The organism is Pseudomonas vancouverensis, from assembly GCF_004348895.1.
GTDB lineage: Bacteria > Pseudomonadota > Gammaproteobacteria > Pseudomonadales > Pseudomonadaceae > Aquipseudomonas > Aquipseudomonas vancouverensis.
The window spans coordinates 112,906-164,761 of the sequence record NZ_RRZK01000020.1 but is presented as its reverse complement, the minus strand read 5'-3'; the positions used below and the strand labels follow the sequence as shown (position 1 = coordinate 164,761).

Annotated in this window: 56 protein-coding genes and 2 tRNA genes (1 of these 58 cut by a window edge); 27 read left to right on the top strand and 31 right to left on the bottom strand. The window is 59.1% G+C overall.

The window, feature by feature from the left end; all coding sequences use genetic code 11:
- The 8 genes from EIY72_RS16175 to EIY72_RS16145 all read right to left on the bottom strand — a co-directional run.
- Nucleotides 1-438: fibronectin type III domain-containing protein (locus EIY72_RS16175; protein WP_165939603.1), on the bottom strand; the 438-nt coding region annotated here is incomplete at its 3' end.
- Nucleotides 425-1,108: a fibronectin type III domain-containing protein gene (locus tag EIY72_RS29960; RefSeq protein ID WP_162276442.1), complete on the bottom strand. Its 684-nt coding sequence runs from the start codon at nucleotides 1,106-1,108 to the stop codon at nucleotides 425-427. The genes EIY72_RS29960 and EIY72_RS16175, both read right to left, overlap by 14 nt.
- 103 nt (nucleotides 1,109-1,211) lie before the next feature.
- A complete protein-coding gene (locus EIY72_RS16170) occupies nucleotides 1,212-1,889 on the bottom strand; it encodes a hypothetical protein (RefSeq protein ID WP_132680152.1) in 678 nt (225 codons plus the stop codon).
- The gene (locus EIY72_RS16165) at nucleotides 1,870-3,147 is read right to left on the bottom strand and encodes a hypothetical protein (RefSeq protein WP_132680151.1); all 1,278 of its coding nucleotides are present in this window, start codon (nucleotides 3,145-3,147) and stop codon (nucleotides 1,870-1,872) included. The genes EIY72_RS16170 and EIY72_RS16165 overlap by 20 nt, the downstream gene beginning before the upstream one ends.
- Nucleotides 3,148-3,407: 260 nt before the next feature.
- Nucleotides 3,408-4,595 (bottom strand): pyridoxal phosphate-dependent aminotransferase, encoded by a 1,188-nt coding sequence (locus tag EIY72_RS16160; RefSeq protein WP_093220244.1) that lies wholly within the window; start codon nucleotides 4,593-4,595, stop codon nucleotides 3,408-3,410.
- Between the two features lie 84 nt (nucleotides 4,596-4,679).
- Nucleotides 4,680-6,305, bottom strand: a complete 1,626-nt coding sequence (locus tag EIY72_RS16155; RefSeq protein WP_093220241.1) for a methyl-accepting chemotaxis protein — start codon at nucleotides 6,303-6,305, stop codon at nucleotides 4,680-4,682.
- Between the two features lie 190 nt (nucleotides 6,306-6,495).
- Nucleotides 6,496-7,638 carry a glycerate kinase gene (locus EIY72_RS16150; protein ID WP_093220237.1) on the bottom strand — a complete coding sequence of 381 codons (1,143 nt, stop codon included), beginning with the start codon at nucleotides 7,636-7,638 and terminating at the stop codon, nucleotides 6,496-6,498.
- Nucleotides 7,639-7,769: 131 nt separating this feature from the next.
- Complete coding sequence (locus tag EIY72_RS16145; RefSeq protein WP_093220232.1) at nucleotides 7,770-8,891, bottom strand: sugar diacid recognition domain-containing protein; 1,122 nt, start codon at nucleotides 8,889-8,891, stop codon at nucleotides 7,770-7,772.
- A gap of 169 nt (nucleotides 8,892-9,060) precedes the next feature.
- Here EIY72_RS16145 and EIY72_RS16140 point away from each other — a divergent pair, with 169 nt between their 5' ends.
- From EIY72_RS16140 to rarD, 3 genes are all read left to right on the top strand, one after another.
- On the top strand, nucleotides 9,061-10,371 hold the full coding sequence (locus EIY72_RS16140) for an MFS transporter (protein ID WP_093220227.1): 1,311 nt from the start codon (nucleotides 9,061-9,063) through the stop codon (nucleotides 10,369-10,371).
- A 133-nt stretch (nucleotides 10,372-10,504) separates the two neighbouring features.
- Nucleotides 10,505-11,518, top strand: a complete 1,014-nt coding sequence (locus tag EIY72_RS16135; RefSeq protein ID WP_093220222.1) for an aldo/keto reductase — start codon at nucleotides 10,505-10,507, stop codon at nucleotides 11,516-11,518.
- 216 nt (nucleotides 11,519-11,734) lie between these two features.
- Nucleotides 11,735-12,616 (top strand): EamA family transporter RarD, encoded by an 882-nt coding sequence (gene rarD / locus EIY72_RS16130; RefSeq protein WP_093220217.1) that lies wholly within the window; start codon nucleotides 11,735-11,737, stop codon nucleotides 12,614-12,616.
- Nucleotides 12,617-12,675: 59 nt separating this feature from the next.
- Here the strand turns inward: rarD and hppD are convergent, their stop codons facing one another.
- Complete coding sequence (hppD, locus tag EIY72_RS16125; protein WP_093220213.1) at nucleotides 12,676-13,752, bottom strand: 4-hydroxyphenylpyruvate dioxygenase; 1,077 nt, start codon at nucleotides 13,750-13,752, stop codon at nucleotides 12,676-12,678.
- A gap of 250 nt (nucleotides 13,753-14,002) precedes the next feature.
- Entirely contained in the window at nucleotides 14,003-14,947 is a 945-nt protein-coding gene (locus EIY72_RS16120; RefSeq protein WP_093220208.1) for a DMT family transporter, read from the bottom strand.
- 75 nt (nucleotides 14,948-15,022) lie between these two features.
- On the opposite strand from EIY72_RS16120, the gene EIY72_RS16115 reads away from it, so the two are divergent.
- The 3 genes from EIY72_RS16115 to EIY72_RS16105 all read left to right on the top strand — a co-directional run bounded on the left by EIY72_RS16115 (nucleotide 15,023) and on the right by EIY72_RS16105 (nucleotide 18,139).
- The gene (locus tag EIY72_RS16115) at nucleotides 15,023-15,895 is read left to right on the top strand and encodes a LysR family transcriptional regulator (RefSeq protein WP_093220203.1); all 873 of its coding nucleotides are present in this window, start codon (nucleotides 15,023-15,025) and stop codon (nucleotides 15,893-15,895) included.
- 112 nt (nucleotides 15,896-16,007) lie between these two features.
- Nucleotides 16,008-17,540: an EAL domain-containing protein gene (locus EIY72_RS16110; protein WP_093220199.1), complete on the top strand. Its 1,533-nt coding sequence runs from the start codon at nucleotides 16,008-16,010 to the stop codon at nucleotides 17,538-17,540.
- A gap of 233 nt (nucleotides 17,541-17,773) precedes the next feature.
- Nucleotides 17,774-18,139 (top strand): histone-like nucleoid-structuring protein, MvaT/MvaU family, encoded by a 366-nt coding sequence (locus EIY72_RS16105; protein ID WP_093220196.1) that lies wholly within the window; start codon nucleotides 17,774-17,776, stop codon nucleotides 18,137-18,139.
- A gap of 164 nt (nucleotides 18,140-18,303) precedes the next feature.
- On the opposite strand, the gene EIY72_RS16100 is transcribed toward EIY72_RS16105, so the two are convergent.
- Nucleotides 18,304-18,822 carry a DUF4946 domain-containing protein gene (locus EIY72_RS16100; RefSeq protein ID WP_093220193.1) on the bottom strand — a complete coding sequence of 173 codons (519 nt, stop codon included), beginning with the start codon at nucleotides 18,820-18,822 and terminating at the stop codon, nucleotides 18,304-18,306.
- A 144-nt stretch (nucleotides 18,823-18,966) separates the two neighbouring features.
- Here EIY72_RS16100 and gloA point away from each other — a divergent pair, with 144 nt between their 5' ends.
- Entirely contained in the window at nucleotides 18,967-19,488 is a 522-nt protein-coding gene (gene gloA / locus EIY72_RS16095) for a lactoylglutathione lyase (RefSeq protein WP_093220190.1), read from the top strand.
- Between the two features lie 78 nt (nucleotides 19,489-19,566).
- On the opposite strand, the gene ahpF is transcribed toward gloA, so the two are convergent.
- The 3 genes from ahpF to EIY72_RS16080 all read right to left on the bottom strand — a co-directional run bounded on the left by ahpF (nucleotide 19,567) and on the right by EIY72_RS16080 (nucleotide 22,910).
- Nucleotides 19,567-21,129 (bottom strand): alkyl hydroperoxide reductase subunit F, encoded by a 1,563-nt coding sequence (ahpF, locus tag EIY72_RS16090; RefSeq protein WP_093220187.1) that lies wholly within the window; start codon nucleotides 21,127-21,129, stop codon nucleotides 19,567-19,569.
- Nucleotides 21,130-21,269: 140 nt separating this feature from the next.
- Nucleotides 21,270-21,833 carry an alkyl hydroperoxide reductase subunit C gene (gene ahpC / locus EIY72_RS16085; protein ID WP_007975937.1) on the bottom strand — a complete coding sequence of 188 codons (564 nt, stop codon included), beginning with the start codon at nucleotides 21,831-21,833 and terminating at the stop codon, nucleotides 21,270-21,272.
- A 105-nt stretch (nucleotides 21,834-21,938) separates the two neighbouring features.
- The gene (locus EIY72_RS16080) at nucleotides 21,939-22,910 is read right to left on the bottom strand and encodes a site-specific integrase (protein ID WP_093220183.1); all 972 of its coding nucleotides are present in this window, start codon (nucleotides 22,908-22,910) and stop codon (nucleotides 21,939-21,941) included.
- A gap of 177 nt (nucleotides 22,911-23,087) precedes the next feature.
- Between EIY72_RS16080 and EIY72_RS16075 the strand changes: the two genes are divergently transcribed.
- Nucleotides 23,088-24,098, top strand: a complete 1,011-nt coding sequence (locus EIY72_RS16075; RefSeq protein WP_093220180.1) for a DNA-binding protein — start codon at nucleotides 23,088-23,090, stop codon at nucleotides 24,096-24,098.
- Here EIY72_RS16075 and gorA read toward each other — a convergent pair.
- Complete coding sequence (gorA, locus tag EIY72_RS16070) at nucleotides 24,095-25,453, bottom strand: glutathione-disulfide reductase (RefSeq protein ID WP_093220177.1); 1,359 nt, start codon at nucleotides 25,451-25,453, stop codon at nucleotides 24,095-24,097. The two genes, EIY72_RS16075 and gorA, sit on opposite strands and share 4 nt — an antisense overlap.
- 130 nt (nucleotides 25,454-25,583) lie before the next feature.
- A complete protein-coding gene (gene galU, locus EIY72_RS16065) occupies nucleotides 25,584-26,423 on the bottom strand; it encodes a UTP--glucose-1-phosphate uridylyltransferase GalU (protein ID WP_093220174.1) in 840 nt (279 codons plus the stop codon).
- 288 nt (nucleotides 26,424-26,711) lie between these two features.
- Here galU and EIY72_RS16060 point away from each other — a divergent pair, with 288 nt between their 5' ends.
- Together EIY72_RS16060 and EIY72_RS16055 are read left to right on the top strand one after the other, a co-directional pair.
- Nucleotides 26,712-26,900: an SH3 domain-containing protein gene (locus EIY72_RS16060; RefSeq protein WP_093220171.1), complete on the top strand. Its 189-nt coding sequence runs from the start codon at nucleotides 26,712-26,714 to the stop codon at nucleotides 26,898-26,900.
- A 135-nt stretch (nucleotides 26,901-27,035) separates the two neighbouring features.
- Nucleotides 27,036-27,317, top strand: coding sequence for a hypothetical protein (locus EIY72_RS16055; protein WP_093220168.1), 282 nt, complete (start codon nucleotides 27,036-27,038; stop codon nucleotides 27,315-27,317).
- Nucleotides 27,318-27,329: 12 nt separating this feature from the next.
- Here the strand turns inward: EIY72_RS16055 and EIY72_RS16050 are convergent, their stop codons facing one another.
- Nucleotides 27,330-27,560 carry a hypothetical protein gene (locus EIY72_RS16050; RefSeq protein ID WP_093220165.1) on the bottom strand — a complete coding sequence of 77 codons (231 nt, stop codon included), beginning with the start codon at nucleotides 27,558-27,560 and terminating at the stop codon, nucleotides 27,330-27,332.
- 72 nt (nucleotides 27,561-27,632) lie between these two features.
- Nucleotides 27,633-27,989, bottom strand: coding sequence for a hypothetical protein (locus EIY72_RS16045; RefSeq protein WP_093220162.1), 357 nt, complete (start codon nucleotides 27,987-27,989; stop codon nucleotides 27,633-27,635).
- A 199-nt stretch (nucleotides 27,990-28,188) separates the two neighbouring features.
- Here EIY72_RS16045 and EIY72_RS16040 point away from each other — a divergent pair, with 199 nt between their 5' ends.
- From EIY72_RS16040 to ada, 5 genes are all read left to right on the top strand, one after another.
- On the top strand, nucleotides 28,189-28,491 hold the full coding sequence (locus EIY72_RS16040) for a DUF1883 domain-containing protein (protein ID WP_057400164.1): 303 nt from the start codon (nucleotides 28,189-28,191) through the stop codon (nucleotides 28,489-28,491).
- A 28-nt stretch (nucleotides 28,492-28,519) separates the two neighbouring features.
- Complete coding sequence (locus EIY72_RS29955; RefSeq protein ID WP_093220158.1) at nucleotides 28,520-28,693, top strand: hypothetical protein; 174 nt, start codon at nucleotides 28,520-28,522, stop codon at nucleotides 28,691-28,693.
- Nucleotides 28,694-28,811: 118 nt separating this feature from the next.
- Complete coding sequence (locus EIY72_RS16035) at nucleotides 28,812-29,516, top strand: 2OG-Fe(II) oxygenase (RefSeq protein WP_093220155.1); 705 nt, start codon at nucleotides 28,812-28,814, stop codon at nucleotides 29,514-29,516.
- Nucleotides 29,506-30,186: a DNA oxidative demethylase AlkB gene (gene alkB, locus EIY72_RS16030; protein WP_093220152.1), complete on the top strand. Its 681-nt coding sequence runs from the start codon at nucleotides 29,506-29,508 to the stop codon at nucleotides 30,184-30,186. Before EIY72_RS16035 ends, alkB begins: the two co-directional genes overlap by 11 nt.
- An 88-nt stretch (nucleotides 30,187-30,274) precedes the next feature.
- Nucleotides 30,275-31,339, top strand: coding sequence for a bifunctional DNA-binding transcriptional regulator/O6-methylguanine-DNA methyltransferase Ada (gene ada / locus EIY72_RS16025; protein WP_093220149.1), 1,065 nt, complete (start codon nucleotides 30,275-30,277; stop codon nucleotides 31,337-31,339).
- On the opposite strand, the gene acuI is transcribed toward ada, so the two are convergent.
- A complete protein-coding gene (gene acuI, locus EIY72_RS16020) occupies nucleotides 31,340-32,323 on the bottom strand; it encodes an acrylyl-CoA reductase (NADPH) (RefSeq protein ID WP_093220146.1) in 984 nt (327 codons plus the stop codon).
- A 180-nt stretch (nucleotides 32,324-32,503) separates the two neighbouring features.
- Between acuI and EIY72_RS16015 the strand changes: the two genes are divergently transcribed.
- The 9 genes from EIY72_RS16015 to EIY72_RS15975 all read left to right on the top strand — a co-directional run bounded on the left by EIY72_RS16015 (nucleotide 32,504) and on the right by EIY72_RS15975 (nucleotide 41,020).
- Nucleotides 32,504-34,954 (top strand): autotransporter, encoded by a 2,451-nt coding sequence (locus EIY72_RS16015; RefSeq protein WP_093220143.1) that lies wholly within the window; start codon nucleotides 32,504-32,506, stop codon nucleotides 34,952-34,954.
- Nucleotides 34,955-35,058: 104 nt separating this feature from the next.
- Entirely contained in the window at nucleotides 35,059-36,126 is a 1,068-nt protein-coding gene (locus EIY72_RS16010; RefSeq protein WP_093220140.1) for an NAD(P)H-dependent flavin oxidoreductase, read from the top strand.
- A 125-nt stretch (nucleotides 36,127-36,251) separates the two neighbouring features.
- On the top strand, nucleotides 36,252-37,019 hold the full coding sequence (gene modA, locus EIY72_RS16005) for a molybdate ABC transporter substrate-binding protein (RefSeq protein WP_093220136.1): 768 nt from the start codon (nucleotides 36,252-36,254) through the stop codon (nucleotides 37,017-37,019).
- Nucleotides 37,020-37,700: a molybdate ABC transporter permease subunit gene (gene modB / locus EIY72_RS16000; RefSeq protein WP_093220133.1), complete on the top strand. Its 681-nt coding sequence runs from the start codon at nucleotides 37,020-37,022 to the stop codon at nucleotides 37,698-37,700.
- 3 nt (nucleotides 37,701-37,703) lie between these two features.
- Nucleotides 37,704-38,783 (top strand): molybdenum ABC transporter ATP-binding protein, encoded by a 1,080-nt coding sequence (gene modC, locus EIY72_RS15995; protein WP_093220130.1) that lies wholly within the window; start codon nucleotides 37,704-37,706, stop codon nucleotides 38,781-38,783.
- 75 nt (nucleotides 38,784-38,858) lie between these two features.
- The gene (locus EIY72_RS15990; protein ID WP_371315401.1) at nucleotides 38,859-39,884 is read left to right on the top strand and encodes a DNA topoisomerase IB; all 1,026 of its coding nucleotides are present in this window, start codon (nucleotides 38,859-38,861) and stop codon (nucleotides 39,882-39,884) included.
- A 72-nt stretch (nucleotides 39,885-39,956) separates the two neighbouring features.
- Entirely contained in the window at nucleotides 39,957-40,178 is a 222-nt protein-coding gene (locus EIY72_RS15985; protein WP_093220126.1) for a hypothetical protein, read from the top strand.
- Nucleotides 40,179-40,301: 123 nt separating this feature from the next.
- Nucleotides 40,302-40,532: a hypothetical protein gene (locus EIY72_RS15980; RefSeq protein WP_057714650.1), complete on the top strand. Its 231-nt coding sequence runs from the start codon at nucleotides 40,302-40,304 to the stop codon at nucleotides 40,530-40,532.
- A gap of 203 nt (nucleotides 40,533-40,735) precedes the next feature.
- Nucleotides 40,736-41,020 (top strand): hypothetical protein, encoded by a 285-nt coding sequence (locus tag EIY72_RS15975; RefSeq protein WP_093220121.1) that lies wholly within the window; start codon nucleotides 40,736-40,738, stop codon nucleotides 41,018-41,020.
- 15 nt (nucleotides 41,021-41,035) lie between these two features.
- On the opposite strand, the gene EIY72_RS15970 is transcribed toward EIY72_RS15975, so the two are convergent.
- Complete coding sequence (locus EIY72_RS15970; RefSeq protein WP_093220117.1) at nucleotides 41,036-41,728, bottom strand: TetR/AcrR family transcriptional regulator; 693 nt, start codon at nucleotides 41,726-41,728, stop codon at nucleotides 41,036-41,038.
- Between the two features lie 135 nt (nucleotides 41,729-41,863).
- Here EIY72_RS15970 and EIY72_RS15965 point away from each other — a divergent pair, with 135 nt between their 5' ends.
- On the top strand, nucleotides 41,864-42,700 hold the full coding sequence (locus tag EIY72_RS15965; RefSeq protein WP_093220113.1) for a Rossmann-fold NAD(P)-binding domain-containing protein: 837 nt from the start codon (nucleotides 41,864-41,866) through the stop codon (nucleotides 42,698-42,700).
- Nucleotides 42,701-42,804: 104 nt separating this feature from the next.
- Nucleotides 42,805-42,999 (top strand): hypothetical protein, encoded by a 195-nt coding sequence (locus EIY72_RS15960; RefSeq protein WP_093220109.1) that lies wholly within the window; start codon nucleotides 42,805-42,807, stop codon nucleotides 42,997-42,999.
- 4 nt (nucleotides 43,000-43,003) lie between these two features.
- On the opposite strand, the gene EIY72_RS15955 is transcribed toward EIY72_RS15960, so the two are convergent.
- The 11 genes from EIY72_RS15955 to EIY72_RS15905 form a co-directional block, all read right to left on the bottom strand.
- Nucleotides 43,004-43,603, bottom strand: coding sequence for a Do family serine endopeptidase (locus tag EIY72_RS15955; protein WP_093220105.1), 600 nt, complete (start codon nucleotides 43,601-43,603; stop codon nucleotides 43,004-43,006).
- Between the two features lie 297 nt (nucleotides 43,604-43,900).
- The gene (locus EIY72_RS15950) at nucleotides 43,901-44,422 is read right to left on the bottom strand and encodes a DUF3016 domain-containing protein (protein ID WP_093220101.1); all 522 of its coding nucleotides are present in this window, start codon (nucleotides 44,420-44,422) and stop codon (nucleotides 43,901-43,903) included.
- 263 nt (nucleotides 44,423-44,685) lie between these two features.
- The gene (locus tag EIY72_RS15945) at nucleotides 44,686-45,159 is read right to left on the bottom strand and encodes a nucleoside deaminase (RefSeq protein WP_093220097.1); all 474 of its coding nucleotides are present in this window, start codon (nucleotides 45,157-45,159) and stop codon (nucleotides 44,686-44,688) included.
- Nucleotides 45,156-45,818, bottom strand: coding sequence for an ankyrin repeat domain-containing protein (locus EIY72_RS15940; RefSeq protein ID WP_093220093.1), 663 nt, complete (start codon nucleotides 45,816-45,818; stop codon nucleotides 45,156-45,158). Before EIY72_RS15940 ends, EIY72_RS15945 begins: the two co-directional genes overlap by 4 nt.
- A gap of 238 nt (nucleotides 45,819-46,056) precedes the next feature.
- A tRNA-Leu gene (locus EIY72_RS15935) sits at nucleotides 46,057-46,143 on the bottom strand.
- A 196-nt stretch (nucleotides 46,144-46,339) separates the two neighbouring features.
- Nucleotides 46,340-46,413 (bottom strand) — tRNA-Cys (locus EIY72_RS15930).
- A 205-nt stretch (nucleotides 46,414-46,618) separates the two neighbouring features.
- Nucleotides 46,619-46,969: a RidA family protein gene (locus EIY72_RS15925; RefSeq protein WP_093220090.1), complete on the bottom strand. Its 351-nt coding sequence runs from the start codon at nucleotides 46,967-46,969 to the stop codon at nucleotides 46,619-46,621.
- A gap of 33 nt (nucleotides 46,970-47,002) precedes the next feature.
- A complete protein-coding gene (locus tag EIY72_RS15920) occupies nucleotides 47,003-47,839 on the bottom strand; it encodes an EamA family transporter (RefSeq protein WP_093220085.1) in 837 nt (278 codons plus the stop codon).
- A 169-nt stretch (nucleotides 47,840-48,008) separates the two neighbouring features.
- Nucleotides 48,009-49,274 (bottom strand): OprD family porin, encoded by a 1,266-nt coding sequence (locus EIY72_RS15915; RefSeq protein WP_093220081.1) that lies wholly within the window; start codon nucleotides 49,272-49,274, stop codon nucleotides 48,009-48,011.
- A 111-nt stretch (nucleotides 49,275-49,385) separates the two neighbouring features.
- Nucleotides 49,386-49,865 carry a DMT family transporter gene (locus EIY72_RS15910; RefSeq protein WP_093220076.1) on the bottom strand — a complete coding sequence of 160 codons (480 nt, stop codon included), beginning with the start codon at nucleotides 49,863-49,865 and terminating at the stop codon, nucleotides 49,386-49,388.
- A 12-nt stretch (nucleotides 49,866-49,877) separates the two neighbouring features.
- Nucleotides 49,878-51,269: an amidohydrolase family protein gene (locus EIY72_RS15905; protein WP_093220073.1), complete on the bottom strand. Its 1,392-nt coding sequence runs from the start codon at nucleotides 51,267-51,269 to the stop codon at nucleotides 49,878-49,880.
- A gap of 112 nt (nucleotides 51,270-51,381) precedes the next feature.
- Here EIY72_RS15905 and EIY72_RS15900 point away from each other — a divergent pair, with 112 nt between their 5' ends.
- Nucleotides 51,382-51,856, top strand: partial view of a LysR family transcriptional regulator gene (locus EIY72_RS15900; protein WP_093220069.1) — the 5' portion only. The gene runs 419 nt beyond the window's last position; 475 of the gene's 894 nt are visible here — the first part of the coding sequence; the start codon lies at nucleotides 51,382-51,384; its stop codon lies off the right edge, out of view.

Below are 51,856 nucleotides of genomic sequence, written 5' to 3'. Positions count from 1 at the left end.
ATCCTTGGTGCTGAAAGTAACAGCTGCTCCGTCGGACAGATTGCCTGCGGCATCCCGGGCCTTCACTTCTACATGATAGGTCGTGGCCTCCTTCAAGTTACTGAATGCATGGCTGGTGCCGCTGACAGCAACAGGCGAGGACTGATCGAGAGAAACGAGATACCCCGTCACCGCAACGTTGTCTGTGGCGGCGGCCCAGCTCAGCGTAACGCTTGTGCCGGTCAGGTTATTGACCACCGGGGTACCCGGTTTTCCGGGGGGCGTGACATCCTCAAGGGACACCGTCAGCGAGGCCGGGATTGACGTGTTTCCGGCATGGTCTCTGGCCCGAACCTGAAATTTATTGACGATACCCTCCGTCAACCCTGTGAAGACGTGACTTAGACCGCTCGCCGCCACCCAGGCACGGTCATTGTGTCGGACTTCATAACCCGACACTCCCACATTGTCTTCGGATGCGTGCCAACTGAGTGTTGATCGACCCTGCGCCACGGGCGTCACTCCAAGCCCGGCTGGACGAGTCGGAGGCACATGATCCCGGGTCATGACAGCGATCAGGGCGGGCAATGCCGGGTGCGGCCCCCTCAGGTCTGCGCGGCTGGATTCTGAACAGGTACTCCTTGTCCGGTATCAGCCCGCTGGCAATGTATTCAAGCGCAGAGGTGTACACCGTCTCCCGTCCCGGGCAGGTTATTTCGTAATCAATCAAATAGGCGTTATCTTCCGGTCTCTCCCATTTCAGCCACGCCTCGCAAAAGGTTCTACCTGGATTTTTCAAGTTGCGTGGTTGTGTACGGTCAGGGCCGATAGTGGCGTTTTTCAATGCCGGCTCCGAATACCCATATTCGTTGAAGCCGCGGATCTCGAAGAAGTATTCAGTATCGGGACTTAGATATCTCACGGTGTCATTTAAGTGATGAGTCGTCTGGCTGCCGATGACATCAGGGTAATTGGCCTGCAGGCCATAGCGGATCTCGAAGGGCGCGGAAGAGCCCGCCCAGGTAAGACGAACCGTATCGAAACTGACGTTGACGACCACAGGCCCGGGGCGTCCCGGTGGCGTGCCCCTGGTCTGAGAGTCCGTCTGAAAGATGTTGTGCTGATCCATGTCCTGGCTCCTCACCTTTTCGATGTGCATTTGAATACTTCGATTTGAGACGAACCGGCGTAAAAGCACCACTAACAGAACTGTCAGTGGCGCAAGTGAAGATTTATGCTAAGTACAGTGGACAATCTGCTGACGGCGTTGGCGGGTTACCGCCCTTGAGCGTGGAGCCATTGTTGACTTGAATATTCACCTGTTGGTTGTTCGTCTGGGTCTGGCCGTCGACTATGATCGCTGATCCGCTCAGCCCTTCAACTCGGCTGCCATCGAGAATCAGCCGGTTATTGGCAGACAGATTACGGTCGGCAAAAAAACTGATGCCGTTGAGTCCGCCGGTGATGCTGCTATCGGTGGCAGTGACTTGACCACCAAAGGTGCGAATACCAATGCCATCAGGATTGCTACCTGTGACGCTGGCTTTTGATTGCAGTGTCAGCTGGCTATTCGTGCTGACGAAGGCGCCAAATTCACCGCCATTGACTTCGCTGGCACTGATCACTGCAGTGGAGGCGCCAGCCGCCGATTGCACCAGAGCCACCCCGATGCGTGCGCTGAAGACTTTGCTACCGTTGGCAATCGTCGCCTGACTGGCCGACAGGTCGACCCCATTGCTGATACCCACGGCTGTCGTCGTGGTGCCATTGAGCGTCACCTTCGAACCGGTGGTCGCTGTAATCTGCTGGGTAACGGCACCGTTGGCTGTCAGGTTGCCTCCCGTACGCAACACATAACTGTCGACAGCCGTTGAGGCATCGATAGTTCGGTTACCGCCATTCTCGATCACGATCTGTGCGACCCCCACAGGACTGATCAACAGCAGCGGCCCAAGCGTGGCAAGTTTGAGCACGCGGGCAAGGGGTGTAACGCGAAAGGAATGGCGGACAGGCATGACGTTGCTCCAGGAGGACAGACACCCGCCCCTTGCGAATCACGTGATAGCGGACAAGGGTATCTTTATCCCCCGTGGTCGTACGTCCATAGTCGGCGAGCATCAATTGCGCAGGCAACACTGGCACTTCGATATTTGGCAAGTTGTTGCTGGGAATGGGAAAGTCTTCCAGGGTTTGTCCACCCCACTCCAATCGAAGTTCGTCCCTGAATTTGAAATTGTCATACTTGTCGATCCAGACACTGACGCCATCGCGAACGTGGGCCATCCTCAACGGCCCCGGGACGGCTTGCGGTACACGTGGCTTGATAAAATTGGCAGGTAACGGTCCAAACGTCAGACTCACTTTTTTGTAGAGTGCCGGTGGACTGGGGTTTAACGCTCTATCGCGCAACGCATAGGTCAAAAGCGCCTTGGTATCACCAAGGGCGCGAATGGCGTCGGCATCGATGTCGAGAGTGCTGTCGGTGATACCCGGTGCCGGTGCGAGTCCGGTGTAAATGGGTGGGGTAGCGGTCGGGTCATCCGGAATGTTGTCTTCATCCACCAGGTACAGGGCGATTTGATCGGTGGCTTGCCAGTCCGGGTAACCGGGGATGGTCACTTTGAGGCTGCCACCGGCCGGCAGCGTCGTATCATCAAGGAAATCACCGGTGAATACCGGTGCCTTGGGTGGGTCATGCTTGTAAGGAGGGAGCCGGTCACAGATGACCGTGGTGACCTGCGAAAGGTCCTCATCACCCTGGTAAGTGCGGTGCGTGTAACGTAATCGGCACGTCGCGTCATCAGGAAGAAGGTTGTTCGTGATCAACATCGGAAAGGGGAAGGTTTCCGGGAAAGTTGACCCACCAGGCGGCATCACGAACTCTCTCACAGCCACCGTTTGAAAATCACCGCTGCCTGGGTCGATCTCGAGCTTAATGGACTCCTTGGCGGTAGGCGGTGGCAGGTTATCCCATAGAGGGATATATACCGTCAGCCCTCCATTGGCCGCGAGCCTGGGCCCGTGGAGCAGCTTGCTGGGTATATCGGCAAAGTCTTCGTCTTTAATTTCCAACTCCATGTCGGCAAGCTTTGCACGATATTCGGAGCGCATTTTCAGATAGGCACTGTTCGCCTCTTGCTGCTGTTCTATGTTCTGTTTGATAGACATGTACTGAGTCTCCAACAAAGCCATCCGAGCCATAGGCGGCGCTATGACTCTCCCGACGGTCAACAACGTGAGCGCTGCGGGCAAGCTGAATTAATTGACTTGCGTCGCAGGCCGAACAGACCTTGGAGGGATTAAACGCTCGCCCCCAAAAAAGCGATACTGTCAAAGTTGACAGTTGGGGCTGGTTTTGCTTCGCGTGGAGGCGAGATGAGACGGGGTCGAATTCGACATTCAACAGCCTTCAAGTGCAGCCAGGCGTGTCAGGCACTTTTGGCCTTCAGCAGTTCAGTTGCACATTGTGCAATTCGTCGGCAGGCATCAGCCAGTTGCGATCTGTCCACCACCAACCCGATGCGAATATGCCCCGCCACACTGGGCCCGAAGGCTTCACCGGCGAGCACCGACACACCGTGGTGGTCCAACAGGCGTTCGGCAAACTGCTGGGCCGACAACCCCGTGGCACGAACATCAACCATCACGAACATGCCGCCGTCAGGGCGCACCACATGCAGGCCGGGGCAATGCGCCAGGCTCGTGCACACCAGGTCGCGGCGTCGGCGATATTCTTCGCGCATCAGCGTCACTTCCGGGAGGTTTCGATCCAGGGCCAATTGCGCCGCGTCCTGGATGAAATCCGGAATGCCGAACAACATGCACAACGACAAATTCACCAAGTGTTCACACAGTGCCACAGGCCCGATCACCCACCCTACCCGCCAGCCGCTCATGGCGTGGGACTTGGACAGGCTGTTGATGGTGGCGGTGCGTTCGGCCATGCCGGGCAAGCTCGCGGGGCTGACGTGTTCGCCCTCAAATAGCAGTTCGCTGTAGACCTCGTCACTGATCAACCACAGGTCATGTTGGATGCACAGGCTCGCAAGCTCTCGCCAGATTGCCAACGGCAGGCTGGCGCCGGACGGGTTGTTCGGGCTGTTGAGCAACAAGGCGCGGGTGTTGGCCGTGATGCGTGCGGCGACGTCCGCCGGGTCGACACGAAAGCCGTTCTGCGAACGCACCGGCACCGGAATGACCTTGGCCCCGCAGGCACCGAACACGCCTTCGTAGGTGACGTACATGGGTTCGGCCACCAACACCTCATCACCGGGGTCAAGCAGGCATTGAACGACTGAATACACCGCACATTGTGCGCCTGGGAACACGATCACTTGCTCGCCATCGACCGCCTGGCCACTGCGGCGGTGATGGTGCCTGGCGATGCTGTCGCGCAATCCCTGGCTGCCACGCACCGCCGGGTAATGGGTGTGGCCGGCGAGCAAACTGTCGATGGCGGCGTGGACGATGGGCAGCGGGGTGTCGAAATCCGGGTCGCCGATCGACAGCAACAAGACATCGGCGCCCTGCTCGCGCATGGCCAGCGCCCGGTCGTGGATTTGCCAGGCCGCCGCACCTTCACCGGCAATGCGTTGGGTCAGGGTTGAGTAGCGCATGGCGTCTCCTTGTTTCGCGCGAAGTCCTTGCCTCAACCCTATCTGAAATCTGCAAAGCCGCCAGTAACAGCCTTCCTGTGCGGATCAGATCACGAACCGCGCCACCATCGCATTCAGGTCCACCGCCAGCCGCGATAGCTCATGGGTGGCCGCACTGGTCTGGTTGGCACCCGCCGCGGACTGGGTAGCCAGGTCGCGGATGTTGACCAGGTTGCGATCCACTTCCCGCGAGACCTGTGCCTGTTCTTCCGAGGCGCTGGCGATCACCAGGTTGCGTTCGTTGATCAGGTGGATCGACTGGGTGATCTGCTCCAGCGCAATGCCGGCGGCGCGAGCCATTTCCAGCGTGGTCTGGGTGCGCTGGTTGCTTTGCTGCATCGACGATACCGCCTCGCCAGTGCCGTTCTGGATGCCGGCAACCATCTTCTCGATTTCCTGGGTCGACTGCGCGGTGCGATGGGCCAACGCCCGCACTTCATCGGCCACCACAGCAAAACCACGCCCGGCTTCACCGGCGCGCGCAGCTTCAATAGCCGCGTTGAGGGCCAGCAGATTGGTCTGCTCGGCGATGGCACGAATCACGTCCAGCACCTTGCCAATGTCACGGCCCTGAGTGGCCAAGCCTTCGATCATCAGCGCGGTATTTTGCACATCGTGGGTCATGGTCTGGATCGCATCGACGGTTTCCACCACACGGTCGCGACCTTCACGAGCCGCCTGGGTCGACTGGTTCGAGGCTTCGGAGGTCGACACGGCGTTGCGCGCCACTTCTTCCACTGCGGCGGTCATCTCATTGACCGCCGTGGCAGCCTGTTCGATTTCATTGTTCTGCTGCTGCAAGCCACGGGACGCCTCTTCGGTGACTGCGCTGAGTTCTTCGGCGGCGGCCCCCAGTTGCGTGGCGGAACCGGCGATCTGCTCGATGGTTTTGCGCAGATTGGCTTGCATGGCCGACAAGGCCTCAAGCAAGCGCGCCGGCTCATCCTTGCCGTCGATCTCGATGGCTTTGCTCAGGTTGCCACCGGCGATGGTTTGCGCGGCCTGCACTGCTCGATTGAGGGGGGTGACGATGCTGCGGGTCAGCAACCAGGCGAGCACCACGGTCATCAGCGCGGCCAGTACCGACACGACGATGATGCCGTTGGTGGCGAAGTCATACTGATTGCGGGCCTCGGCATCAGCCTCGGTAGCGCCAGCCTTGTTGATGGCGATCAGTTTGTTCAATTGCTCACCCATCTGGTCGGTGCCGTCCTTGATCTTGCCGTTGATCAACTCGCGCATTTCATCGACTTTGTTTTGCCGCGACAACTCCATCATCTGCCGCTGGGCTTGCAGGTAGTTTTCCAGAGTGACGTTGAAGGTCTTGAACAGCGCGGCTTCTTCAGCACCGGCCGGCAATACGGCGTAGGCGGACTGTGCCTGTTTGACCTTGTCCACCAATACGGCAATGCGGCTGTCTGCCTCCTGCAAACTGGCCGGCTCACGGTTGATCAATACCCGAAACGACAGGATGCGCAAGCGCAGGACGTTTTCGGTGATGACTGCCAGTTGGGTCACGCTCGGCAGTTGGTTGCTTTCCATGTCCACGGACGCCTGGCGAATGATCGCCATGCGGTTGACGGCAAACACGCCCAGCACGATGACCAGCAGGGCAATGAAGGCAAAACCGAGGAAAGCTCGAGGTGCGATGTTCAGGTTGCGCAAGGACATAGGACGTTACTCGGATGATTGAGGCTTCGAGCGTCCTTGCCATGTTGACTGGCGAGTGAAAAGGCACGCCAGTCAGTCAGGCGCCACTCTTTCTCCGGGAGTGTGCGCCTGATCTCTGTATCGGCAGGGCTTGAGGATTGTTGCAGGCGGATTGAAAAATAAAATTGAGCCTTGGTGGGAGCAGCTGTCTTCAGAATTGGCGCGTGGCAACCCGCCAGACCCGGGCAATGTCGCTGGCCCGTTCACTCAGCAAGCGCGGTGCCTCGGCGCAAGCCTGTTGCAGGCTCATGGGGCCGCTGGTCAAGGCAAACGCGGCGTCGATACCGTGTGCATACAGCGCCTGATAACCCTCACCCAAAGTGCCGGCAATGACGATGACCGGAACACCGTTCTGGCTGGCAATCCGCGCCACGCCGAACGGCGTTTTGCCGCGCAGGGTTTGTGCGTCGAAACGGCCTTCGCCGGTGATCACCAGATCGGCGTTCTGCACGGCATCGGCCAGCCCTACCAACTCGGCAACGACTTCGACACCGGCCTTGAACTGCGCACCGAGAAAGGCCTTGGCGGCAAATCCCAGACCGCCTGCCGCACCACTGCCCGGCTCGTCGCGCACATCCCTGTTCAAGGCTTTGGCGCAGTGATCGGCAAAGTGGCCGAGAGCGTGATCCAGCAACTGCACCTGCTCAGGCGTCGCGCCTTTTTGCGGACCGAAAATCGCCGAAGCACCGTGAGGGCCGCACAAGGGATTGTTGACGTCGGCGGCGATGTCGAAACGTACTTCGGCCAGGCGCGGATCCATTTCGCTCAAATCGATGCGGAACAACTGCGCCAGTGCTAGACCGCCGGGGGACAGGAGCTGACCCTGTGCATCGAACAACTTGACGCCCAGGGCCTGCATGGCACCTGCACCGCCGTCGTTGGTCGCACTGCCGCCGATGGCCAGGATCACCCGTTGCGCCCCGGCATCGAGTGCCGCGCGAATCAGTTCACCGGTACCGAAGGTGCTGCTGATGCAGGCATCACGCTGATCCACCGGGACCAACTGCAAGCCGCTGGCCTCGGCCATTTCGATGATCGCGGTGTGACTGTGCGGCAACCAGCCCCAGGCGGCGTTGACCGTCGCCCCCAGCGGACCGAGCACTTGCGTGTGGCGCAACTGGCCCTCGCACGCGGCCAGAATCGACTCCACTGTGCCTTCCCCGCCGTCGGCCATCGGGCATTTGATCAACTGCGCATCCGGCCACACATCCGCCCAACCCGAGGCAATGGCATCGGCTACGCCCTGGGCGCTGAGGCTGTCTTTGAACGAGTCAGGGGCGATCACGATTTTCATGGGAATTCTCCAGTTCCAATGCGCCCATGCTGCCAGCAGGCCAACACAATGACGCCTGTCCGCTGCACAAGCGCCATTGTCGATTATTGTTCATTCCCACAAATTTCGACGTCTGACACACAAAACCTGTGTCATGGCGCCGGATCGGTTTGCGGTAGCAGTTGCACGCCGAGGTACAACGCCAGCATGCCGTCCAGCCGCAACGGGTCGACTCCACTGAGTTCGGCAATGCGCTCCATGCGATAGCGCAGGCTGTTGCGGTGAATGCCCAGGACATCGGCACAGGCCTGGCTCTGCCCGTCGTGTTCGCACCAACTGCGCAGGGTCGCCAGCAACTGACCGTTGCTGTCCTTGGCGATGACTTTGCGCAAGGGACTGAGCAATTCATCGAGGGCGTCGTCGTTGCGGTGGCGCCAGAGCATGACCGGCAAACGATAGCGGTTCAGGGTCAGCAATCGCGAGCATGGCAATACATCACGGCCATAGGCCAGCAAATCAGCCACCCGCCGATAGCAACGGCGCAGCCCGGCGAGGCCATCGGCCTGCCCGCCTACGGCCACGCGCAGGATGTTCCAGCCCGCACTGTCGAGCTTTTCCAGCAAGCGCTCGTTTTCAACGGATTGCCCGGCAGGCCGGCACCAAAGCAGCGAAGACTTGGCCGAACTCACGCACCAACTGTCCGGGTAACGCGAAGCCAGCCAGGCGCTGAGCGCTTCGACCGTCTGCCCCGGCCCGTGCTCCCTGCCCAATTCAAACAGATAGGGCACCCGCGTCATGTGCGGCTTGAGCCCCAGTTGCTGGGCTTCATCGATCAGGCGCGGCGAATCCCCCGCTTCACTGAGCAACAAGGCCAACAGGTCATCGCATCGCTGACGCCGCCACTGCTGGTCAGCCTGCTGGTTGCGTTGACCCACCAGCATCTCGGCGGTCATGCGCACAAGCTCCGCGTAGGTGCGCAATTGCTCAGGCTCGCCGGTGATGCCCAATACGCCAATCAGGCGTTGGTCGAGCAACAACGGCAGGTTGATGCCCGGTTGCACACCCTTGAGATGAATCGCCGTCTGCGCATCGATCTCCACCACGCGTCCGTTGGCCAACACCAGTTGCGCCCCTTCATGACGGGTGTTGACCCGCTCCGGCTCGCCGCTGCCGAGAATCAGGCCCTGGTTGTCCATGACGTTGACGTTGTAGGGCAAAATGGCCATCGCCCGGTCGACGATATCCTGCGCCAGGTCGTGATCGAGTTCGAACATGGGCGATTTCCTTGAAAACGGTGGTTAAACGGCTTGTTCACCCGCACAGGCCTTGCGTGCAAACCCTGTGCGCAGGCACAAAGACAGCTACCCTCGGGGTGGTCGAGACTCTCAGGGCGATCAACGTTACCCTTGCATCGCAAAAAATCATAATAAAGAGAGAGCCGCCATGTCACAGAGCGCCGTAGCGTCCGAGGCCACCGCTGACGATAAAAACGCCGTCTACAAGCGCATTACCCTGCGTTTGATTCCCTTCATTTTCATCTGCTACCTGTTCAACTACCTCGACCGGGTAAACGTTGGATTTGCCAAACTGCAGATGCTCGATGCGCTGAAGTTCAGCGAAACCGTCTACGGCCTCGGCGCCGGTATCTTCTTTATCGGCTACGTGTTGTGTGGCGTGCCGAGCAACCTGGCGCTGACCAAATTCGGTCCGCGGCGCTGGATTGCGGTGATGATGATCACCTGGGGTACGCTGTCGACCTGCCTGTTGTTCGTCACCACGCCGACCCAGTTCTACACCCTGCGCCTGTTCACCGGTGCGGCCGAAGCCGGGTTCTTCCCGGGCGTGGTGCTGTACCTCTCGCAGTGGTTCCCGACCTTCCGCCGCGGTCGCATCATGGCCTTGTTCATGTCGGCCATCCCGGTGTCCGGCCTGCTCGGCAGCCCATTTTCCGGCTGGATTCTCAACCACTTCGCCGCAGGCCAGGGCGGTCTCGCCGGCTGGCAGTGGATGTTCCTGCTGCAAGGCATTCCAACCGTGGTGCTCGGTTTGATGGCGTACTTCCTGCTCAGCGACAGCTTCGCCAACGCCAAGTGGCTGACTGCCCATGAGCGTGCCGTGCTCGAAGCGGATCAGGCCGAAGACCTGGCGAACAAACCGAAAACCACCTCAGACTCGCTGCTGGCGGTGTTCAAGAACCCGGCGATCTGGGCTTTCGGCCTGATCTACTTCTGCATCCAGAGTGGCGTCTATGCGATCAACTTCTGGCTGCCGTCGATCATCAAGAACCTGGGTTTTAGCGATAACCTGGTGATTGGCTGGTTGAGCGCGATTCCGTATCTGCTGGCCGCGGTGTTCATGCTGGTCGTCGGCCGTTCGGCGGACCTGCGCAAAGAGCGCCGCTGGCATCTGGTGGTGCCGATGCTGATGGGCGCACTGGGCCTGATCATCGCGGTGAACTTCGCCGCCAATCCGGCCATCGCCATTCTCGGCCTGACCATTGCGACCATGGGCGCCCTCACCGGCCTGCCGATGTTCTGGCCAGTGCCGACCGCCATGCTCAGTGCCGGCGCGGCCGCCGGTGGCCTGGCGCTGATCAACTCGATGGGGCAAATGGCCGGCTTCCTCAGCCCGTACCTGGTGGGCTGGGTCAAAGACAGCACCGGTTCGACCGATGCGGCGCTGTATCTGCTGGCGGCAGTGATTGTCGGCGGCAGCCTGCTGGCGTTGCGCATGACCCGCACCCTGCGCGCCTGAACAGAAAACGCCGCCTGTGGGAGCTGGCCTGCCAGCTCCCACATTTGCTCCGGGGTGTTTGAGAATTGCGTTTGCTCAGGGCGATAGTTCTGGTATCTGATTAAGCCTTTCCCACTGGCAAAAGGACTTCACCATGAGCTACCGCACTCTGGGTCATTCGGGCCTGCAGGTATCCACCCTGACCCTGGGCACCATGATGTTCGGTGAACAGACCAGCACCGAAGATTCCCTGCGGATCATCGACAAGGCCTGGGATCAGGGCATCAACTTCATCGACACGGCCGACGTTTATACCCAGGGCCGATCCGAGGAAATCGTCGGCGAAGCGATTGCCGGCAACCGCCACGAATGGGTGCTGGCAACCAAGGTCGGTTTCGGCCCGGCGGACGGCGTGCCCAACCGCAGCGGACTGAGCCGCAAACACATCTTCAACGGCATCGATGCCAGCCTGACACGCCTGGGCACCGATTACCTCGACCTCTATTACCTGCACCGCGAAGACCACAACACGCCGCTGGAAGTCACGGTATCGGCCATCGGCGATCTGATTCGCCAGGGCAAAATCCGTTATTGGGGCTTGTCCAACTACCGTGGCTGGCGCATTGCCGAGGTGATTCGCGTCGCCGATACGCTTGGGGTCGATCGCCCCGTCATCAGCCAACCGCTGTACAACATCGTCAATCGTCAGGCAGAAACCGAACAGATCACCGCTGCCCACCACTACGGCCTCGGTGTGGTCCCTTACAGCCCCTTGGCGCGCGGCGTACTCAGCGGCAAGTACGCCCCGGACGTAAAACCCGACGCCAACAGTCGCGCCGGACGCGCGGACAAACGCATCCTGGAAACCGAATGGCGGGTGGAGTCGTTACGCATTGCCCAGTCCATCCACACGTACACCCAGGAGCGCGGCGTAGGCATGGTCGAGTTCGCCATCGCCTGGGTGCTGAACAACGCCGCCGTGACCTCGGCCATCGTCGGTCCGCGCACCGAAGAACAGTGGGATGCCTACACTAAGGCGCAGGCGGTGAAGATCACCGCTGAAGATGAGGCATTTATCGATTCGCTGGTGACGCCGGGGCATGCCTCGACACCGGGGTTCAATGACGTGAGCCACTTCGTGTCGGGTCGAAAACCCTGGAGCCGCTGAAGCAACACCGTTAAACGTGGGAGCGAGCTTGCTCGCGAAAACGGCGGAACAGTCAACAGTGATTCTGTATGTCAGTCCGCAATCGTGAGCAAGCTCGCCCCCACAGGGTTTCCGGGTACCCGCAAACGTTGCAAATTCTGATCAACCGGCCAATATTCAACACAAAAACCACGTATCCTCCGCACCCCGTTTCACCTTCAACTTCGCGAGGACAGTTTGTCTAAAGGCATTGCTCTATCGGTTTCAGCCTCGGTGCTGTTTGCCGTCATGTATTACTACACCTCGCTGCTCAAGCCCCTGAGCGGTGTGGAAATCTTTGGTTGGCGCATGCTGCTGACCGTGCCCTGCATGACTCTGTTCATGGTGGTGTCCGGCGAATGGCGGCGCGTGGTTGATCTGGTACGCCGGTTCAGCAGCCAACCCCGATTGATCGGTATCTTGCTCGTCTCCTCGGCTTTGCTGGGCGTGCAACTCTGGCTGTTCATGTGGGCGCCACTCAACGGCTACAGCCTCGATGTATCGCTGGGCTATTTCCTGTTGCCATTGGCCATGGTGCTGACCGGGCGCATTGCTTACGGCGAACGCCTGTCGTACCTGCAAAAAATCGCGGTGTTCTTCGCCAGCCTCGGCGTGATCAACGAGCTGTATCAAGTCGGTGGTTTTTCCTGGGCGACCCTGCTGGTGGTCGTCGGCTATCCGCTGTACTTCGTGGTACGCAAATGGTTGAAGACCGATAACCTCGGCGGACTCTGGGTGGACATGACCCTGATGCTGCCGGTGGCGTACTGGTTCGTGCGCGGTGGCGAACAAGGCTTTGGCGTCTTCGATCAGCACCCGGCGTTGGCCTGGTTGATTCCCCTGCTCGGTTTGATCAGTGCATCGGCGCTGGTGGTCTACATCATCGCCAGCCGCCTGCTACCGTTCAGCCTGTTCGGCCTGTTGAGCTATGTCGAACCGGTGTTGTTGCTGGGCGTGGCGTTGTTGCTGGGGGAAAGCATCAAGGCAGGAGAATGGCTGACCTACATCCCGATCTGGATGGCGGTACTGGTGCTGGTGTTTGAAGGGTTCAAGCATCTGGTGCGGCAGCGTCGCCCCTAAGGCATACCCAAAAACAACTGTGGGAGCGACGGTCGCTCCCACAGTTTTTACGGTATCAGTCAGTCCGCGGACAACACGCCACGACGCACCTGATCCCGCTCGATGGATTCGAACAGCGCCTTGAAGTTACCCTCACCGAAGCCGTCATCCCCCTTGCGCTGGATGAACTCGAAGAACACCGGCCCCATCAGGGTTTCCGAGAAGATCTGCAGCAGCAGGCGCTTGTCACCCGACTCGGAAGAACCGTCCAGCAGAATGCCGCGTGCCTGCAACTCGCCCACCGGTTCGCCGTGGTTCGGCAAGCGACCTTCGAGCATTTCGTAGTAGGTGTCCGGCGGCGCGGTCATGAAGCGCATGCCGATCTTCTTCAACTGGTCCCAGGTCTTGACCAGGTCATCGGAGAGGAAGGCCACGTGCTGGATGCCTTCGCCGTTGAACTGCATCAGGAATTCTTCGATCTGCCCGGCGCCCTTGGACGATTCCTCGTTCAACGGGATACGGATCATGCCGTCCGGCGCGGTCATGGCCTTGGAGGTCAGGCCGGTGTACTCGCCCTTGATGTCGAAATAACGGATTTCGCGGAAGTTGAACAGCTTCTCGTAGAAATTGGCCCAGTAGGCCATGCGCCCTCGATACACGTTGTGGGTCAGGTGATCGATGATCTTCAGGCCTGCACCCACCGGATGGCGGTCAACGCCTTCGATGAACACGAAGTCGATGTCATAGATCGAGCTGCCTTCACCGAAACGGTCGATCAGGTACAGCGGTGCACCGCCGATACCTTTGATCGCCGGCAGGTTCAGCTCCATCGGGCCGGTTTCGATATGGATCGGCTGGGCACCGAGTTCCAGGGCACGCTTGTAGGCTTTCTGTGAATCCTTGACGCGAAACGCCATGCCGCACACCGACGGACCGTGCTCGGCGGCAAAATACGAAGCAACGCTGTGGGGTTCGTTGTTGAGGATCAGGTTGATCGCGCCCTGGCGGTACAGGTGCACGTTTTTCGAGCGGTGCGATGCGACCTTGGTGAAGCCCATGATCTCGAAGATCGGCTCCAGGGTGTTCGGGGTCGGCGATGCGAATTCAATGAACTCGAAGCCCATCAGGCCCATCGGGTTTTCGTATAGATCTGCCATGGTTGGCGCCTTATCATTTTTTATCAATTAACACAGGTTAGTTGTAAGCAATGCTGAGACCGCTGGGTGGCGCACAGGAGATGCCCCGCACACTGCGGGCGAGAAAGTCACCGTAGATCAGTTGAAACCCGAATATCTTCATTGTCGACCCAAGGCTCTTGCGGGCGAGGCTTCTGCTGCCAGAAGACGATTATTATTGTATGCGTAAACCGATTCTACACAGCGTAAATAGATTTGTCCGCCTTCTGTATCAAATCCCCTTTTTCCCTGCCCGCGCAAGGGGTTTGTTGCACAGGTAAATCCCCGTCAGGATCAGCCCGCCGCCCAGGCACATGGTCAGTGTCAGTGGCTCGCCGAGCAAAATCGCGCCAAGGATCACCGCCGTTAGTGGATTCAAGGCGATGAACACGCCGGAGCGGGTTGCGCCGATCCTGCGGATGCCATCGTAGTAGCCGATGTAAGCCAGCGCGGACCCCAGCACACCGAGGTACATCAGGCTGAGCCATTGCTGTACGCCAAGGCCGGACAATGCGGCCATCTGCCATTCCCCACGGATCAGGCACGTCAGGCAGAGCATCGCGGTGCCCAATAAAATCGAATAGGTCACTGTTTGCAGTGGCCCCAGGCTCTGATTCAGCTCCCGGGAACACAATGAGTAAACACCCCAGCCCACCACGCAACCGAAAATCAACAGGTCGCCGATCCAGGCATTGGCGTGCCCTGCCAGCAGCTGCGGGTTGCGACTGACAATCACCAAGCCCGCACCGACCATGCAAATGACGATACCGATGACTTTCGCTCGCCCCAGACGCTCCTTGAACAAAAACCACGACGCCAACCCGATTACCGCCGGGTTCAGGGCCACGATCAAAGACGCCCGGGATGCGTTGATGTATTGCAGGCCATTAAAAAAACACAGGTTGTAAAAGAAGATCCCGAAAAAACCCAGTAGCGTTAGCTGCAACCATTGCCGGCCGTTGGGGCGCGCCAGCGGTATGCGCGCCACCAGCAAAAAGGCCAGCAAAGCGGCGCTGGCCAATAAAAATCGAAGGCTTGCGGCCAATAACGGCGTGAGTGCATCGGCCAGGAAACGTCCGGCCACAAAGGTGCCTCCCCATATCATGGTCACTGCAGCCAGTTTGAAATACACCGGCAGATCTGATGGTTTTGACAGGGTTTTCTCGCTGATTGCCATGTTCTCGCGCCGATTAGCCAGTGAATGACTTATCATTCGACTAATGGTCAGTCATCGTAAAATGAGCAAACACTCATGACCCTCACCCAATTGGAAATATTCTCCCTCGTGGCCGAACTCCAAGGTTTCACGGCAGCGGCCAATCGCCTGGGCATTTCCCAATCGGCGGTGTCCCACGCCCTGAAGTCGCTGGAACAGGAATTGGGCGTCGAGTTGCTGCGCCGCCATGGGGCCCAGGTTGAACTGAGCGACATCGGCCAACAGTTGTTGTTGCGTGCGCGAGCCATGCTCGGCCTGGCCAACACCTTGCGTCAGGAAGCGGCGGATGCACGGGGCATGAAACGCGGTACGTTGCGCATCGGCTCTTTCGGCCCGACGTCCTCAATCAAACTGTTGCCGCGGATCTTGCAGCATTACCGCGCCGCCCATCCCGGCATCGAGGTGCACATCGATGAGGGTCCGGACCGGCAAGTCTTGCAGTGGCTGGAAGAACGCCGAATCGACGTCGGCTTTGTGGTTTTGCCCGAAGAGCGCTTCGATACCGTTGCACTGGTTGAGGATCAGATGGTGGCGCTGATGCCCGCCAGTCATCCCCTGGGCTTGCGAGCTGATGTGAGCCTGAGCGATCTGTGTGCCGATCCGTTCGTGTTGACCGAAGCTGGCTCTTGCGAGTTGGTATCACGACTGTTCAGTGCCGCAAGGCTGACACCCAACATCCGTTATCGCTGCTCGCAATTGATGAGCACGCTCGACGTCGTCAGCCGAGGAGACGGACTGACCGTGGTCGCCGAAGGCTCATTGCCCGACCACGACGATTGTCGTTATGTGAAAAAACCGCTGACACCCACCGTGTCGCGTCGAATCGGCCTTGCTGTGCTGGATCGACGTCAGGCGTCACCCGCCACGCTGGCATTCCTCAAACTGGCCGAAAGTCTGGAGAACCGATGAGCAGCACAACGGCCAAGGGCCAACTATCATGGCCCATACCTGAACTCTTTATGGGAGGCGAGTTGCCCTGCCAGCATTTGAGAGCCTCACTTAATCGCCACAGGTTTCGCGAATGCCACTGAAAGTAAAACGCCGTCGACGCAGCCTCAGAGTTGCCATCACACTGATCAGTGGCTTGCTCCCGATTGTATTGGGCACTGTGATCCTGCATATGCAGGCAGAGCGGGCATTAAAACAAAGTGCCGGGCAAACTGCCGAAGAAGCGGTACGCCAGTTCAACCTGATGCTCGACAACACCGCCCAGGCCGCGCACGAGTTGCTGCCTCTGGCCGGACAGACGTGCAACGACGTGAAACTGGCCCTGCGTGAACAAGTCACCCGCCGTCCTTTTGTGCGGTCGACCAATCTGGTGTGGGACAACAATCTTTATTGCAGTTCGCTGTTTGGCGACTACCAGGAAACCGTCAATCCCGGTGATTACACCCAAGGCGTGTTGTGGTTGATGAATGGCAACCCGGTGACGCCTAACACGGCACTCTTGGTGTACCGGCTCAGTAACGGAAAGAAAGGCGCGCTGACCACCCTCGATGGTTTTCATTTAAGTAACATCTTGCGCCTTATCGGTCGCCACACCTTGCTGTTGCTGCAAGTCGGCAACAATTGGCTGGCCGCCGACGGCAGAGTGCAAAGCAGCCCCCTGCCCGACCTGCCGGTGGCGCAAACCAGACTGACCTCCGAACATTACGCGTTCACCGTCGAAGCGGGTTTTCCTGAAGGCGAAACCTGGCGCTATATGAGCAGCGAGTACCCGCCGCTGTTCAGCTTATTGATGTTCTTTGGAGTGATTGCCGGCTTCATCAGTCATTTCGCACAACGACGTTCGACCTCGCCCACCCATGAAATGCACCGGGCACTGGAAGCGGCAGAGTTCGTTCCGTACTTTCAACCCGTGGTCCATGGCGACAACAAGCGCTGGTCAGGTGCCGAAGTATTGATGCGCTGGAAACATCCGAAGGAAGGCCTGGTGCGTCCTGACCTGTTCATTCCGTTTGCCGAACACTCCGGCCTGATCGTGCCGATGACCCGTTCGTTGATGCGACAGACCGCCGCCCTGCTCGCGCCTCAATCCGCTTCGTTCCGTGAACCCTTTCATGTCGGCATCAACATCACCGCCAGCCATTGCCGGGATCTGGAACTGGTCGATGATTGCCGTGAGTTCCTCAAGGCCTTCGCCCCGGGTTCGATCCACCTGGTGCTGGAGTTGACCGAGCGCGAACTGATCGAGCCCACCGCCATCACTTTGCAATTATTCGAGCAACTGCACGAGTTGGGCGTGAAAATCGCCATCGACGACTTTGGTACCGGACACTCGAGCCTGGGCTATCTGCGTCAGTTCAAGGTGGATTTCCTGAAAATCGATCAGAGCTTTGTCGCGATGATTGGCGTCGACACCCTGTCCAGCCACATTCTGGACAGCATTATCGAGCTGGCGGTCAAACTCGATCTGCAGCTGGTGGCAGAAGGCGTAGAGTCCCGCGAGCAAAGTGATTACCTGAGCGCTCATCACGTCAACTTCCTGCAAGGTTATCTCTACGGTAAACCGATGCCTGGTGCGGAGTTCATTAGTGCATTAAGCGATCATTAACTAGCGATTTTAACCGACAAAAGACCAGCATACGCACCAATTTGAATCAAAATACTACTATCGTTACATCAGGAAAACGTCAGGATTTACTCTTGGCCGATTAACTACTACAATTTTTACATACCTGCGCTAGATCAGCAGGTGCGCCATAATCACCGAGTCGCTTCAAGGCGCCTGGCTTATAGCTTTGTTTGCGGTTGGTATCAGCCAAATACACTATTGGAGTAAAGATATTGTCCAGACTCGCTGAATTTCGTGCAGCTGAAAAAGCCCTTCAAGAGCAGCTCAAGCAGCTGGAATCCCTGAAGAACGATGCCGGGCTCAAGAAAGAAATCGAGTTCGAAGAGAAACTCCAGGGTTTGATGAAAACCTACGGCAAGAGCCTGCGCGACATCATCGCCATTCTCGATCCGAACCCGGGCAAATCAGGTCTGCAGCAGGCCTCTGCACCTAAAACCCGCCGTGCTCGCGTGGTCAAGGTCTACCAGAACCCGCACACTGGTGAACTGATTGAAACCAAGGGCGGCAACCATCGCGGGCTGAAAGCCTGGAAGGAACAATACGGTGCAGCCACCGTTGACTCCTGGTTGCGCGGTTAACTCCAGCAAGCAAAAAGCCCTGCTTATGCAGGGCTTTTTTATGCCGTTTTTTCTAAATGCACTCACCCGCAACGAACAACTACCTTATTGCCGATTAACTTTGTGCTTAATCCATTTGGGCATCTAACAAGGCAGCCTTCACTGAAAAAATTCGGCACTGCCGACTAAAGTTTCAAACTGTTTCGAGCAGCGGCTATTTCGTCCTGACTCGCCTTATAAACCTCCGCCTGCCCGGCGTAGGAAAGTACATAGGCTTTATCCGCATCCACCGCGGCGACCAATGTTTGCGACAGCACATGCCGGCCGTTCTGGGTAATGGTGCAGGTCGTTTCCAGCGCCGCCAATCGACTTAAGGTTGCGGCGTGAATCCGTGTACACACGCTTTGATAGCCGCCCTGAAAGAAGTCTTTTTGCACCGACTTGCGCATTTCCAGCAACACGCCTTCCAGGTTCACTTGATGGTCGCTCTGCACCTGGCTGGTGGTCAGCTCCATGACCATGACCGGCGTACCACCTTCATCGTTTTTGACCGCGCGCTGGCGGCTGACCCCGGATGTCGCTTCAGGAACAGGCTCGATTTGCCAGCCTTGCGGCCAGGTCATCACCGGCTCGTCTGCGCATGCGTAAGCAACAGCTGAAAACACGCCCAACAGGACGAACAGCGATTTACAGGATCCAATCATTACGAAGAATACTCAGGGTTTGAGCGGTAAAGTCTGAGCCCAGGCCGATCGTCAGGCAATAGCTGACGCTTTGGGTTTGGTGATGTCGGAACCCTTGCGTATCATTGTCGTCATTCGTTAGCCCACAATATTTCCGGAGGGCCCATGAGCCTGCACGAATTGAACACCTTTCCAGGCGTCACCGCCCAACCCGACACCGCCACCCAGAAGTTCGTCTTCAACCACACCATGCTGCGGGTCAAGGACATCACCAAGTCCCTGGACTTCTACACGCGCATTTTGGGTTTCACCCTGGTGGAAAAACGCGACTTCCCGGAAGCCGAGTTCAGCCTGTACTTCCTCGCGTTGGTCGACAAGAACCAGATCCCGGCCGATGCCGCAGCGCGCACCGAATGGATGAAGTCGATCCCGGGCATTCTCGAACTGACCCACAACCACGGCACCGAAAGCGATCCGGACTTTGCCTATCACAACGGCAACACCGACCCACGGGGTTTTGGCCATATCTGCATTTCCGTGCCGGATATCGTTGCCGCCTGCGAGCGCTTTGAAGCCCTGGGCTGCGATTTCCAGAAGCGCCTGACTGATGGCCGCATGAAGAGCCTGGCGTTCATCAAGGACCCGGATGCCTACTGGGTTGAGATCATTCAGCCAGCGCCCCTGTAAGCTTCACTGCACATCCCCAAGTGCAGAAACACAAAACCCCATGATCGCTCATGGGGTTTTGTGTTTTCAGCGTCCGGTTTACGCCGGGGCTGAAGTGCGGATCAAGTGATCGAAAGCACTCAGCGAAGCCTTGGCCCCCTCGCCCACTGCAATCACGATCTGCTTGTACGGCACGGTGGTCACGTCACCTGCGGCGAACACGCCCGGCACGGAAGTTTCACCACGGGCGTCAACGATGATCTCACCACGGGGCGACAACTCGATGGTGCCTTTGAGCCAATCGGTGTTAGGCAGCAAACCGATTTGCACAAAGATCCCTTCCAGCTCAACGGTGCGCAGTTCGTCCGTCTGACGATCCTTGTAGCGCAGGCTATTGACCTTCTGGCCATCGCCGGTCACTTCGGTGGTTTGCGCACTGGTGATCACGGTGACGTTCGGCAGGCTGTGCAATTTGCGCTGCAAGACCGCATCGGCGCGCAGTTGCACGTCGAACTCCAGCAAGGTGACGTGGGACACAATACCGGCCAGGTCGATGGCCGCTTCGACGCCGGAGTTACCGCCACCGATCACCGCGACACGCTTGCCCTTGAACAGAGGACCGTCACAGTGCGGGCAGTAAGCCACGCCCTTGTTACGATACTCCTGCTCGCCCGGCACGTTCATTTCACGCCACCGCGCGCCGGTCGCCAGGATCACGGTCCTGGCTTTGAGCTTCGCGCCGCTGGCGAAATGAACCTCGTGCAACTCGCCAGTTTTACCCGGCAGCAACTTGTCGGCACGCTGCAGGTTCATGATGTCCACGTCGTACTGCTTGACGTGTTCTTCCAGCGCCACGGCCAGCTTCGGCCCTTCGGTTTCCTGAACGGAAATGAAGTTCTCGATGGCCATGGTGTCCAGCACCTGCCCACCAAAACGTTCAGCCGCGACACCGGTACGGATGCCCTTGCGCGCCGCGTAGATCGCCGCCGAAGCACCGGCCGGACCACCGCCGACTACCAACACATCGAAGGCTTCCTTGGCACTGATCTTCTCGGCCTGGCGCTCGATGCCGCTGGTGTCGATCTTGGCGAGTATCTCTTCCAGGCCCATACGACCCTGACCGAAGTTCACACCATTTAGGTAGATGCTCGGTACCGCCATGATCTGGCGCTCATCGACTTCAGCCTGGAACAGCGCACCGTCGATGGCAACGTGACGGATGTTCGGGTTCAGCACGGCCATCAGGTTCAGCGCCTGGACCACGTCCGGGCAATTCTGGCAGGACAACGAGAAATAAGTCTCGAAGTTGAACTCGCCCTTGAGCGAGCGAATCTGTTCGATCACTTCGGCACTGGCTTTCGACGGGTGACCGCCGACTTGCAGCAAAGCCAGTACCAGCGAAGTGAATTCATGCCCCATCGGGATGCCGGCGAAACGCAGGCTGATGTCCGCGCCAGGGCGATTGATCGAGAACGATGGCTTTCTTGCATCGTCACCGTTGTCGAGCAAAGTAATCTGGTTGGAAAGGCTGCTTACGTCTTTCAACAGTTCGAGCATTTCCTGGGATTTCGCACCGTCGTCGAGGGAGGCAACGATCTCGATCGGCTGGGTGACCCGTTCCAGGTACGATTTCAACTGGGCTTTAAGATTGGCGTCCAACATACGGGCGATTTCCTTTTTGCTGTTTCATTTAACGCAGACATAAAAAAACGCCCGAGCGAGTCTCGCCCGGGCGTTTTTATTGGGCGGTGCAGCTTACTTAAGTAGGTGCGGCGTACCGCCCTGTTGCAGCAGTCACAGACTTAGATCTTGCCGACCAGGTCCAGGGACGGTGCCAGAGTGGCTTCGCCTTCTTTCCACTTGGCTGGGCAAACCTGGCCCGGGTGAGCAGCCACGTACTGGGCGGCCTTGATCTTGCGCAGCAGCTCGGAAGCGTCACGGCCAACACCGCCATCGTTGAGTTCAACGATCTTGATCTGGCCTTCAGGGTTGATCACGAAGGTGCCACGATCAGCCAGGCCAGCTTCTTCGATCAGTACATCGAAGTTGCGGGAGATGGCGTGGGTCGGGTCGCCGATCATGGTGTACTGGATCTTGCCGATGGCTGGCGAAGTGTTGTGCCAGGCAGCGTGGGCAAAGTGAGTGTCGGTGGAAACGCTGTAGATCTCGACGCCCAGTTTCTGGAACGCGTCGTAGTTGTCAGCCAGGTCTTCCAGCTCGGTCGGGCATACGAAGGTGAAGTCTGCCGGGTAGAAGAAAACAACGGACCACTTGCCTTTCAGGTCAGCGTCCGAGACTTTCACGAAGTCGCCGTTCTTGAATGCATCAGCTTTGAAAGGTTTAACTTGGCTGTTGATGATAGGCATCGTTGACTCTCCGTCAGGGGTTAAGAAGTTGATGGAGAGAACTTTACCCACTCGACGGACAGAAGGCTCATTGGCAAACCTGATGCCGCTGATTTGTTTTCGCTATTAGCCGACTGTATTAATAGAAGAATTCGGTATCTGCGCTGCCACGGGCTTTTCCGCGCTGAGGGCCATGCCGGCAAACGGGCTGGCATCGATATAGCGCATGGCCGACTTCATGTCCTTCCAGCCGACATACCCCATCAATGACTTCATATCCCAGCCACTCTGGTGCGCCCAGGTGGCAAAGCCGCGGCGTAACGAATGGCTGGTGTACTGCTCGGCGGCAATGCCCGCGCGACCCAGGGCTTGCCGTAGCAACGGAATGACGCTGTTGGCGTGCAACCCCTCCTCGCCCAAATGTCCCCAGCGATCAATGCCGCGAAACACCGGCCCGCGCACCAACGCTGCTTCAGTGATCCAGTCGATATAGGCCTGCACCGGACACAGCCGTTGCAACGCTGGTGTTTGAAAAGTCTTGCCGAGGTTTTCCCGGTCACTCTTGCTGCGCGGCAAATACAGCGTGATGCCGGAGCCGGCAACGGCCTGCACATGCTCGATTTGCAGTCGGCACAGCTCATCGCTGCGAAAGCCGCGCCAGAAGCCCAACAGGATCAACGCCAGGTCACGCCGGGCGCGCAGCAACCCCGGCCGATCAGCCTGTGCTTTCGCCGCTTGAATCTCTTGCTCGAGACGACCGACCACTTGCTCCAGGTGCTGCAGTTGCAACGGCTCAGCCTGCTTTTCCTGGGCCGGATGCAAGGCGCGAATCCCCTTGAACACCTTGCGCACCACCGGCGCCTTGGTGGGATCGGCGAAGCCCTGGCTGTTGTGCCATTGCGCCAACGCCGACAGGCGCAATTTCAGCGTATTGATCGATAGCACACCAGCGTGCGCCACCAGATAACGCGCCACGCTGTCAGCGGTCGCCGGCAGAAAACCGCCCCAGGTCACTTCGAAATGCTCAATGGCTGCCCGGTAGCTGCGACGGGTGTTGTCGCGGGTGGCGGCTTGCAGGTAACGATCCAGCTCGGTCATGGGGCGATTCTCGAATTCATACTGCTTTTAACGGTCAAAAACCGGCAAGCCGTTCATCACACGGGGTAATACCAGTATATCCCGTGTGATTTGATCAGCGTATTTAACTTTTATCATTCGATGGTACAATGTGTATTTACGTATTACGTACCACATCTGAGAATCACAGGAAAAGTCATGGCCCGTGGCGGCGTTAACAAAGCAACAGTTCAGGCAGCACGGTTGGCGATCCTCGCCCGCGGCGAGAATCCGAGCATCGATGCAGTACGGATAGAAATGGGCAATACCGGCTCGAAAACCACGATCCATCGTTATCTCAAGGAACTGGGCGGCGCGGACGAGCCTGTCGAGCCCTCTGCAGAGCCGATTGATGATGAGCTGTTGGCGCTGGTTTCGCGCCTGGCGCAAAGGCTCAAGGAACAAGCACAAGAGCCTGTGGATCAGGCCCGCGAGCAGTTCGAACAGCAGCGTAAATCCCTGGAAACACAATTGACCGAGGCCCAGGAAAACAACACCGAACTGCACCAGCAGTACGAATTTCAAAGCCTGGCCCTGGCTCAGGAATCGGAGGCGTTGCAAGACACCCGCTCGATGCTGCAATCGGAACAGACCCGCAACGCCGGATTGAACCAGGCACTGGCGGATTTCGAATTACGCTTGAAAGACAAGGACGAGCAAATTCGCTCGCTGGAAGAGAAGCACCTGCATGCACGCGACGCGCTGGAGCATTATCGCAATGCCGCAAAAGAGCAGCGTGAGCAGGAACTGAGCCGTCACGAAGGGCAAATGCAGCAGGTGCAGATGGAGTTGCGCCAGGCCCAGCAAAGTGCGCTGGTTCGTCAGGATGAAATCACCCAACTGCATCGTGATAACGAACGCCTGCTGACCGAGAACCGTGGCACCTTGCGCGAGCTGAACCTGATGCAGGAACAACTGCGCCAAAGCAACACTCGCCAGGATCAGCTACTGGAACAGGCCGCCCGCGTCGACAGCGAACGCACCCTCCTCCAGGAACGCTTGCGCGTTGCCCTGCTGGAAAGCCAGGCGCTCAAACAGAATATCGACGAGCAGGCGCAGAGCCACAAGGCTCTGGAATCGGAACTCGCCAGAACCCGCGCAGATCTGGAGGAACGCGCTCGTCTGGCTGCGGCCATGACGGCCGCAGCAGACGCAGCAAAGAGCGATTAACCGGCGACCGGCGTACGCATGGTGACAAACTCTTCGGCGGCCGTCGGGTGCACCCCGATGGTCTCGTCGAAGTGACGCTTGGTGGCGCCAGCTTTCAAGGCAATGGCCAGGCCCTGGACGATTTCACCCGCCTCCGGTCCAACCATGTGGCAACCCAGCACCTTGTCGGTGTTGGCATCCACCACCAGCTTCATCAGGGTGCGCTCCTGGCATTCAGTCAGGGTCAGCCTCATCGGCCGGAAGCGGCTTTCGAAAATCTGCACCTCATGGCCGGCTTCGCGGGCTTCTTCCTCGGTCAAACCGACGGTGCCAATGTTCGGCAGGCTGAACACCGCCGTCGGGATCATCTTGTAATCCACCGGGCGATATTGCTCTGGCTTGAACAGACGACGCGCCACGGCCATGCCTTCAGCCAGTGCCACCGGCGTCAACTGCACCCGGCCGATCACATCACCCAGCGCCAGAATCGACGGTTCGGCGGTCTGATACAGCTCGTCGACTTCGACAAAACCTTTCTTGTCTAGCTTCACTGACGTGTTTTCCAGCCCGAGGTTGTCCAGCATCGGACGCCGACCCGTAGCGCAGAACACGCAATCGGCTTCGAGCTGGCGACCATCCTTGAGCGTGACCTTCAGGCTGCCATCGGCTTGCTTGTCGATGCGCTCGATGTCCGCGTTGAATTGCAGGTCCATGCCCCGCTTGGTCAGTTCTTCCTGCAAGTGCTTGCGTACAGAACCGTCGAAGCCGCGCAGGAACAGATCGCCGCGATACAGCAGCGTGGTGTTGGCGCCCAGACCGTGGAAGATGCCGGCGAACTCCACCGCGATGTAGCCACCACCGACCACCAGCACGCGCTTGGGCAGTTCTTTCAGGAAAAACGCCTGATTGGAACTGATCGCATGCTCATGCCCGGGAATGTCCGGGATCTGCGGCCAGCCGCCGGTGGCGATTAGAATGTTCTTCGCAGTAAAACGCTCGCCATTGACCTCGACCTGATGCGGATCGACGATCTTGGCATGACCTTCATGCAGGGTGACGCCGCTGTTGACCAGCAGATTGCGATAAATGCCATTGAGGCGATTGATCTCGCGGTCCTTGTTAACGATCAGGGTCGGCCAGTCGAACTGCGCCTCATCCAGACTCCAGCCGAAACCCGAGGCCTGCTCGAAGTCTTCAGCGAAATGCGCGCCATAAACCAGCAGCTTCTTCGGCACACAACCGACGTTCACACAGGTCCCGCCCAGGTAGCGACTCTCGGCCACCGCCACTTTCGCGCCAAACCCGGCCGCAAACCGTGCAGCCCGCACACCGCCGGAACCGGCACCAATCACATAAAGGTCAAAATCGTAGGCCATTTTCAATCTCCTCGGCAGGGCACCAGCATACCCGCAGACGCTTATGGAGCAAGCATTGCGATGGAAATGGGGGCCTGAAAACAAAAAAGCCACCCGAAGGTGGCTTTCGTTACAAGCGGATCAAGCGCTCTTAGTAAGCCTTGCCCGTCTTGTAGAAGTTCTCGAAGCAGAAGTTGGTTGCGTCGATGTAGCCTTCAGCGCCACCGCAGTCGAAACGCTTGCCTTTGAACTTGTAGGCAATCACGCAACCGTCCTGCGCCTGTTTCATCAGGGCGTCGGTGATCTGGATTTCGCCGCCTTTACCTGGATCGGTTTGCTCGATCAGGCTGAAGATGTCCGGGGTCATGATGTAGCGACCGATGATCGCCAGGTTCGACGGGGCGTCTTCCGGCTTTGGCTTCTCGACCATGTTGCGCACGCGGTACAGGTCGTCACCGATCAGGTCACCGGCAATCACACCGTACTTGCTGGTTTCCTGCGGGTCGACTTCCATGATCGCAACGATGGTGCAGCGGTACTGTTTGTACAGCTTGACCATCTGCTTCAGGACGCCGTCGCCTTCGAGGTTGACGCACAGGTCGTCCGCCAGGACCACGGCGAACGGTTCGTCACCGATCAGCGGGCGTCCGGTCAGGATCGCGTGACCCAGGCCTTTCATTTCGGTCTGGCGCGTGTAGGAGAACGAGCACTCGTCCAGCAGACGACGGATGCCGACCAGGTATTTCTCTTTGTCGGTGCCCTTGATCTGGTTTTCCAGCTCGTAGCTGATGTCGAAGTGGTCTTCCAGAGCGCGCTTGCCACGGCCGGTCACGATGGAGATTTCGTTCAGACCGGCATCCAGTGCTTCTTCGACGCCGTACTGGATCAGTGGCTTGTTTACCACCGGCAGCATTTCTTTGGGCATGGCTTTAGTCGCTGGCAGGAAGCGAGTACCGTAACCGGCTGCTGGGAACAAGCATTTCTTGATCATAAAAGTCCTTGAAAGGGCTGTGTGTACGAGTTTCGGCGCAGTCTAATCAGGCCGCGAGCACCTTACAATGCCCCGCACTGGCTAACTGATGCCAAGATAGAGAATTATTCTTGCCGTTAGTTCCCTGTGAGGTTCACAGGACGCCGCATAACCCCTTATTGATAGCAGAACGTCGCACATTTGCACGTTTTTTGCCTGCCAGGAACGTCTTTGCCTGCGCCCGCCGATCCCCTCTACGGGTATTTGACGCTATCATGGCGCAATTGAACCGAACAAAGAGGCAAGTAGATGTCGGCAGCAAAAAGCGTCAACGGGTTCCTGATCACTCAGGCGAAAGATGGCCAATGGTGGGTGGGCAGCGTTGCCGGCGAGAACATTGCCGGGCCGTTTCCGAGCGAAGCGCTGGCCATCGAGGTCGCCTCGGTGCTGGAACTGGAGCACCCGGAGCCGAAACGACGCGGCAAAGACAAGGGCTGATTGCCCTCTTTCGAGAAGAGCCCTGCCCCTGCAGGGCTTTTTTGTGAATTTCTGTTGAGTTGTGGCCTTTGGCTATAACCTTTTCGACGCGTCGTTGTCACAGCCTTAGCCTATCCCCCTGACGACGACCCCACCATGAACAAATGCCTGCCTTTGATTGCGATTCTGGCCCTGAGCGGCTGCGCGACCACCGAACCGACCTACCTGAAAAACGGCGAACAAGGACTGACCATCGACTGTTCCGGCGAGGCCAACTCCTGGGCAACCTGCTATGAAAAAGCTGACGCATCCTGCGCTGGTACCGGTTATCGGATTGTCGGCACCGACGGCACACCGGCCACTAAAGAGAGCGACAAGACCCTGGGTGCCGACGTCGGCAACTACAAGAGCCGCAGCGTATTGGTGATGTGCAAGTAGCGGCGCCCTGCCCTACATGTGAATTTCGGCGAACTTGATCCCCAGCCCGCGAATGGTTGCGATCAGGTCATCAAGCTGGCTGAAGGACTCGACTTCATCGTTGTCATCGACCAGGAAAAAACTGCGTCCACCGCTCTTCTTGAAAAACACGATCCACTCGCCCGGATCAGCCGGGTTCTGAATCACGTGGGTGGCGGATATATGCCCGCCGGCATGGCGCTCGCGCACCGTTTCTCGCTTCATGTCCGACTCCAGAAAAGACAATGCCGCCAAAGCCTGGCTTTGACGGCACTTGTACTGACTGTCGACAGTCTATCAGCCCGATATGCATGCATTCACGGCATCGCCCACATCATGGGGCCGCACCGGCACGTTGGACATGCGCTCGTGCAACTTGATGCTGCTGCCACTGGAGCGCTCCTCGATATCGATAACGGCCGCCGGCCCCGAAGAAAACTTCTGCGGCACGATCACCCGCACCCCATCCTTGTGCGGTTCGATCTGCAAGGCGCCACGGCTGGAGGCCAGTTTTTCGCTGACGCATTGTGCGAACTCGTGGGGTTTCTTGCCCGATATCACGTTCATGGTCGGCAACGATTGATTGATTTCCGCAACGTTCGCACAACCACTCATCGCCAATGCCAGCGGCAGCAGCCAAAAAGCCCACTTCATACAAAACCTCCGGTAAAGACTGTCGGACAGCACAGATGCAGATTTTCTCCGAGATGGGCGGTTTTATCGCTCATCAATCGCCGAATAACTGTTTTTAATTGTCAATCCGGGCCCTCGCCGCCGGATAATTACCCATTCGGGCTGATAAACTGCGCCCATCGTTTTGATTTTGTAGAAAAAGCCCTTCTGGAGGCGCCTCATGAAATTTATCCATCAGCGCGAGCATCTTAATGAAGACGACATTGTCGTCATTCAATGCTCGCAAATGTGCAACATCCGCCTGATGAACGACGCCAACTTCCGCAGCTTCAAGAATGGCGGTCGTCATACCTACCACGGCGGCGCGTTCGACACCTTCCCGGCCCGTATCACCGCACCGAGCACCGGTTTCTGGAACATCACCATCGATACCGTCAACCGCCGTGCCATCAGCGTGACGCGCAAGCCGACCCTGACCCACTCGATCAAGATCATCCGTCGCTCCAGCTCGAAACTGAGCTGAGTAACCTCCGACCTCAAGACAGGCAGACATGACAGTGGCCCAAACGACCAAATACGTCATCAAGTACAAGCTCAACGGCGAACGCCGCTTCGAATTCGCCCAGCTGCAACACGGCACGGCCGAAGAAGCCAAGGCCGCGCTGGACGCCATCCATGGCCAGGACGACGTGATCAGCGAGATCAGCGTCAGCAAGGCGTTGTAAGCCAGGCCGCAGCGACAACCCGGAAGTCGCCTCCCGCAAGGATTTGACCGCAAGCAGCGGAGTGTCCGTCGCCATCCTGTCGTCCAGACTGGCCCTTTGAACAACAAGAGGCCCGCCAATGAGCGAACATTATCTGGACAGGCTGGACTGGCGCCTGCTTGAACAGCAACTTGACCAGGACGGCTTCGCGGTCATTCCGGCGCTGCTCAGCCGTCAGGCGTGCGACGCCGTCGCGGCCCTATACGATCAGCCCGAACCCTTTCGCTCGCACGTGATCATGGCCCGGCACGGATTCGGCCGGGGCGAGTACAAGTACTTCTGTTACCCCCTGCCCAATCTGCTAGCTCGCTTGCGCAGCGCGCTGTACCCACGCCTGGTGCCCATCGCCAATCGCTGGCATGAACAGATGGGCTTGCCGGTACGATTCCCGGTGTCTCACCAAGCTTTTCTTGAACGCTGCCATGCCGCCGGTCAGTTGCGGCCGACTCCGTTGTTGCTGCGCTACGGACCACAGGACTACAACTGCTTGCATCAGGACCTGTATGGCGAGCACGTTTTCCCGCTGCAGGTGGCGATTTTGCTGTCAGACCCGGAACAGGACTTTACCGGCGGCGAGTTCGTCTTGACCGAGCAGCGCCCGCGGATGCAATCGCGCCCCATGGTCGTCGGACTGAAAAAAGGCGACGGATTGATCTTCGCCGTCAACCAGCGACCGGTCAAAGGCAGTCGCGGTTACTATCGAGTGACGCTACGTCACGGTGTCAGTCGCCTGCACAGCGGAAACCGGCATACCCTTGGAATCATCTTTCACGATGCGTCATGACCCGATGAACCCGATAACCTTTGATCTGTTTGCCGATGCCGAGCCCGAGCAGTTACCCAGGCGCGAGCAGATCGGCGAACAGTCCTGCGTCCTCCGGGGTTTTGCCCTACCGTGGATGGAGCGCCTGTTGCCTGCGCTGGCGTCGGTGCTGGAGGCCGCACCTTTTCGGCAGATGGTCACGCCGGGGGGCTTCACCATGTCCGTGGCCCTGAGCAGTTGCGGAACACTGGGCTGGACCACCGACCGCAGTGGCTATCGCTATACACGCCTCGACCCGCAAACCGGGCAGCCGTGGCCGGCGATGCCCGAGGTGTTCCTGCAAATGGCGCAAGCAGCCGCCAAAGAAGGCGGATTCGACGACTTCGTCCCCGATTCCTGCCTGATCAATCGCTACATCCCCGGGGCGAAGATGTCATTGCACCAGGACAAAGACGAAAAGTCCTACGGCGCGCCCATTGTGTCCGTGTCGTTGGGCTTGCCGGCGATGTTCCTGTTCGGAGGTTTTGAACGCAGCGACAAAAGCCTGCGTATCCCCTTGTTCCACGGTGACATCGTGGTCTGGGGCGGCGTCGATCGCCTGCGTTATCACGGCGTGTTGCCGGTCAAGGACGGCGAGCATCCACGGCTGGGCGAGCAACGCATCAACTTCACCTTTCGCACCGCCGGATGAAACCTTCGAATTTGACCGCAAGCGCCGGAGTGCCAGGGCAATCCCCCATGGTTAATGTGCAGCGACCCACCCCAAAGGACATGACGCCATGACTCGCCAATCGAACCAGATCAGCATCGAAAACGATCCACGTTGGGCCGCCGTTGTTGCCCGTGACACCAAGGCTGACGGGCAATTTGTCTACGCGGTAAAAACCACCGGCATCTACTGCAATCCGAGCAGTCTGGCGCGTTTGCCCAATCCGAAGAATGTGTTGTTCTTCGACAGCGCTGAACAGGCTCAGGCGGCGGGTTATCGCCCCAGCAAGCGCGCGACCCGCGACCAGAGCGACCTGGCTGCGCAACATGCGGCAACGGTAGCCGCGGCCTGTCGCCGGATCGAACAGGCAGAAGCACTTCCGGCCCTGAGCGAACTGGCCGATGCGGCCGGTCTCAGCAGCTTTCACTTCCACCGGGTGTTCAAGGCCGTCACCGGCCTGACACCCAAAGGCTATGCAGCCGCCCACCGCTCACGCCGGGTTCGCCAGCAACTGAGCGATGGCAACTCGGTGACCGATGCCCTGTACGAGGCCGGCTTCAATTCCAACAGCCGCTTTTATGAGGCCGCCGATCAACTGTTGGGGATGAAGCCTGCGGACTACCGCGCGGCCGGCCAGAACAACGATATTCGCTTCGCGGTCGGTCAATGCTCACTGGGGGCGATCTTGGTGGCGCAAAGCGAGCGCGGGGTGTGCGCGATTCTGCTGGGCGATGATCCGCATCAATTGGTGTGCGATCTGCAGGACAAGTTTCGCCGGGCGAACCTGATTGGCGCCGACCCTGAATTCGAGCAACTGATTGCCCAGGTGGTCGGTTTCATCGAAGCGCCCGCCATCGGCCTGGACTTGCCCCTGGACGTACAGGGCACGGCATTTCAGGAACGGGTGTGGCAAGCCTTGCGCGAGATTCCGGTGGGTAGCACCGCCAGCTATGCCGAGATCGCCCAGGCCATCGGCGCGCCGCAAGCGGTTCGCGCCGTGGCCCAGGCCTGTGGCGCGAACAGCCTGGCCGTGGCGATTCCTTGCCATCGCGTGGTGCGCAGCGATGGCAATCTGTCGGGGTATCGCTGGGGCGTCGAACGCAAACGCCAGTTGCTGGAGCGTGAATCGCGCTGATCAGCGATTCACATCGACCACCACCCGCCCGCGCAATTGCCCGGCGAGCAAGCGCGGCGCGGCGTCGATGGCTTCGCTCAAAGCGATTTCATGACTGATCAGCGGTAACAACGCAAAGTCCAGATCCGTGGCCAGGCGGTTCCAGGCTTCGATCCGTTTGGCCTTGGGCTGGGTCACGCTGTTGATGCCGGCCAGGGTTACGCCACGCAGAATGAACGGCGCGACAGAGGCCGGAAAGTCCATGCCTTGAGCCAGACCGCAGGCGGCCACGGTGCCATTGGCCTTGGTGCTGGCGCAGGCATTGGCCAGGGTGTGGCTTCCCACCGAATCAATGACCGCAGCCCAACGCTCCTTGGCCAGCGGTTTGCCCGGCGCTGACAAGGTCGCGCGGTCGATGATTTCACTGGCGCCCAAGCGCTTGAGGTACTCGTGTTCCGATACACGCCCTGTAGAGGCAACGACCGTATAACCGAGCTTTTTCAGTAAGGCGATAGCGAAACTGCCTACACCGCCATTGGCACCTGTAACCAGCACTTCACCTTGATCAGGTGTGACGCCGTTGTGCTCCAGGGCCAGGATGCACAACATTGCGGTGTAACCGGCGGTGCCGATGGCCATGGCCTGGGCCGCAGTGAACGCCTTGGGCAGCGGGATCAACCAGTCGCCATTGAGTCGCGCTTTCTGTGCCAAACCACCCCAATGCCCTTCACCCACACCCCAGCCATTGAGCAGGACTTGATCACCGACCTTGAAGTCCGGATGCCCGCTGACTTCGATCGTGCCTGCCAGATCGATGCCCGGCACCATCGGGAATTTACGCACCACCGGGCTGCTGCCGGTGATCGCCAGGCCATCCTTCAAGTTCAGCGTGCTGTAGGCCACGCGCACTGTCACATTGCCTTCGGGCAACTGCTCCTCGCTGATCTGCTGCAGGGTGGCCCGGTAACCGCTGTCGTCCTTGTCGATCAAAATGCCTGTGAACATGGCTGCCTCTCAATGGAATCAATCGGGATAGGGTGCAATTCAAATAGCATGGAGCAACATTTTGCAGTACCCGACTTTAATCCAATCGCTCAAAGCCGCGGGTGTTTTCAGCAGCCACGGCTATGCTTTTTTCGCGGCACTGAAAAGCTGCGGATAACTGTCCTGTCGATGGAGCTGGCAATGTCTCAAGTGCGTAGGGTTACCGTTTTATTGATGCTCTGTCTGCTTCCGTTCGGTGCTGCTCAAGCGGCCACTACACAACCTACCCAAGCTCCCGCAACGCAGGCACCGGCCACCCCGAACTGGCCTCAGGTCCTGACCGCAGGCGACACCAAACTGACCATCTACCAGCCGCAACTGGACAGCTGGGACGGCTATACCCTGAACGCCCGGGCCGCGGTTGAAGCCACCGGCGCCGACGGCACATCCACCTACGGCATCGTGCAATTCAGTGCCCATACGCTGGTCGACAAGGCCACCCGCTGGGTCGCGCTCGATCAGTACACCATCACCAAGGCCGACTTTCCCGACAGTGCGAAAAATGCTGACAGCTGGGTGGCGGCGCTGAAACAGGACGCCGAGAAACGCACCAAGACGCTCTCTCTCGATCAGCTCGAAGCCGCGGTCGGGGTGATCGCTGCCGAGCACAAATCCAATAGCGAACCGTTGGAAAATACCCCACCGACGATCATATCCAGCGACGTACCGGCGCTGCTGGTGTACATCGATGGCGAGCCTGCCTACCGCCCGGTGGAGGGCACTTCGCTGCAACGGGTGATCAACACCCGTCCGCTGCTGCTCAAGGACGCCCAGGGCAAACACTATCTGCATGTCTTTGATGGCTGGATGGTCGCCGACAACCTCGGCGGCCAGTACGCGCCCCTGCCCTCGCCTTCGGCTGAACTGGAAAAAGCCAAACAGGCCGCAATCCAGAGCCGCCAGGTCGACCTGCTGACGGGCCAGAGCGATGCCAAGGACAAGGCACCGACCCTGGGCAAGCCACCGCTCCCGCAAATCTATATTGCCACGGCACCCACTGAACTGTTGGTCACCGACGGCGCGCCACAATGGCAACCGATCCAGAATACCAAGCTGCTCTATGTCACCAACACCACCGGGCATATCTTCAAGGAGATCGGTGACCAGGACAGCTATGTGTTGATTTCCGGGCGCTGGTTCCGCGCCAGTGACATGAAAGGCCCCTGGACCTTTACCCCGGCAGACAAACTGCCGGCGGACTTCGCCAACATTCCCGACGACAGCCCGAAAGAAAACGTCAAAGCCTCGGTCGCCGGTACGCCACAGGCGAAAGAAGCCGCCATCGCAGCGACCATTCCGCAGACCTCGGCGATCAAGAAGAGCCAGGTGAAAATGAGCACGCCGGTGTTCGATGGCGAGCCGCAGCTCAACGCCATCAAAGGCACGCCGCTGCAATATGTGATCAACAGTCCGATGCCGATCATCATGGTCGATGCCAACAACTGGTACGCGGTCGAGAATGGCGTGTGGTTCGTCGCCACCTCGGTGCAAGGTCCGTGGCAAGTCGCGACCTCGGTTCCGGCGGTGATCTACTCGATCCCGCCCAGTTCACCGATGCACTACGTCACTTACGTGAAAGTCTATGAGGCCAGCGGTGACACCGTGGTCGTGGGTTACACACCGGGTTATCAAGGTTCGACGATCGACCCGGACAGCGGCGTGGTGGTGTATGGCACCGGTTACCCTTACACACCCTGGGTCGGCACTGTCTGGTACGGCCCGCCGGTGACTTACGGCTTTGGCGTAGCGATCCGCTATACGCCGTGGACAGGCTGGACCTTCGGCTTCGGTTTTGGCTGGAGTTGGGGCGGCAGCACCGTGGCCATGGGCTGGGGCTGGGGTGCCTACCCCTGGTGGGGCAACTACGGCTGGGGTTATGCCTGGGGCCCGCACCTGTACCCGGCACCCATGCCTTGGGGTGGTGCCGCCTATGGTTACCATGGTGGCGCCGTTGCCTGGGGCCCGGGTGGCTGGGCAGGTTCCACCGGCAATATCTACCGTCAGTGGGGTGATCGCGCCTCGGTCAGCCGCTATGGCGCCGGTTACAACGCCTGGACCGGCAACCGCTGGGCCGGTCAGGTCGGCGCCTCCTACAACTCACGAACCGGCGTGGCGGCCGCGGGCCAACGCGGCGCGGTGCACAATGTCTACAACGGCAACTATGCCGCAGGAGGTAGCGGCGCGGCAGTCGGCCCGAATGGCGGTGCCATAGCCGGTCAACACGTCACGGCTGGTAATGCCCGAAACGGCACGCAGGTCACGGCCAATCGCGGCGCCGTCTACAACCCCAACACCGGCAACACCACCCAGTTCGGGAACGTGCACGGGCGCAACAACGGCGTGGCGCATGTCGGCAACAACGTCTACGCCGGGCACGACGGCAACGTCTACAAGAAAACCGACAGCGGCTGGCAATCAATGGTCCAGGGCGGCGCCACCCGCACTGCTCCAGTGAATGCACCCCAGGCGCAAAGCCTTGATCGCGAATCCGCCGCGCGTAATTTCGGTAACGACCGTTTCAATGACTTCCATAACTCTTCACAGGTGATGAACCACTCCTTCGGCGGCGGTGGCGGCTTCCATCGGCGCTAAGGACAGGCAAGCGGACGAAAAGACGACTGGCCTTGCGCCAGTCGTTGCGTTACAAATCCAGTTCCAGCGTCCCTGCCCGGATCGCCCGTCGGAGAACACAGCACATGAAGCAATGGCCTGACACCCGCATTCTTGACCTGCTCGGGATCGAACTGCCGATCATTCAAGCGCCCATGGCCGGTGCCACGAATTCGTCTATGGTGATTGCTGCTTGCAACGCTGGCGGCCTTGGCTCGATGCCAGCAGCAATGTTGAGCACCGAGCAACTGCGCGAAGAACTCAAAACCATTCGCCAGCACACGCAACACCCGATCAACGTGAACTTCTTCTGCCATCAACCGCCAGCGGCCGATGAGCAACGCGCAAAAGAATGGAAAGACCTGCTGCAACCCTATTACCAGGAGCTGGGGGCTGACTTCGAGGCGCCGACCCCGGTCTCGAACCGCGCCCCTTTCGATCACGCAGCCTGTGAAGTCATCGAGGCATTGCGCCCTGAAGTAGTGAGCTTCCACTTCGCTCTGCCGGAGAAATCCCTGCTCGATCGCGTGAAAGCCACGGGGGCGAAGGTCCTGTCGTCAGCGACCACTGTTGCAGAAGCCGTATGGCTCGAGCAGCACGGCTGCGATGCGATCATTGCGATGGGCTACGAAGCGGGCGGCCATCGCGGGATGTTTCTCAATGACGACCTGAGCAGTCAGGTGGGGACCTTCGCACTGGTGCCGCAAGTGGTCGACGCCGTAAAGGTGCCGGTGATTGCCGCCGGCGGTATCGCCGATGCCCGTGGCGTTGCTGCGGCGTTCATGCTCGGCGCTTCGGCAGTGCAAGTGGGCACGGCGTACCTTTTCACGCCTGAAGCCAAGGTCAGTGCCTCTCACCACAAGGCGCTGCGTACTGCAAAAGAAAGTGAGACGGCTGTCACCAACCTATTCACGGGTCGTCCGGCTCGCGGGATTCTCAATCGAGTCATGCGTGAACTGGGGCCAATGAGCGCCAAGGCACCCGCCTTTCCGTTGGCCGGTGGCGCACTGATGCCGTTACGCGCCAAGGACGAAGCCGACTTCAGCAACCTCTGGGCCGGTCAGGCATTCACCCTCGGCGTCGAGATGAGCACTGCGCAACTGACACGAAAACTGGCCGAGGAAGGCCTGGAAAGGCTGCTGAATCGCGCCTGAACGGTATTCGGGGGTAAAATTGTATACAGTTTCATGACAACACATTCCGTTTGCAGGCAATTCGCTATATATTCCGCTACATAACGAATCACCCCCTGCTGTACCAGCCTACGACGGAGCGTTTCATGACCACTCGTGCCTTACGTTTTGCCCCTACCTGCCTCGCCAGTCTGCTTGCGGTATTCGCCTTCGGTTCTGCTCAGGCAGACGAAGTGCAGGTCGCTGTTGCGGCCAACTTCACCGCACCGATTCAAGCCATCGCGGCTGATTTCGAAAAAGACACCGGCCACAAACTGGTGACCTCGTTCGGTGCCACCGGCCAGTTCTACACCCAGATCAAGAACGGCGCGCCGTTCGAAGTGTTCCTCTCGGCTGACGACAGCACCCCGAAAAAACTTGAAGACGAAGGCGACTCCGTCAAAGGCTCGCGCTTCACCTACGCGGTGGGCACCCTGGCCCTGTGGTCGGCCAAGGAAGGCTACGTCGATGCCAAGGGCGCGGTCCTGAAAAAGAACGAGTACCAGCACCTGTCCATTGCCAACCCGAAAGCCGCGCCTTATGGCCTGGCCGCCACCCAGGTATTGGCCAAGGAAGGTCTGACCGACAAGGTCAAGGACAAGATCGTTGAAGGCCAGAACATCACCCAGGCCTTCCAGTTCGTCTCCACCGGCAACGCCGAACTGGGCTTTGTTGCCCTGTCGCAAATCTACAAGGACGGCAAGATCACCAGCGGTTCGGCATGGATCGTTCCGGCGAACCTGCACGACCCGATCAAGCAGGACGCAGTGATCCTCAACAAAGGCAAGGACAACCCGGCTGCCAAGGCACTGGTTGACTACCTCAAGGGGCCAAAAGCGGCCGCGGTCATCAAGTCCTACGGCTACGAAATCTAAATGTCGCTAACGAGTGCCGATTTTGCCGCCATCTGGCTGACCCTTAAACTGGCGTCACTGACGACCGTCATCCTGCTGATCATCGGCACTCCGATTGCGTTATGGCTCTCGCGCACCCGCTCCTGGTTGCGCGGTCCGGTCGGGGCGATTGTCGCCCTGCCCCTGGTGCTGCCGCCCACGGTGATTGGTTTTTATCTGTTGCTGACCATGGGCCCGAACGGCTTCATCGGCCAGTTCACCCAATCACTGGGGCTCGGCACCCTCACCTTCAGTTTTACCGGGTTGGTCATCGGCTCCGTGGTGTATTCGATGCCGTTTGTGGTCCAGCCCCTGCAAAACGCCTTTTCCGCGATTGGCACCCGTCCGCTTGAAGTGGCAGCGACACTGCGGGCCAATCCCTGGGACACTTTTTTCAGCGTTACCCTGCCATTGGCGCGCCCCGGTTTCATCACCGCCGCCATTCTCGGTTTCGCCCACACGGTCGGCGAATTCGGCGTGGTGCTGATGATCGGCGGCAATATTCCGGAAAAAACCCGCGTGGTCTCGGTGCAGATCTACGACCATGTCGAGGCCATGGAATACGCCCAGGCCCACTGGCTGGCCGGCGCCATGCTGATATTTTCCTTTGTCGTTCTGCTGGCGCTGTACTCCAGTCGTCAAACCAAAGCGGGCTGGAGCTGATCGATGATTCAAACGCGCCTTAAACTGGACTATTCGGGCTTCGGCCTGGATGTTGACCTGCAGCTGCCGGGGCGGGGTGTCACCGCGCTGTTCGGGCATTCCGGCTCGGGTAAAACCACTTGCCTGCGCTGTATTGCCGGGCTGGAACGGGCCGATCGGGGTTTCGTGCAGATCAACGATGAAGTCTGGCAAGACAGCGAAAACAGAATTTTCGTGCCGCCTCACAAGCGCGCCATTGGCTATGTGTTTCAGGAAGCGAGCCTGTTTTCCCACCTGTCGGTGCTGGCCAATCTAGAGTTCGGCCTGAAGCGAATCCCCCGGCAGCAACGCCGGGTCGACATGGCCCATGCCACCGAATTGCTCGGCATCAGTCATCTTCTCGATCGCCACCCGCAACACCTTTCCGGCGGCGAACGCCAACGGGTCGGCATCGCCCGCGCCTTGCTCACCAGTCCAAAGCTGTTGCTGATGGATGAACCGTTGGCCGCCCTGGACTCGCAACGCAAAAACGAGATCCTGCCGTATCTGCAACGGCTGCACGACGAACTGGATATCCCGGTGCTGTACGTCAGTCACTCCCAGGATGAAGTGGCGCGACTGGCCGACCATATCGTCCTGCTCAGCGATGGCAAGGCACTGGCCAGTGGTCCGATTGGCCAGACCCTGGCGCGACTCGACCTGCCGCTGGCCATGGGCGACGATGGCGGTGTGGTGATCGAAGGCCGAGTCAGTGCCTATGACGCCGATTACCAACTGCTCAGCCTGCAACTGCCCGATACCGACCTGAATATTCGCGTACCCCACACACCACTGGCTGTGGGTCAGATGCTGCGCTTCAAGGTTCAGGCGCGGGATGTCAGCCTGAGCCTGGAACCGGTCGGCCACAGCAGCATCCTCAACCGCCTGCCGGTCACCGTGACCAGTGAAATGAGCGCTGACAACGCGGCCCACGTACTGATTCGGCTCGATGCACAAGGATCACCGTTGCTGGCGCGTATCACCCGCTACTCACGGGATCAGTTGAAGGTTCATCCCGGCCAGCCGCTCTGGGCGCAAATCAAGGCAGTGGCCGTGCTGGCTTGAAATACTCGGCACGTCCGCAATGGCGCGAGGTCAATGCCTGTAACGGTCACTGACTTCTTGCCCAGGACATTCGCCATGCCCGATGTGCTGCCACCCGACCTGCATTACGTCGACGACACCCTGCCCGGCATCACCCGCCGGACATTGCGCGGCAAATTCGCCTATTTCGACCCCAAGGGCGAGCGCATTCGCGATCCGGACGAAATCAAACGCCTCAATGCCTTGGCGGTACCACCGGCCTACACCGATGTGTGGATCTGCGCCGACCCGCGCGGGCATCTGCAAGCCACCGGCGTGGATGCACGGGGGCGCAAACAGTACCGTTATCATCCGCGCTGGCGCGAGGTGCGCGATGCCGACAAATACCTGCGCCTGCGGGATTTCGGGCTGGTCTTGCCGAAACTGCGCAAGCAACTCGAAGCCTTGCTGGCGACCCCAGGCCTGAGTCGCGATAAAGTCATGGCCACGGTCATCACTCTGCTCGATGCGACGCTGATCCGCATCGGCAACAGCCAGTATGCCCGGGACAACCGCTCCTACGGCCTGACCACCCTGCGCAGCCGTCACGTCGAGGTCAACGGCAACGCCATCCTGTTCCAGTTCCGCGGCAAGAGCGGCGTCGAGCACCAGATTACCGTAAAGGACCGGCGGCTGGCGCGGATCATCAAGCGTTGCCAGGAAATCCCCGGGCAGAACCTGTTCCAGTACATCGACGAAAATGGCGACCGGCACACCATCAGCTCTTCAGACATCAACACCTACCTGCAAACCCTGACGGGCGCCGACTTCACCGCCAAGGACTACCGGACCTGGGCCGGCAGTGTGCTCGCGCTGGCCAAATTGCGCACCTTGAGTTGGGAATCCGAAACCGAGGCCAAGCGACATGTGCTGGACATGGTCAAGCAGGTCGCCAAACAACTGGGCAATACCCCGGCGGTTTGCCGCAAATGCTACATCCACCCGGCCGTGCTCGACGGCTTTCTGGCGGGGACATTGAGCCAGCTACCCAAGGCGCGCATCCGCAAGGGGCTGAGCGCAGAAGAAGTCGGCCTGGCGATGTTTCTGGAGCGAGCCTTGGCGGCGGCCGAAGCGACGAGTTGAGCTGCCTATTTTTTGCACGATTGCCAAGGGCTTCTATAGTTGTTGTGAATGTGAAAGGGCTGCGGAGACGCCATGGAAGACATTTTCGTCGTGAAACGTTGCAACAGAATCATCATCCATGGTCGCAGGGCTGGAGAGAGCAGCCATCAACCACCAGAAGCCGCCGTGTGGTATCGCATTACCGATACCCGCACCCAGGGTTTCATTGGCGATGGCTACGACCTCGAAGAAGACGCGTTGCACGTTTGCCAGCAGCTCAATGCCAGATCACAGGTCTCGGAACGCCAAGGCTGAAGGCCCTGCGCCGTATTTTCACGTCTATACTGAAGAGGCTGAAGGACTGGCGAACCCTCGGCGAAAGCTCGCTCCCGGCGGGCTTTTTGCTGCCACACCCGATGCTACGAACGGAGGTGTCTCATGTCCGAAAAAGAGTCCATCACCACCCTGCTCACCCTGCTCGACTCACGTCAGGCTCGCCTGGCGGCGGCCTGCAAGGAGATCGCCGATTGGGTCGATCATCAAGGCGGGCATCCCACCGCGCTGAGAATCCGCGACCGTCTGAACGACATCGAGAAGGACACCCCGCTGATTCGCCACACCTTGTCCTCGCTCAAACCCGTCGACCGTCCACTGCCGCGGTTCAGATGAGTTCATCCGAACCCTCGATGCGAGGACACGACCTGGCGCACGGTGCATGATCGACGACGCCGACGTCATCGGCTGCGCGACTGCCAGATCGCCCTCCACCCTCTCCTGCTCGGCCTGACGCAGGGATTTGCTGTCCGCGCAATAAAATCGAACGCCGTCGCGCACGTGGGGTCAACCGATCACACGTCAAAGGAGGCGTTCCGATGGTTACCCATTTCAAAGTCAGCGGGCATCTGGCTTGCGGCCACAAAGGCAGCAACCTCGTCTCGAGCAGCGAACTCAATCGCGTCAAATGCAGAAGCTGCCGCAACACCGACGCCTACAAGGAAGCGCGCAAGGCCCAACGCAATGCGACTCGCCGCGCTGCCCGTCAGGCCAAGGCTGCACATACCGCCAGCAACTGGCGCTCAGCCTGGACAGAGCGCCTGACCGCCATGGCCGGTTTGCAACGACTTCCACGGGGTTTCGCCAACCAGCCTTTTGTATAACCTCAAGCCTGCCGGCTAAACGATGGCGCCCGCAGACCCGGGCGCCATGATCTCGCGCAACGACATGCGCTTGAAGGCCTCGACCAGCCCCCGGCCTTCCTCCGGTCCGCAGGTTATCGCCAGGCGCATCGTCGACTCACCCAACTGCCAGATCAAAAACGCCGATTCATTGACTTGTTTTTCATCGCGATCCGGATCGACGCGCAGGATGGTCTCGGCCAGTAATTTGCCGGCGACGCGGCTTTCTTCAAGCTCCAGCTGTAGCAGTTGCTTGTCCGCCTGCATGCCCGACCAGATGTCGCGCATCACCGGCGCCGCCATCACGAACGCGTAGTACAGATCCAGTAACCCGCAATAAGCGGCCTGCAGCCCCTGCCGATCCTCAACGGCCTGCAATGCTTCAGCGATACAGCGACGACTTTCCGCGTTGAAGCGCTCGGCCAGCGTACGGATCACCGAAGCCTTGTCGGGAAAGTACTGGTAGAGCGACCCGATGGAAATTTGCGAGCGCTCGGCGATTTCACTCATCTTCAGTTGATCGCTGCCGGCGTCCGCAATCAGCTGCGTGGCCACCGACAGAATACGTTCCTGGCGCTCGCGACTGCGCTGCTGCGTGGGCTGACGTCGACCCGCTTCAGCTTTGGCTTGCTCATTGGCTTCGTGGCTTTTTCTCGGCACTCGCGCGTTTCCCGATGAAGAACATGACATTGACTCACCTTAGCACGCAGCCAATGAGGTGGCCGTACGTCGGCTGCTGGAACTTGTGGTTTGACGGAAAAACATGAGCATCTATCATCTTTTAAACGTGAGCATCACTCACATTAACCGATGGAGATGAACGCGATGAAATCCACTGAGCAGACCTATCTCATCCTGGGTGCCACCGGCAAAACCGGCAGCCGAATCACTCAGCGCCTGAAAACCGCGGGCTATAACGTTCGCGAGGGCTCGCGTAACGCCGTCCCGCCCTTCGACTGGGAAGACCAAAGTACCTGGAGCGCAGCGCTGGATGGCGCTCAGTCGGTGTACATCGCCTACCAGCCTGATCTTGCTGTCCCCGGTGCCGTGGAAACGATTCAGGCATTCACCCGGCAGGCCGTTGCCAGCGGCGTCAGCAAGCTGGTGCTGTTATCCGGCCGGGGTGAAGAGGAAGCGCAACAAGCCGAGCTGGTCGTACAAAACAGCGGCGTCGACTGGACGATCCTGCGCGCGAGCTGGTTCTTCCAGAACTTCAGCGAAGGGCACTTTCTCGAACCCATCCAGCAGGGCGAATTGGCACTGCCGGTGGGCAATGTCGCCGAACCCTTTGTCGATGCGGAAGACATCGCCGATGTCGCCGTCGCCGCCCTCAGCCAGCCCGGGCACGCCCGTCAGCTGTATGAATTGACCGGGCCGCGGGCGCTGACATTTGCCCAGGCGGTTGCACACATCGCTGACGCGAGCGAACGCGAGATTGCTTTTGCAGGCGTACCGCCCGCTGCCTATCGAGCCGCACTGGAACAAGCGCAACTGCCGCAGCCGATGATCGACCTGGTGTTGTACCTGTGCACCAGCGTGCTCGATGGCCGTAACAGCGCGGCTGCCGACGGCGTGCAACAGGCACTGGGCAGACCGGCACGGGACTTTGGCGACTATGTACGGCGCACGGTCGCTACGGGTATCTGGGATAAACCCGAGTGAAATCCGACGTGCTGCATTGGCGGGGGTCGGCAACCTCGTCTAGGGTGATTTTCGTATCGAACTGCGGCGCCTTTTTTGGCAGGAGCCTGATTAAGGAGGAACAGATGTCATCCATTCGAAATGCTGAAAAAACCTACCGCCAGTGGTCCAGCCCGATCCTGCTTGAACTCAAGGAACGGGAACATCAAATGAACCCGTCGGATCGCCAGGCCTTGCAGAATATTCTGCTGGAAAGACGCCTGGTCAACTCCGGCAACCCCGCCGGCAATGAGCGCCGTAAAGCCGACCCCCGGCATTGATCAGCTATTTCGCGACATAGTTCGCACTGCGTGGATCATTGAGTTTTGCCTGCAAAAATCCCCACTCCCGGGCGATGATCGCGTAAGGGATGAACACGCTGATCCGCTCTGCAGATTTGACCCCCGGGTGATATTTCACGTCATTGAGCGTGGTTGAATAGAAGCCGACATTGATACCGACAATGTCGCCATCGTTGCCCATCACTGGCCCACCGGACATGCCCTGTACCAACGGGGCATCGTGAATGGCGTAGTGGTCGCCACTGTGTTCGTTGGTGTTGATGAACGGCGTCGGGTACACCTTGCCCTTGCCGGTGGTGGTGATCATGTAGGGGCTGGCGCCCACGGCGGTGATGTCTTCACCGACACGCGGGGCACGCCAGGTGGGCAGGCGGCCATTGGCCTTGTGCTGTATGAACACCAGATCGCAGCCGGTGCTGCAGCTGTATTTCACGTAGGGAATAAACGGCGTATGCCGGGTGGTCACGGCGTAATCTTCATTCCATTGCACCGCCGAGGCCATGTAGAAATAAGGGATCGGAAAACCCGAAAACACCGCGAAATAAGCATCGTTGGAAGTGGCCGACAGATCGGGTCTGACCATGCCGTTGCATCCTGCGATCGAAGCTCCCATTAACACGTACGCCAGAATCCTGATCATGATGGATCACCGACTGATAGGAAGACCGTTCTTGTTGTTTGTCGATTATCGGCGGGGGCTTTCCTTACCCTTTTTCAGTGGACTGTTGTGTTATTTATGGCTGAGTTTTGATGACGCACCTGAATAAATCGCACTAAGGCTAATCGCGTTTTCATACGCAAGAAGTCAGCGCGAGAGGCTGTCCAGGGATCCCCTCACCACACATCTGAGCCAGACGAACGGTTCAAGTACAGGTATGCGTCAATTCAACCCGCTCTGATGCTGATCGGCGAACTGCCTGCGAAACCAGTCCGATAACATGGCCTTCTCTGAATAGAGCCGATCATTGCTGTAGGTACGCCCCGGACGTTGGAGATACATCTGGTCGATCACGCGGGCGTCCGCCTGGCTGACCACCTGACCGTTCTGCTTGAGCACGTAATGCAGATCAATGCTCGGCCAGGTGATGTCGCGCATGAAGCGCACCTCATAAGCATTTTGCCGCCACGGCTCGTATCGACCCGCCAGGTCAATGTCGCGAATTTCAATCTGCAGCTGCTCGTCGGGTGGCAAGTAGCGCTGACCGAGCTTCTCGAAATAGTTGCGCAGCTCTTTCATGACGTACGCATCGGCGCCACGCTCATAGCCCGGACTGTCCAGGCTGGCATCGCGGAATTTATCAGGGTTGATGAAATCGACTTCGACCGAAGACGCTGCGCCAGCAAGTGGAACGAAACACAGCGCGAGCAGCACAATCGAGGTACAAGCGACGGGTAGACGCATGGCTCACCTCCAGGTGCAGCGCCTTGCAACTCATGCTGCACACTGTTCAGTTTACGCCCAAGTCGCTTTCTGGGCTCCTGCCCCGCTCGACTCTGCAACACCCGTTTTTTTTGCAGGTCGCATTAGTCGGACTGTGCCTGTCCCTCGTCTACAGGGCGTTCACGCCCTCATCACGCGAGCGTTGAATTTTCTTGCAGCCAATGCAGGGAGGTCACCCTATGGCAAAAATATCAGACTCGGACTACCGCCCCCCTCTATCAAGCTCAGCTTTGCTGAGCATTGTTCCCACGCCTCCAAGCGCTATACAGGAGCGGCATCGCCGGATGCTGCCGATACTCGACCGCCAGCTTTTGTTCGGTTAATGGCAAGGTCATCTGCTCATAGATCTTTGCCGTCGAAAGCCCGAACGGCTCAGCGACTTCGTTGCTCGCAGCGAACACCACCCGGGAAATGCCACTCAGGTACATGGCCGCCAGGCACATCGGACAAGGTTGGCCGCTGGCGTAGATCACACATTCGTTCAGTCGCGTACCCGCTTGCCGAGCCGCTGCACGGATCGCGAGCATTTCCGCATGGGCGGTAGGATCACCGGTCAGGTGAATTTCGTTGACCGCCTCCACCAGCACCTGCCCATTGGCAACCAGTACAGCGCCAAAGGGGCGCCCGCCCTGCGCTACATTGTCGTGGGCCAGGTCAACGGCCCGTTGCAACCACTGTTGGTCCCTGGAATCGTTCATTGAGCCCCCGCTTCGCGCAATTGTCGGGCTATCGCTGTCTGCCCACGACGTTCGGCCTGTTGCAAAGGGCTGACACCCGAAGGATCAGGAATGTTCAAGTCGGCCCCCGCCGCGATCAGTTGAGCGACTATCTGCTGATGCTCCGGGCCACCGTCGGCCAGCACGATGGCCTCCATCAGGCACGTCCAGCCCAGTCGGTTGACATGATTCACGTCGACACCCGCCTCGATCAACAGCTTCACGGTTTCAACGTAGCCGTGCTCACATGCAGGAATCAATGCCGTGCCGCCATAACGATTGGTGCTTTTCAGATCGGCACCATGGGACAAGGTCATTGCGAGGATTTCGTTATGACCGCTGGCGCCCGCCAGCAGATAGGGACTGTCAAAGATAAGGTTCTTGCGATTCACATCGGCCCCTGCCTCGATCAGCGTGCGGGCGATGTCGACCTGATTGTCTTGCGTCGCCAGCAACAAGGCACTGCTTCCATCAAGCCCGCGGGCATTGACGTCGGCGCCTTCAGCCAAGGCGCTCCTGACCTTCTCCACCTGACCCGCGCGGACTGCATCGAGCAAACCTTTATCACCGGCCACGACGTTGCCTGCCAACAATAGTCCCACCACCAGACCAGCATGTTTGAACGATCCATGCCATGTCATAAATACCTCTCGCGAATGCAATTGAATCGCAAGTATGGACAACCGTTACTGCATTAGGAAATTAAATATATGGATGGGAAGCAGTGGTTTTCTGAATGATTTTGCACCTTTTGTCAGGTGCTTTTGCGCGACGACTGCGACAGTTTATTTAGAGGAGATACTGATCCGCTTCAAAATAATGAAGCAGAAACAAACAAGGGTTTGCATCAGCTTTCGCCCGCAAACCCTTGATTTAAGATGGTGCCCGAAGCCGGAATCGAACCGGCACGCCCTTACGAGCGGGGGATTTTAAGTCCCATGCGTCTACCAGTTTCGCCATTCGGGCGGTAGCGCGGTGCAGTCATCTGAACCTGGTCGATCAACGACCTGACAGTTCTGACGCCTGTTCAACAGAGGTGGGAATATATACATCCCGTCCCGGTGAAGCAAGTTCGCAAATGGCCTTTTCAAGACTAAATCTTGCAAGCCATTGCAAATAAAAAAGCTCCGTAAATCATAGATCTACGGAGCTCGTTTATAAGTGGAGGCCGAGGTCGGAATCGAACCGGCGTAGGCGGATTTGCAATCCGCTGCATAACCATTTTGCTACTCGGCCTCAATACATTTCCTGTCGAGTAGCGAACAGGCAATGTGTACAAACTGTCATGAAATCGAGCATTTGAATCTTGCTCTATCTCTTTGAAAACATTGAGCTTTTTCAGCGGTCAGTGCTTTCGATGGCGTGAATTATGTACTCATTTCTTGAGGCTGGCAACCCCTTGATTTCAAAAAAATTTCTGTCGACTGTAATCACGCCCCGATCATCCGCACGCGGCCACCACAATCATCTCCACCCGCCAATCTGGATCAATCAGTTCGGCCAGGGTGCACGCGCGGGTCGGTGCGTGACCTTCGGGAAAGAACGCGTCCCACACCCTGTTCATCCCCGCATAGTCTTCCCGATGGGCGAGCAGGATACGCACCGAAAGCACACGGGTACGGTCGCTGCCAGCGCTGAGCAACAGTTGCTCGATGCCCGCCAGCACTTCGCGGGTCTGCGCCTCGATATCACCGCTGACGTCTTCGGCGACCTGCCCGCCAATATAGAGGTGATTGTCGTAGCGGACCATCTCCGAACGGCGTTTGATCGCAGCGAAACGTTCGATTTGCATAGCGCACTCCAGTTTGAAAACAGCGGTTTCGGATCAGGTTGAGCATTTGATCAGCACGATGCCCACGGCCACGGTGACGGCCGCGATAAGACGGCGGCGACCGAAGGGCTCCTTGAACAGCAGCGTGGCGATCACCGCGCCGATGATCACGCTGCTCTCACGCAGCGCGGCGATTTTCGCGACGTTGTCCAGGGTCATGGCCCAGAGCACCAGTGCATAGGCGGCGCAGTAGGTGAGCCCGCCAAACACCGACATTCGCCAGTGCTCTTGCAGATGCCGGACCAGCGCCCCGCGCCGACGCCGCGCGGCAAAAAACGGAATCGGCAGGCTGAGCACCAGGGTGAAATAGACCAGATACGACAGCACCCCTTGCGAACTGCGCACGCCCTGCGCGTCGATGACCGTATACAAGGCCACGCAGACACCCGCGGCCAAGGCATTACGCGGCGCTCGCCACTCGCCTTTCAGGTTGAGCAGGCTGAGAATCCCCAGGGACAAAATCACCACGCCGAGCATCCCTGACGCAGACAGTGACTCCCCCAGCCACACCGCCGCGAATGCCACCACCAGTAAGGGCGGCAGACCTCGCACCAAGGGATAGACCTGACCGAAATCACCGAAGTGATAGGCCCTGATCAGGAAGTAGCGATAGAACAGATTGACCCCCACGGACAGCAAGATCAGCCCCCAGACCGGCCAGGCAGGCAACGCGACAAAGGGCACGGCGAGCAGCGCGACCACGAACGCGACGCCGTCGACCATGGCCATCGATGAAAGGCGATCGCTGCTCGACTTGACGACCGCATTCCAGCTGGCGTGCATGAAGGCTGAAATCAATACGAGGAGAGTTGCCAGATTGGCGTCGGACATGGGGCGGCTCACTGCAGTAAGGCCAACAGCATGCCCATCGCCAAAGCATCAATCCAATCGGTTATAGCTACACCTGGCATCAGTGAGACTGATTGATCGGATGGCTCTCTGATGAAGCTTGTTCTCGTTCATGCCGTGATCCGTTTCACCGTCACAGCGACAATGCCCATCACCACAACGCCTTCGTATAAGTCAGCAGAATCCGAGTCTCATCGGCATTCCGGGCAAACGACGAACGATAAGTCGCACTGCGCAGACGCAGCGCCAGGTTCTTGAAGGTGCCGTCCTGAATCACATAACGCACCTCGGTATTGCGTTCCCACTCGTTGCCCTTGCCGGCAACACCCGGCACTTCGGCGCTGTCGCCGGCGATGTAGCGGCTCATGAAGGTCAGGCCGGGAATGCCGACCTGGGTGAAGTCGTAGTCGTAGCGGGCCTGCCACGAACGCTCCCTGGCTTCGGCGAAATCGCCGATCTGGGCGAAGTTGACCAGGTAGGCATCGCTGCCTTCGATGTACGGGAAGGCATTTTTGTCCATCATCTGCTGGTAACCGGCACTGAACTTATGGCCGTCGACGGCATAGGCCAGCATGCCATTGAGGGCCTGGTTGTCGATCTTGCCACCTTTGGCCTGGCCTTGATCCTTGCTGGTGGCGAAACGCAGGTCGCCGCTCAGCAAGCCCGGGCCGAGGGGCTGGGTCGCGGTCAGACCGACGAAGTACTGGCTGTAGACATCGCTCAGTTGCGCATAGTAATAGCTGAATTTGACCTGGTCGCTGAGCTTGCGATCGAAGCCGGCCAGGGTCAGGTGGTCGCCTTGCGCATTGCGGGTAAAGCGCTTGTTCTTGTTGTTCAGGGCGATGTCCTCGGCGCTCGTGTCGTTACGGGCGATGACCTTCTGCAACTGCCCTGCCGTGATCGTCGTGTCGGGTACTTCCTGGGAGGTGACCAGCGCGCCGCGGAACGATTGCGGGAGGATCATGCCGTCGTTCGGGCGCAGTGTCGGCAACGATGGAATCAATGAGCCGACTTTCAGCTCCGTCTGCGCGACCTTGACCTTGGCGGTCAGCCCCAGCTTGCTGTACTCGGGATCGGCGCGTCCATTGGCGCGCACTGGCAGCAGCCCACTGCCCGCGCGGTCGGGGCTGGAGTCCAGTTGCAGGCCCAGCATGCCGATCATGTCCAGGCCGAAGCCGGTCATGCCCGGGGTGTAGCCCGACTCAAATTTGAGGATCAGGCCCTGGGCCCACTCCTCGCGCTTCGATTGCTGCGTGCTCGGTCCGTCCCTGAAGTCGCGATTGAAATACACGTTACGGGTTTCGAACGAGGCGTGAGAGTCGGCGAAAAAGTCCGCCTGTGCCCATGGGCTGAAAACCGTCAGCAGCCACGCACAGGCCAACACAGGGTGAGCGCCGGCACGAATCAACGAAGTCATGGCAACACCTTCAACATTTATCAAGGACGAGAGCCGCCGAAGCTGAAGGTCCAGCCTTCGGCTCAAGATCCAGAAAAAGGGCTGAGGCCGAGCGAACGCTCGACCCCGAACTCAAAACGACCTGGCGAGCACGGCGATCATCCGTTCACCGAATAGCGTCACCGAGACGCCCAGCAGCACCACGCAAGCGCCAGCGATCTTCACCGCTGCCGCTGGCCGCAGCACCGCGCCGAGCAAGCCGAAGTGATCGATCGCCAGCGACGACAGCAATTGCCCGGCGATGACCAGCACCAACAGGTTCGCCAGGCCGATGCGCGGCGCCAGCCACACGGTGCAGAAAATCGCCCCGGCACCGAGAATGCCGCCCACCAGGCGCCAGCCCGGCTGGCTCGGCACGACGCTGAGTGAATCCGCCAGTCCGCCGCGAAAAAAGGCGATCACGCCGAGCACGAGCATGCCGGTCAGGAACGAATAGAACGCAGCGGCCATGGTGTTACCCGACATCGCACCCGCTAACTGACTGTTAACCGCCGCTTGGACTGCAATCGCGATACCGGCGATGAACGCCAGCGCAAAGGACATCAGGATCATGGCCGTGGCCTCTTAGTGGGTGTGCAGAGGGCTGAAGGATTCAGCGAACGGATCCGCCGTGTAGCCCGCCTTGTCGAACAGGTAGGCACGGGATTCTTCGGTGGCGGCTTCCAGTTGCTCGCGGTTGACGCCCAGCACCACACCGCCCTGCTTGCGAATCCGCCCGGCGATGATCACGGTGTCGATATCACCGCGCTCCGCTGCGTGAACCACGGTGCCGAGGGCATTGTTGGACGGGTAGATGCTCAGGTTGTCGGTGCGGATCAGCACGATGTCGGCCTGTTTGCCCGGCGTCAGACTGCCAATCTTCGACTCCAGCCCGGCACAGGCTGCGCCATCGACTGTGGCAGCCTTGAGCAACTGGCGAGCACTGAGCAGATCCGGCGCGGGCTGCTTGCCGTGGAAACGCGCACTGTGTGCCGCCGCCCGTTGCAGGTAAAACGCCACGCGCATTTCGGTGAACATGTCGCCGCTGTACGAGCTTTCGTTGTCAACGCTCAGGCCCGGGTTCATGCCGTGGTCGACGGCTTTCTGCCAGGCGAACACACCGTCTTCAAGGCCATAGTGCGCATCGGAACGTGGGCAAACGTTCACCTTTACCCCGGCGTGGCGCAGGATCGACCAGCCGTGGTCCGGCAGGCAGGTGCAGTGGTTGAAGATGTTGTCCGGGCCGAGCAGACCTTCTTCCTGCAACGCGTCCAGCTCGGTGGCCATGCCCGCACCGAAGAATTCGGTGACGATGTTCAGGCCCAGCTCGCGGGCGACCGCCCACTGCTCGCGGTCGATCTGCGACATCATTGCCAGGCTGACCAGCGCGTTGGGCTCGGTGGCGTATTTGCCTTTCAGGCGGCGCAGGTCGCCGGGCCAGTTGGTCGACTCCCACTCACCGGACAGCGGCGCACCCGGGGCGTGCACCGCGCGAATACCGGCGTCCTGCAGGGCTTCGATGGCCGCGTCCGAATGCGCACCGCTGCGGGCGTTGTGCGAGTTGTCGATGATGGTGGTGATGCCGGCGTTGATGCAGCCCAGCGCAGTCAGCATGTTGCCGACGTACATGTCCTGTGGACGGTAGTACTTGGCGAACGAAAAGTGGGTGGCGTTGCAGTAGTCTTCAAGGGTCGGCGAATCGGGGTTGATGCGCCGCAACTGACCTTCCCAGGCGTGACGGTGGGTATCGACCAGGCCCGGGATCACGATCATGCCCCTGGCGTCTACCACCTCGACACCTTCAGCGGAAAGCTCGCTGCCGACAGCGATGATTTGTGTGCCGCGAATCAGCACATCAGCGCTGGCAAAATTGCCCAGGGCGTCATCCATGGTGATGACCATGCCGCCCTTGAGCAGCAGCAAACGATCGGCGCCGGGCAGCGCGCCGAGCGGCAGGTTAATCGGTTCTACGGACATGGGAACTCCTTGAGCGATGCCGGCAGGATTGCCGTTGCATGCATTGTCGGACTCAAGGTGTTTATTTAGAATACAGCATTATCTTCAAACATTATGAAGAGTGAGATACATAATGCGCGGCAGCGAATTTGCCAACCTCAAAGCTTTTTTTGCGGTGGCCCAGGCCTGTAATTTCTCCCGTGCCGCCGAGTCCCTTGGCGTCTCGCCTTCAGCCCTGAGCCAGACCATCAAGAGCCTGGAAGAAGGCTTGGGGGTGCGCCTGCTCAACCGCACCACCCGCAGTGTGTCGATGACCGCCGCTGGAGAGCGACTGTATGAACGTCTGCAGGTGATCTTTGCCGACCTCGATGCCGCGCTGGAAGAACTCAACGAGTACCGCGACACGCCATCCGGCACTTTGCGCATCAGCGCGCCGCAGGTGGCCATGCTGCACTTCATCCAGCCGATCCTGCCGACCTTTCAACTGGCCTATCCGAACATCAAGCTCGAACTGACTACCGACGACAGCACCACCGATATCGTCGCCCAGGGCTTCGATGCGGCCATTCGTCTGGGGGAGTTCATCGAGCAGGACATGATCGCCCTCA

Coding starts and splice junctions, on each gene's coding strand:
- EIY72_RS29960 (WP_162276442.1), bottom strand. CDS start 1,108: ATGGATCAGCACAACATCTTTCAGACGGACTCTCAGACCAGGGGCACG.
- EIY72_RS16165 (WP_132680151.1), bottom strand. CDS start 3,147: ATGTCTATCAAACAGAACATAGAACAGCAGCAAGAGGCGAACAGTGCC.
- EIY72_RS16160 (WP_093220244.1), bottom strand. CDS start 4,595: ATGCGCTACTCAACCCTGACCCAACGCATTGCCGGTGAAGGTGCGGCG.
- EIY72_RS16155 (WP_093220241.1), bottom strand. CDS start 6,305: ATGTCCTTGCGCAACCTGAACATCGCACCTCGAGCTTTCCTCGGTTTT.
- EIY72_RS16150 (WP_093220237.1), bottom strand. CDS start 7,638: ATGAAAATCGTGATCGCCCCTGACTCGTTCAAAGACAGCCTCAGCGCC.
- EIY72_RS16145 (WP_093220232.1), bottom strand. CDS start 8,891: ATGTTCGAACTCGATCACGACCTGGCGCAGGATATCGTCGACCGGGCG.
- EIY72_RS16140 (WP_093220227.1), top strand. CDS start 9,061: ATGTCACAGAGCGCCGTAGCGTCCGAGGCCACCGCTGACGATAAAAAC.
- EIY72_RS16135 (WP_093220222.1), top strand. CDS start 10,505: ATGAGCTACCGCACTCTGGGTCATTCGGGCCTGCAGGTATCCACCCTG.
- hppD (WP_093220213.1), bottom strand. CDS start 13,752: ATGGCAGATCTATACGAAAACCCGATGGGCCTGATGGGCTTCGAGTTC.
- EIY72_RS16120 (WP_093220208.1), bottom strand. CDS start 14,947: ATGGCAATCAGCGAGAAAACCCTGTCAAAACCATCAGATCTGCCGGTG.
- EIY72_RS16115 (WP_093220203.1), top strand. CDS start 15,023: ATGACCCTCACCCAATTGGAAATATTCTCCCTCGTGGCCGAACTCCAA.
- EIY72_RS16110 (WP_093220199.1), top strand. CDS start 16,008: ATGCCACTGAAAGTAAAACGCCGTCGACGCAGCCTCAGAGTTGCCATC.
- EIY72_RS16100 (WP_093220193.1), bottom strand. CDS start 18,822: ATGATTGGATCCTGTAAATCGCTGTTCGTCCTGTTGGGCGTGTTTTCA.
- gloA (WP_093220190.1), top strand. CDS start 18,967: ATGAGCCTGCACGAATTGAACACCTTTCCAGGCGTCACCGCCCAACCC.
- ahpF (WP_093220187.1), bottom strand. CDS start 21,129: ATGTTGGACGCCAATCTTAAAGCCCAGTTGAAATCGTACCTGGAACGG.
- ahpC (WP_007975937.1), bottom strand. CDS start 21,833: ATGCCTATCATCAACAGCCAAGTTAAACCTTTCAAAGCTGATGCATTC.
- EIY72_RS16080 (WP_093220183.1), bottom strand. CDS start 22,910: ATGACCGAGCTGGATCGTTACCTGCAAGCCGCCACCCGCGACAACACC.
- EIY72_RS16075 (WP_093220180.1), top strand. CDS start 23,088: ATGGCCCGTGGCGGCGTTAACAAAGCAACAGTTCAGGCAGCACGGTTG.
- gorA (WP_093220177.1), bottom strand. CDS start 25,453: ATGGCCTACGATTTTGACCTTTATGTGATTGGTGCCGGTTCCGGCGGT.
- galU (WP_093220174.1), bottom strand. CDS start 26,423: ATGATCAAGAAATGCTTGTTCCCAGCAGCCGGTTACGGTACTCGCTTC.
- EIY72_RS16060 (WP_093220171.1), top strand. CDS start 26,712: ATGTCGGCAGCAAAAAGCGTCAACGGGTTCCTGATCACTCAGGCGAAA.
- EIY72_RS16055 (WP_093220168.1), top strand. CDS start 27,036: ATGAACAAATGCCTGCCTTTGATTGCGATTCTGGCCCTGAGCGGCTGC.
- EIY72_RS16050 (WP_093220165.1), bottom strand. CDS start 27,560: ATGAAGCGAGAAACGGTGCGCGAGCGCCATGCCGGCGGGCATATATCC.
- EIY72_RS16045 (WP_093220162.1), bottom strand. CDS start 27,989: ATGAAGTGGGCTTTTTGGCTGCTGCCGCTGGCATTGGCGATGAGTGGT.
- EIY72_RS16040 (WP_057400164.1), top strand. CDS start 28,189: ATGAAATTTATCCATCAGCGCGAGCATCTTAATGAAGACGACATTGTC.
- EIY72_RS29955 (WP_093220158.1), top strand. CDS start 28,520: ATGACAGTGGCCCAAACGACCAAATACGTCATCAAGTACAAGCTCAAC.
- EIY72_RS16035 (WP_093220155.1), top strand. CDS start 28,812: ATGAGCGAACATTATCTGGACAGGCTGGACTGGCGCCTGCTTGAACAG.
- alkB (WP_093220152.1), top strand. CDS start 29,506: ATGCGTCATGACCCGATGAACCCGATAACCTTTGATCTGTTTGCCGAT.
- ada (WP_093220149.1), top strand. CDS start 30,275: ATGACTCGCCAATCGAACCAGATCAGCATCGAAAACGATCCACGTTGG.
- acuI (WP_093220146.1), bottom strand. CDS start 32,323: ATGTTCACAGGCATTTTGATCGACAAGGACGACAGCGGTTACCGGGCC.
- EIY72_RS16015 (WP_093220143.1), top strand. CDS start 32,504: ATGTCTCAAGTGCGTAGGGTTACCGTTTTATTGATGCTCTGTCTGCTT.
- EIY72_RS16010 (WP_093220140.1), top strand. CDS start 35,059: ATGAAGCAATGGCCTGACACCCGCATTCTTGACCTGCTCGGGATCGAA.
- modA (WP_093220136.1), top strand. CDS start 36,252: ATGACCACTCGTGCCTTACGTTTTGCCCCTACCTGCCTCGCCAGTCTG.
- modB (WP_093220133.1), top strand. CDS start 37,020: ATGTCGCTAACGAGTGCCGATTTTGCCGCCATCTGGCTGACCCTTAAA.
- modC (WP_093220130.1), top strand. CDS start 37,704: ATGATTCAAACGCGCCTTAAACTGGACTATTCGGGCTTCGGCCTGGAT.
- EIY72_RS15990 (WP_371315401.1), top strand. CDS start 38,859: ATGCCCGATGTGCTGCCACCCGACCTGCATTACGTCGACGACACCCTG.
- EIY72_RS15985 (WP_093220126.1), top strand. CDS start 39,957: ATGGAAGACATTTTCGTCGTGAAACGTTGCAACAGAATCATCATCCAT.
- EIY72_RS15980 (WP_057714650.1), top strand. CDS start 40,302: ATGTCCGAAAAAGAGTCCATCACCACCCTGCTCACCCTGCTCGACTCA.
- EIY72_RS15975 (WP_093220121.1), top strand. CDS start 40,736: ATGGTTACCCATTTCAAAGTCAGCGGGCATCTGGCTTGCGGCCACAAA.
- EIY72_RS15970 (WP_093220117.1), bottom strand. CDS start 41,728: ATGTCATGTTCTTCATCGGGAAACGCGCGAGTGCCGAGAAAAAGCCAC.
- EIY72_RS15965 (WP_093220113.1), top strand. CDS start 41,864: ATGAAATCCACTGAGCAGACCTATCTCATCCTGGGTGCCACCGGCAAA.
- EIY72_RS15960 (WP_093220109.1), top strand. CDS start 42,805: ATGTCATCCATTCGAAATGCTGAAAAAACCTACCGCCAGTGGTCCAGC.
- EIY72_RS15955 (WP_093220105.1), bottom strand. CDS start 43,603: ATGGTCAGACCCGATCTGTCGGCCACTTCCAACGATGCTTATTTCGCG.
- EIY72_RS15950 (WP_093220101.1), bottom strand. CDS start 44,422: ATGCGTCTACCCGTCGCTTGTACCTCGATTGTGCTGCTCGCGCTGTGT.
- EIY72_RS15945 (WP_093220097.1), bottom strand. CDS start 45,159: ATGAACGATTCCAGGGACCAACAGTGGTTGCAACGGGCCGTTGACCTG.
- EIY72_RS15940 (WP_093220093.1), bottom strand. CDS start 45,818: ATGACATGGCATGGATCGTTCAAACATGCTGGTCTGGTGGTGGGACTA.
- EIY72_RS15925 (WP_093220090.1), bottom strand. CDS start 46,969: ATGCAAATCGAACGTTTCGCTGCGATCAAACGCCGTTCGGAGATGGTC.
- EIY72_RS15920 (WP_093220085.1), bottom strand. CDS start 47,839: ATGTCCGACGCCAATCTGGCAACTCTCCTCGTATTGATTTCAGCCTTC.
- EIY72_RS15915 (WP_093220081.1), bottom strand. CDS start 49,274: ATGACTTCGTTGATTCGTGCCGGCGCTCACCCTGTGTTGGCCTGTGCG.
- EIY72_RS15910 (WP_093220076.1), bottom strand. CDS start 49,865: ATGATCCTGATGTCCTTTGCGCTGGCGTTCATCGCCGGTATCGCGATT.
- EIY72_RS15905 (WP_093220073.1), bottom strand. CDS start 51,269: ATGTCCGTAGAACCGATTAACCTGCCGCTCGGCGCGCTGCCCGGCGCC.